Source organism: Streptomyces sp. NPDC031365, assembly GCF_055569765.1.
Genome location: NZ_JBVIIM010000033.1, coordinates 1 through 55081 on the forward strand (window position 1 = coordinate 1; position 55081 = coordinate 55081).

Annotated in this window: 55 protein-coding genes, 7 tRNA genes and 1 pseudogene (1 of these 63 cut by a window edge); 20 read left to right on the forward strand and 43 right to left on the reverse strand. The window is 71.5% G+C overall.

The annotated features are described in order from the left end of the window. Positions 1–128: 128 nt before the first annotated feature. The 11 genes from yajC to pgsA all read right to left on the reverse strand — a co-directional run bounded on the left by yajC (position 129) and on the right by pgsA (position 9340). A complete protein-coding gene (yajC, locus tag ACZ5C2_RS32750; protein ID WP_468799487.1) occupies positions 129–638 on the reverse strand; it encodes a preprotein translocase subunit YajC in 510 nt (169 codons plus the stop codon). 165 nt (positions 639–803) lie between these two features. Continuing rightward, positions 804–1874 (reverse strand): Holliday junction branch migration DNA helicase RuvB, encoded by a 1071-nt coding sequence (ruvB, locus tag ACZ5C2_RS32755; RefSeq protein ID WP_468799489.1) that lies wholly within the window; start codon positions 1872–1874, stop codon positions 804–806. Positions 1875–1916: 42 nt separating this feature from the next. After that, positions 1917–2522 carry a Holliday junction branch migration protein RuvA gene (gene ruvA, locus ACZ5C2_RS32760; protein ID WP_468799491.1) on the reverse strand — a complete coding sequence of 202 codons (606 nt, stop codon included), beginning with the start codon at positions 2520–2522 and terminating at the stop codon, positions 1917–1919. Further along, positions 2519–3085 carry a crossover junction endodeoxyribonuclease RuvC gene (gene ruvC / locus ACZ5C2_RS32765; RefSeq protein ID WP_468799493.1) on the reverse strand — a complete coding sequence of 189 codons (567 nt, stop codon included), beginning with the start codon at positions 3083–3085 and terminating at the stop codon, positions 2519–2521. Before ruvC ends, ruvA begins: the two co-directional genes overlap by 4 nt. A gap of 202 nt (positions 3086–3287) precedes the next feature. After that, positions 3288–4040, reverse strand: a complete 753-nt coding sequence (locus ACZ5C2_RS32770) for a YebC/PmpR family DNA-binding transcriptional regulator (protein ID WP_468799495.1) — start codon at positions 4038–4040, stop codon at positions 3288–3290. A 48-nt stretch (positions 4041–4088) separates the two neighbouring features. Continuing rightward, positions 4089–4694: a pyridoxal 5'-phosphate synthase glutaminase subunit PdxT gene (gene pdxT, locus ACZ5C2_RS32775; RefSeq protein WP_468799627.1), complete on the reverse strand. Its 606-nt coding sequence runs from the start codon at positions 4692–4694 to the stop codon at positions 4089–4091. Then, positions 4688–5599 (reverse strand): pyridoxal 5'-phosphate synthase lyase subunit PdxS, encoded by a 912-nt coding sequence (pdxS, locus tag ACZ5C2_RS32780; protein WP_468799497.1) that lies wholly within the window; start codon positions 5597–5599, stop codon positions 4688–4690. Before pdxS ends, pdxT begins: the two co-directional genes overlap by 7 nt. A 141-nt stretch (positions 5600–5740) precedes the next feature. Continuing rightward, complete coding sequence (locus ACZ5C2_RS32785; RefSeq protein WP_468799499.1) at positions 5741–6283, reverse strand: hypothetical protein; 543 nt, start codon at positions 6281–6283, stop codon at positions 5741–5743. 287 nt (positions 6284–6570) lie between these two features. Then, positions 6571–7734 (reverse strand): glycosyltransferase family 4 protein, encoded by a 1164-nt coding sequence (locus ACZ5C2_RS32790; RefSeq protein ID WP_468799501.1) that lies wholly within the window; start codon positions 7732–7734, stop codon positions 6571–6573. Then, positions 7731–8672: a phosphatidylinositol mannoside acyltransferase gene (locus tag ACZ5C2_RS32795; RefSeq protein ID WP_468799503.1), complete on the reverse strand. Its 942-nt coding sequence runs from the start codon at positions 8670–8672 to the stop codon at positions 7731–7733. The genes ACZ5C2_RS32790 and ACZ5C2_RS32795 overlap by 4 nt, the downstream gene beginning before the upstream one ends. After that, complete coding sequence (gene pgsA, locus ACZ5C2_RS32800; RefSeq protein ID WP_468799629.1) at positions 8669–9340, reverse strand: phosphatidylinositol phosphate synthase; 672 nt, start codon at positions 9338–9340, stop codon at positions 8669–8671. Before pgsA ends, ACZ5C2_RS32795 begins: the two co-directional genes overlap by 4 nt. 459 nt (positions 9341–9799) lie before the next feature. On the opposite strand from pgsA, the gene ACZ5C2_RS32805 reads away from it, so the two are divergent. Then, positions 9800–11998 (forward strand): elongation factor G-like protein EF-G2, encoded by a 2199-nt coding sequence (locus ACZ5C2_RS32805; RefSeq protein ID WP_468799505.1) that lies wholly within the window; start codon positions 9800–9802, stop codon positions 11996–11998. A 218-nt stretch (positions 11999–12216) separates the two neighbouring features. Then, positions 12217–13872, forward strand: coding sequence for a hypothetical protein (locus tag ACZ5C2_RS32810; RefSeq protein WP_468799507.1), 1656 nt, complete (start codon positions 12217–12219; stop codon positions 13870–13872). Positions 13873–14010: 138 nt separating this feature from the next. Here the strand turns inward: ACZ5C2_RS32810 and ACZ5C2_RS32815 are convergent, their stop codons facing one another. Both ACZ5C2_RS32815 and thrS read right to left on the reverse strand, forming a co-directional pair. Continuing rightward, positions 14011–14556 (reverse strand): HIT family protein, encoded by a 546-nt coding sequence (locus ACZ5C2_RS32815; protein WP_468799509.1) that lies wholly within the window; start codon positions 14554–14556, stop codon positions 14011–14013. Positions 14557–14647: 91 nt separating this feature from the next. After that, positions 14648–16624, reverse strand: coding sequence for a threonine--tRNA ligase (gene thrS / locus ACZ5C2_RS32820; protein ID WP_468799511.1), 1977 nt, complete (start codon positions 16622–16624; stop codon positions 14648–14650). Between the two features lie 760 nt (positions 16625–17384). Between thrS and ACZ5C2_RS32825 the strand changes: the two genes are divergently transcribed. After that, positions 17385–18110 carry an exonuclease domain-containing protein gene (locus tag ACZ5C2_RS32825; protein ID WP_468799631.1) on the forward strand — a complete coding sequence of 242 codons (726 nt, stop codon included), beginning with the start codon at positions 17385–17387 and terminating at the stop codon, positions 18108–18110. Between the two features lie 311 nt (positions 18111–18421). On the opposite strand, the gene ACZ5C2_RS32830 is transcribed toward ACZ5C2_RS32825, so the two are convergent. The 6 genes from ACZ5C2_RS32830 to ACZ5C2_RS32855 all read right to left on the reverse strand — a co-directional run bounded on the left by ACZ5C2_RS32830 (position 18422) and on the right by ACZ5C2_RS32855 (position 20926). Then, positions 18422–18496, reverse strand: a tRNA-Val gene (locus tag ACZ5C2_RS32830). Between the two features lie 39 nt (positions 18497–18535). After that, positions 18536–18985 carry an SRPBCC family protein gene (locus tag ACZ5C2_RS32835; protein ID WP_468799513.1) on the reverse strand — a complete coding sequence of 150 codons (450 nt, stop codon included), beginning with the start codon at positions 18983–18985 and terminating at the stop codon, positions 18536–18538. 54 nt (positions 18986–19039) lie between these two features. Next, positions 19040–19693, reverse strand: a complete 654-nt coding sequence (locus tag ACZ5C2_RS32840) for an ABC transporter substrate-binding protein (RefSeq protein ID WP_468799633.1) — start codon at positions 19691–19693, stop codon at positions 19040–19042. Beyond that, entirely contained in the window at positions 19585–19959 is a 375-nt protein-coding gene (locus ACZ5C2_RS32845; RefSeq protein WP_468799515.1) for a hypothetical protein, read from the reverse strand. The genes ACZ5C2_RS32840 and ACZ5C2_RS32845 overlap by 109 nt, the downstream gene beginning before the upstream one ends. Positions 19960–20317: 358 nt before the next feature. Further along, a tRNA-Val gene (locus tag ACZ5C2_RS32850) sits at positions 20318–20389 on the reverse strand. A gap of 78 nt (positions 20390–20467) precedes the next feature. Further along, entirely contained in the window at positions 20468–20926 is a 459-nt protein-coding gene (locus ACZ5C2_RS32855) for a TIGR02611 family protein (RefSeq protein ID WP_468799517.1), read from the reverse strand. A gap of 191 nt (positions 20927–21117) precedes the next feature. Between ACZ5C2_RS32855 and ACZ5C2_RS32860 the strand changes: the two genes are divergently transcribed. Then, complete coding sequence (locus ACZ5C2_RS32860) at positions 21118–21531, forward strand: SsgA family sporulation/cell division regulator (RefSeq protein WP_004002642.1); 414 nt, start codon at positions 21118–21120, stop codon at positions 21529–21531. Between the two features lie 328 nt (positions 21532–21859). Further along, entirely contained in the window at positions 21860–22420 is a 561-nt protein-coding gene (locus ACZ5C2_RS32865; protein ID WP_468799519.1) for a CGNR zinc finger domain-containing protein, read from the forward strand. A 167-nt stretch (positions 22421–22587) separates the two neighbouring features. Here ACZ5C2_RS32865 and ACZ5C2_RS32870 read toward each other — a convergent pair whose 3' ends face one another. Both ACZ5C2_RS32870 and ACZ5C2_RS32875 read right to left on the reverse strand, forming a co-directional pair. Continuing rightward, a complete protein-coding gene (locus ACZ5C2_RS32870; protein WP_468799521.1) occupies positions 22588–22740 on the reverse strand; it encodes a hypothetical protein in 153 nt (50 codons plus the stop codon). Positions 22741–22892: 152 nt separating this feature from the next. Then, positions 22893–23339 carry a hypothetical protein gene (locus ACZ5C2_RS32875; RefSeq protein WP_468799523.1) on the reverse strand — a complete coding sequence of 149 codons (447 nt, stop codon included), beginning with the start codon at positions 23337–23339 and terminating at the stop codon, positions 22893–22895. A gap of 185 nt (positions 23340–23524) precedes the next feature. Between ACZ5C2_RS32875 and ACZ5C2_RS32880 the strand changes: the two genes are divergently transcribed. Continuing rightward, positions 23525–24052, forward strand: coding sequence for a DsbA family protein (locus tag ACZ5C2_RS32880; RefSeq protein ID WP_468799525.1), 528 nt, complete (start codon positions 23525–23527; stop codon positions 24050–24052). A gap of 28 nt (positions 24053–24080) precedes the next feature. On the opposite strand, the gene ACZ5C2_RS32885 is transcribed toward ACZ5C2_RS32880, so the two are convergent. From ACZ5C2_RS32885 to ACZ5C2_RS32895, 3 genes are read right to left on the reverse strand one after another with little or no spacing between them, the layout of a single operon-like run. After that, on the reverse strand, positions 24081–24905 hold the full coding sequence (locus ACZ5C2_RS32885; RefSeq protein WP_468799527.1) for a GNAT family N-acetyltransferase: 825 nt from the start codon (positions 24903–24905) through the stop codon (positions 24081–24083). Positions 24906–24957: 52 nt separating this feature from the next. Next, entirely contained in the window at positions 24958–25779 is an 822-nt protein-coding gene (locus tag ACZ5C2_RS32890; protein WP_468799529.1) for an aminotransferase class IV, read from the reverse strand. Positions 25780–25781: 2 nt separating this feature from the next. Further along, a complete protein-coding gene (locus ACZ5C2_RS32895) occupies positions 25782–26828 on the reverse strand; it encodes a chorismate-binding protein (protein ID WP_468799531.1) in 1047 nt (348 codons plus the stop codon). A gap of 178 nt (positions 26829–27006) precedes the next feature. On the opposite strand from ACZ5C2_RS32895, the gene ACZ5C2_RS32900 reads away from it, so the two are divergent. The 5 genes from ACZ5C2_RS32900 (at position 27007) to ACZ5C2_RS32920 (ending at position 27468) form a co-directional block, all read left to right on the forward strand. After that, positions 27007–27079 (forward strand) — tRNA-Gly (locus tag ACZ5C2_RS32900). Between the two features lie 35 nt (positions 27080–27114). Beyond that, positions 27115–27188 (forward strand) — tRNA-Cys (locus ACZ5C2_RS32905). A 1-nt stretch (position 27189) separates the two neighbouring features. After that, positions 27190–27261 (forward strand) — tRNA-Val (locus ACZ5C2_RS32910). Positions 27262–27280: 19 nt separating this feature from the next. Further along, positions 27281–27352: transfer RNA gene (locus ACZ5C2_RS32915), tRNA-Val, on the forward strand. Positions 27353–27396: 44 nt separating this feature from the next. After that, positions 27397–27468, forward strand: a tRNA-Val gene (locus tag ACZ5C2_RS32920). A gap of 48 nt (positions 27469–27516) precedes the next feature. Here the strand turns inward: ACZ5C2_RS32920 and ACZ5C2_RS32925 are convergent. From ACZ5C2_RS32925 to ACZ5C2_RS32940, 4 genes are all read right to left on the reverse strand, one after another. Then, positions 27517–27813 carry a TFIIB-type zinc ribbon-containing protein gene (locus ACZ5C2_RS32925; RefSeq protein ID WP_468799533.1) on the reverse strand — a complete coding sequence of 99 codons (297 nt, stop codon included), beginning with the start codon at positions 27811–27813 and terminating at the stop codon, positions 27517–27519. 100 nt (positions 27814–27913) lie between these two features. Further along, positions 27914–28873 carry a phosphotransferase family protein gene (locus ACZ5C2_RS32930; RefSeq protein ID WP_468799535.1) on the reverse strand — a complete coding sequence of 320 codons (960 nt, stop codon included), beginning with the start codon at positions 28871–28873 and terminating at the stop codon, positions 27914–27916. Between the two features lie 170 nt (positions 28874–29043). Beyond that, positions 29044–29223, reverse strand: a complete 180-nt coding sequence (locus tag ACZ5C2_RS32935) for a hypothetical protein (protein ID WP_468799537.1) — start codon at positions 29221–29223, stop codon at positions 29044–29046. A gap of 197 nt (positions 29224–29420) precedes the next feature. After that, positions 29421–29696 (reverse strand): hypothetical protein, encoded by a 276-nt coding sequence (locus tag ACZ5C2_RS32940; protein WP_468799539.1) that lies wholly within the window; start codon positions 29694–29696, stop codon positions 29421–29423. A 195-nt stretch (positions 29697–29891) separates the two neighbouring features. On the opposite strand from ACZ5C2_RS32940, the gene ACZ5C2_RS32945 reads away from it, so the two are divergent. Continuing rightward, positions 29892–31169, forward strand: coding sequence for a serine/threonine-protein kinase (locus ACZ5C2_RS32945; RefSeq protein ID WP_468799541.1), 1278 nt, complete (start codon positions 29892–29894; stop codon positions 31167–31169). Between the two features lie 31 nt (positions 31170–31200). Here ACZ5C2_RS32945 and ACZ5C2_RS32950 read toward each other — a convergent pair whose 3' ends face one another. The 9 genes and pseudogenes from ACZ5C2_RS32950 to ACZ5C2_RS32990 all read right to left on the reverse strand — a co-directional run. Continuing rightward, positions 31201–32019, reverse strand: coding sequence for a TrmH family RNA methyltransferase (locus ACZ5C2_RS32950; RefSeq protein WP_468799543.1), 819 nt, complete (start codon positions 32017–32019; stop codon positions 31201–31203). Position 32020: 1 nt separating this feature from the next. Continuing rightward, on the reverse strand, positions 32021–33253 hold the full coding sequence (cobA, locus tag ACZ5C2_RS32955; RefSeq protein ID WP_468799545.1) for a uroporphyrinogen-III C-methyltransferase: 1233 nt from the start codon (positions 33251–33253) through the stop codon (positions 32021–32023). Between the two features lie 229 nt (positions 33254–33482). Then, positions 33483–37154 (reverse strand): nicotinate-nucleotide--dimethylbenzimidazole phosphoribosyltransferase, encoded by a 3672-nt coding sequence (gene cobT / locus ACZ5C2_RS32960; protein WP_468799547.1) that lies wholly within the window; start codon positions 37152–37154, stop codon positions 33483–33485. A gap of 368 nt (positions 37155–37522) precedes the next feature. Further along, positions 37523–38734 (reverse strand): precorrin-6y C5,15-methyltransferase (decarboxylating) subunit CbiE, encoded by a 1212-nt coding sequence (gene cbiE, locus ACZ5C2_RS32965; protein ID WP_468799549.1) that lies wholly within the window; start codon positions 38732–38734, stop codon positions 37523–37525. A gap of 129 nt (positions 38735–38863) precedes the next feature. Beyond that, entirely contained in the window at positions 38864–39502 is a 639-nt protein-coding gene (locus ACZ5C2_RS32970) for a GNAT family N-acetyltransferase (protein ID WP_468799551.1), read from the reverse strand. A 134-nt stretch (positions 39503–39636) separates the two neighbouring features. Next, positions 39637–40464: a MetQ/NlpA family ABC transporter substrate-binding protein gene (locus ACZ5C2_RS32975; RefSeq protein WP_468799553.1), complete on the reverse strand. Its 828-nt coding sequence runs from the start codon at positions 40462–40464 to the stop codon at positions 39637–39639. A gap of 63 nt (positions 40465–40527) precedes the next feature. Continuing rightward, a complete protein-coding gene (locus tag ACZ5C2_RS32980) occupies positions 40528–41265 on the reverse strand; it encodes a methionine ABC transporter permease (RefSeq protein ID WP_468799555.1) in 738 nt (245 codons plus the stop codon). After that, entirely contained in the window at positions 41262–42356 is a 1095-nt protein-coding gene (locus ACZ5C2_RS32985) for a methionine ABC transporter ATP-binding protein (protein WP_468799557.1), read from the reverse strand. Before ACZ5C2_RS32985 ends, ACZ5C2_RS32980 begins: the two co-directional genes overlap by 4 nt. Before the next feature lie 346 nt (positions 42357–42702). Beyond that, positions 42703–42865 (reverse strand): annotated as a pseudogene (locus ACZ5C2_RS32990) (HAD family hydrolase); the annotation flags it as partial. Positions 42866–42959: 94 nt separating this feature from the next. Between ACZ5C2_RS32990 and ACZ5C2_RS32995 the strand changes: the two are divergent. Continuing rightward, complete coding sequence (locus tag ACZ5C2_RS32995; RefSeq protein ID WP_468799559.1) at positions 42960–43319, forward strand: hypothetical protein; 360 nt, start codon at positions 42960–42962, stop codon at positions 43317–43319. A gap of 1 nt (position 43320) precedes the next feature. Then, complete coding sequence (locus ACZ5C2_RS33000) at positions 43321–43761, forward strand: hypothetical protein (protein ID WP_468799635.1); 441 nt, start codon at positions 43321–43323, stop codon at positions 43759–43761. On the opposite strand, the gene ACZ5C2_RS33005 is transcribed toward ACZ5C2_RS33000, so the two are convergent. The 3 genes from ACZ5C2_RS33005 to ACZ5C2_RS33015 all read right to left on the reverse strand — a co-directional run bounded on the left by ACZ5C2_RS33005 (position 43762) and on the right by ACZ5C2_RS33015 (position 46074). Further along, on the reverse strand, positions 43762–44259 hold the full coding sequence (locus ACZ5C2_RS33005) for a GNAT family N-acetyltransferase (protein ID WP_468799561.1): 498 nt from the start codon (positions 44257–44259) through the stop codon (positions 43762–43764). A gap of 57 nt (positions 44260–44316) precedes the next feature. Beyond that, positions 44317–44811: a sigma-70 family RNA polymerase sigma factor gene (locus tag ACZ5C2_RS33010; protein ID WP_468799637.1), complete on the reverse strand. Its 495-nt coding sequence runs from the start codon at positions 44809–44811 to the stop codon at positions 44317–44319. A 93-nt stretch (positions 44812–44904) separates the two neighbouring features. Next, positions 44905–46074, reverse strand: a complete 1170-nt coding sequence (locus tag ACZ5C2_RS33015; RefSeq protein ID WP_468799563.1) for a glycerophosphodiester phosphodiesterase — start codon at positions 46072–46074, stop codon at positions 44905–44907. A 414-nt stretch (positions 46075–46488) separates the two neighbouring features. On the opposite strand from ACZ5C2_RS33015, the gene ACZ5C2_RS33020 reads away from it, so the two are divergent. Then, positions 46489–47160: a lysophospholipid acyltransferase family protein gene (locus ACZ5C2_RS33020; protein WP_468799565.1), complete on the forward strand. Its 672-nt coding sequence runs from the start codon at positions 46489–46491 to the stop codon at positions 47158–47160. Between the two features lie 388 nt (positions 47161–47548). On the opposite strand, the gene ACZ5C2_RS33025 is transcribed toward ACZ5C2_RS33020, so the two are convergent. The 3 genes from ACZ5C2_RS33025 to ACZ5C2_RS33035 all read right to left on the reverse strand — a co-directional run bounded on the left by ACZ5C2_RS33025 (position 47549) and on the right by ACZ5C2_RS33035 (position 51415). Then, complete coding sequence (locus ACZ5C2_RS33025) at positions 47549–48520, reverse strand: aldo/keto reductase (RefSeq protein WP_468799567.1); 972 nt, start codon at positions 48518–48520, stop codon at positions 47549–47551. A gap of 165 nt (positions 48521–48685) precedes the next feature. After that, positions 48686–50116, reverse strand: a complete 1431-nt coding sequence (argH, locus tag ACZ5C2_RS33030; protein ID WP_468799569.1) for an argininosuccinate lyase — start codon at positions 50114–50116, stop codon at positions 48686–48688. 105 nt (positions 50117–50221) lie between these two features. Next, complete coding sequence (locus tag ACZ5C2_RS33035) at positions 50222–51415, reverse strand: argininosuccinate synthase (RefSeq protein WP_468799571.1); 1194 nt, start codon at positions 51413–51415, stop codon at positions 50222–50224. Between the two features lie 226 nt (positions 51416–51641). On the opposite strand from ACZ5C2_RS33035, the gene ACZ5C2_RS33040 reads away from it, so the two are divergent. The 5 genes from ACZ5C2_RS33040 to ACZ5C2_RS33060 all read left to right on the forward strand — a co-directional run. Beyond that, complete coding sequence (locus ACZ5C2_RS33040) at positions 51642–51773, forward strand: hypothetical protein (RefSeq protein WP_468799573.1); 132 nt, start codon at positions 51642–51644, stop codon at positions 51771–51773. Positions 51774–51898: 125 nt separating this feature from the next. Then, positions 51899–52486, forward strand: a complete 588-nt coding sequence (locus tag ACZ5C2_RS33045) for a pyridoxamine 5'-phosphate oxidase family protein (protein ID WP_468799575.1) — start codon at positions 51899–51901, stop codon at positions 52484–52486. Between the two features lie 3 nt (positions 52487–52489). Beyond that, positions 52490–53194, forward strand: a complete 705-nt coding sequence (locus tag ACZ5C2_RS33050; protein WP_468799577.1) for a L,D-transpeptidase family protein — start codon at positions 52490–52492, stop codon at positions 53192–53194. A 74-nt stretch (positions 53195–53268) separates the two neighbouring features. Continuing rightward, the gene (locus ACZ5C2_RS33055) at positions 53269–54651 is read left to right on the forward strand and encodes a ferredoxin reductase family protein (protein WP_468799579.1); all 1383 of its coding nucleotides are present in this window, start codon (positions 53269–53271) and stop codon (positions 54649–54651) included. Positions 54652–54703: 52 nt separating this feature from the next. After that, positions 54704–55081, forward strand: the start of a protein-coding gene (locus ACZ5C2_RS33060) for an FMN-binding protein (protein WP_468799581.1). The gene runs 429 nt beyond the window's last position; only the first 378 of its 807 coding nucleotides appear in the window; it begins with the start codon at positions 54704–54706; its stop codon lies off the right edge, out of view.

Below are 55081 nucleotides of genomic sequence, written 5' to 3' on the forward strand. Positions count from 1 at the left end.
CCTCGTCCCCCCTTTCTCGGGCAGTTGCCGGTCGCCCCCCCCCCCCCCCCGCCCTCCCCCCCCCCCCCCCCCCCCCCCCCCCCCCCCCCCCCCCCCCCCCCCCCCCCCCCCCCCCCCCCGGGACATGACTACTTCGCGTCGGAGTCGCCCTCGGACTTCTTCGACTGCGCGTCCGCCTTCGCCTCGCCGGCGGTGTCAGCGGTGTCGGCGTCGGCCGGCTCGTCGGCCGCGTCCTTCTTGCCGAGGTCGACAGGCGTGTCGTCGGAGACGGCGGCAGCGTCGGAGGAGTCGTCGGTCTCGGTGAGAGAGGAAGCGTCGTCGGGGACGACGTCGGCATCGGACTTCAGGTCGTGTTCGATGCCGTGCACGATGCGGTTGTACTCCTCGTCGGTCAGGACGGCACCGATCGAGTTCTTGGCGAACAGCAGCTCCACACCCGGGCCGGCGTCGAGGAGGACCGTGTCCTCGCTGACCTCCTTGACCGTGGCGTACATGCCCCCGATGGTGCGGACGCCGGAACCGGGCTGCATCTGGTTCCGCATGTCGATGGCCTGCTGCTGCTTCTTCTTGGCCGACCGGGTCATCAGGAACATGGCCCCGATGAGCACAATGAACGGGAGGAGGGTCAGGAGACTCACGGGTCGGAACTTCCTTCACACGACCGCGATGGTGAACGGCCTGATGGTTGGGGGTATGTGATGCCGCCGACAACGGTGGCATCGGCGGAGTCTAAGCGAGTCCGCACCAAGGGAACAACGCTCAGCATGGCACCCGGGTTCCTGCCTGGGCCAGTGCCCTCGCTCTCACGCCCCGAACAGGTTCCCTTGTCCGTTTCCGGCGGCCTGCGAGCGGGGCGGTGTGAGGCCGAGATGCGCCCACGCCGCCGGGGTGGCGACCCGTCCGCGGGGGGTGCGGGCGAGCAGTCCCTCCCGTACCAGGAAAGGCTCTGCCACCTCCTCCACGGTCTCACGCTCCTCCCCCACCGCGACAGCGAGCGTGGACAGGCCGACCGGTCCGCCCCCGAACAGCTTGAGCAGGGCCTCGAGCACCCCCCGGTCCAGCCTGTCCAGTCCCCGGGCGTCGACCTCGTAGACGGCGAGGGCCGCCGCGGCGATGTCCTTGGTGATCAGTCCGTCGGCCTTGACCTGCGCGTAGTCCCGGACGCGGCGCAGCAGACGGTTGGCGATGCGGGGCGTGCCACGGGAGCGGCCGGCGATCTCCGCGGCGCCGTCCGGCTCGATCTCCACGTCGAGCAGGCTCGCCGAGCGGTGGACGACCCGCTCCAGCTCGGCCGGCTCGTAGAACTCCATGTGCGCCGTGAAACCGAAGCGGTCACGCAGCGGGGGCGGCAGCAGACCGGCCCGGGTGGTGGCGCCGACCAGGGTGAAGGGGGGAAGTTCGAGGGGGATGGCGGTGGCTCCGGGGCCCTTGCCGACGATGACGTCGACGCGGAAGTCCTCCATCGCCATGTAGAGCATCTCCTCGGCGGGCCGCGACATGCGGTGGATCTCGTCGAGGAAGAGGACCTCGCCCTCCTGGAGGGAGGAGAGGATCGCCGCGAGGTCGCCGGCGTGCTGGATGGCGGGGCCCGAGGTGATCCGGATGGGGGCTTCCATCTCGGCCGCGATGATCATCGACAGGGTGGTCTTGCCGAGGCCGGGGGCGCCGGAGAGCAGCACGTGGTCGGCGGTGGCACCACGCGCGCGGGCGGCGCGCAGGACGAGGTCCAGCTGCTCACGGACCTTCTCCTGGCCGATGAACTCGCCCAGGTCCTTGGGGCGCAGGGCGGCCTCGACGGCCTGGTCCTCCCGGTCGGCGGACGGACCGACGAGCCGCTCCCCGTCGGAGGTGTCGGTCGTGTCGTCCCAGTTCATGTGCGTGTGCCTCAGCTCTCCGTACGGGCTATCGGGCGCGGGCTATCGGGCGCGGTTCAGCGTCTGCAGGGCGGCCTTCAGCAGCTGCCCCACCTGCGGGGTGCCCTTGGCGGCCTCCGCCTGGGGCGCGACCGCGGACACCGCCTCGTCGGCTTCGCGGGTCGCGTACCCGAGGCCGATCAGAGCGGCGTGCAACTGGTCGCGCCAGCCGGTGGTGACCGGTGCGCCGACGGCGGGGGCGCCGACCGGTTCGCCGAGGCGGTCCTTCAGCTCCAGGAGCAGCTTCTGGGCACCCTTCTTCCCGATGCCGGGGACGGCCGTCAACGCCTTCTCGTCCCCGGTGGCGACGGCTCGGCGCAGGGCGTCGGGGGCGTGCACGGCGAGCATCGCCTGGGCCAGCCGGGGGCCGACGCCGGTGGCGGTCTGGAGCAGCTCGAAGACCTGGCGCTCGTCGTCGTCGGCGAAGCCGTACAGGGTCAGGGAGTCCTCGCGGACGACGAGGGAGGTGGCGAGTCTCGCGGGCTTGCCGACACGGAGTGCGGACAGGGTGCCCGGCGTGCACCGGACGGCCATGCCGACACCGCCGACCTCGACGACCGCGGTGTCGGGGGCGAGGGCGGCGACCGTGCCGCTGACGAAGGCGATCATGCCGTACGGCCTTTCGATGCATGCGGGGCTTGCGGTACGCGGGAGGCTTTCGAGGCGTGCAGGGCGACGGCCTGCTGGAGCCGGTTCTGGGCGGGGGCCCGCCAGATGTGGCAGATGGCGAGCGCGAGCGCGTCGGCGGCGTCGGCGGGCTTCGGCGGTGCGTCGAGCCGCAGCAGCCGGGTGACCATGGCGCCGACCTGCGCCTTGTCGGCGCGGCCCGAGCCGGTGACGGCGGCCTTGACCTCGCTGGGCGTGTGCAGGGCGACGGGGATGCCGCGGCGGGAGGCGCACAGGATCGCCACCGCGCTCGCCTGGGCGGTGCCCATCACCGTACGGACGTTGTGCTGGCTGAAGACGCGCTCCACGGCGACGCAATCGGGCCGGTGCTCGTCCAGCCACTGTTCGAGGCCCTGCTCCACGGCGACGAGGCGCTGACCGAGGCCGGCGTCCGCCGGCGTGCGGACCACTCCCACACCGAGCATGGTGAGCGGCCGACCGGCCACGCCTTCCACGACGCCCACACCGCACCGGGTCAGCCCCGGGTCCACTCCCAGTACCCGCACCCGCCGGCTCCCCTCTGCGGCTGAACCGCCGCCGCTCTCGCGGACCTGGTCGATCGCCGTCGGGGTTCCTCAAGCGATGGCTGCGGCCCGGGGACGGTGATCTTTGACGTACGCCAGGCTAACGGCTGCCACTGACAGACGCGGTGGGCCCGTGGGGACACGCCCCCACGGGCCCACCGGAAGCGTCTGCGGGCAGCCGGCGCTACGCGTCGACCTTCTCCATGATCTCGTCACTCACGTCGAAGTTGGCGAAGACGTTCTGCACGTCGTCGCTGTCCTCCAGGGCGTCGATGAGCTTGAAGATCTTCTTGGCGCCCTCCTCGTCCAGCTCGACCTGCATGGTCGGGACGAAGTTGGCCTCGGCGGAGTCGTAGTCGATCCCGGCGCCCTGCAGGGCGGTGCGCACGGCGACCAGGTCGGTGGCCTCGCTGAGCACCTCGAAGGACTCGCCGAGGTCATTGACCTCCTCGGCACCCGCGTCCAGGACGGCGGTGAGGACGTCGTCCTCGCTCAGCTCGCCCTTGGGGACGATCACCACGCCCTTGCGGTTGAACAGGTACGACACCGAGCCCGGGTCGGCCATGGAGCCGCCGTTGCGGGTCATCGCGACGCGCACGTCCGAGGCCGCGCGGTTGCGGTTGTCGGTGAGGCACTCGATGAGCACCGCGACACCGTTCGGACCGTAGCCCTCGTACATGATCGTCTCGTATTCGGCACCACCGGCCTCGAGACCGCCACCGCGCTTGATGGCAGAGTCGATGTTCTTGTTCGGCACCGACTGCTTCTTGGCCTTCTGGACGGCGTCGTAGAGCGTGGGGTTGCCGTCCAGGTCGACGCCGCCCATACGCGCGGCGACCTCGATGTTCTTGATCAGCTTCGCGAAGAGCTTGCCGCGCTTGGCATCGATCACGGCCTTCTTGTGCTTCGTCGTGGCCCATTTAGAGTGGCCGGACATCTGCCTGTCTCCTTCGCGTAACCCATCTCTGCAACGAACGCAGGAATCCTACAAGGACTCGGCCGTCCGTTTCGCGTGTGCCATGTCGACGAACAGGGCGTGCACACGGTGGTCGCCGGTCAGTTCCGGATGGAACGACGTGGCCAGGGCGTTGCCCTGGCGGACCGCGACGATGTGACCGCCGTGCTCGGCGAGCACCTCGGCCCCGGCACCGACGGACTCCACCCAGGGTGCGCGGATGAAGACGCCCTCGACCGGCTCCCCCGGGACGCCCTTGACGTCGACCGCGGCCTCGAAGGACTCGTTCTGCCGTCCGAAGGCGTTGCGGCGCACGATCATGTCGATGCCGCCGACGGTCTCCTGGCCGGAACGGGGGTCGAGGATCTTGTCGGCCAGCATGATCATGCCGGCGCAGGTGCCGTACACGGGCATGCCGCCCCGCACGCGCGCGCGGAGGGGCTCCATCAGCCCGAACAGGACGGCCAGCTTGGAGATCGTGGTGGACTCGCCGCCGGGGATGACCAGACCGTCGACCTCGGCGAGTTCCTCGGGACGCCTGACCGGCCTGGCCACGGCGCCGGCCGCGGCCAGGGCGACGAGGTGCTCCCGTACGTCGCCCTGGAGGGCCAGGACACCGATGACCACGGTCACCAGCCGCGGTTGGCGTAGCGCTCGGTCTCGGGCAGGGTGTCGCAGTTGATGCCGACCATGGCCTCGCCGAGGTTGCGGGAGGCCTCCGCGATGATCTTCGGGTCGTCGTAGAAGGTGGTCGCCTTGACGATGGCGGCGGCACGCTTGGCGGGGTCGCCGGACTTGAAGATGCCGGAGCCGACGAAGACGCCCTCGGCGCCGAGCTGGCGCATCAGCGCGGCGTCGGCCGGGGTGGCCACACCACCGGCGGAGAACAGGACGACGGGGAGCTTGCCCAGCTCGGCGACCTCCTTGACCAGCTCGTACGGGGCGCGCAGCTCCTTGGCGGCGGCGTACAGCTCGTTGTTGTCGTAGCCGCGCAGCCTGGCGATCTCGTTCTTGATCTGGCGCAGGTGGCGGACGGCCTCGACGACGTTGCCGGTGCCGGCCTCGCCCTTGGAGCGGATCATGGCGGCGCCCTCGGCGATGCGGCGCAGGGCCTCGCCCAGGTTGGTGGCACCGCAGACGAAGGGGGTGGTGAAGGCCCACTTGTCGGAGTGGTTGACCTCGTCGGCCGGGGTGAGGACCTCGGACTCGTCGATGTAGTCGACGCCGAGCGACTGCAGGACCTGGGCCTCGACGAAGTGGCCGATGCGGGACTTGGCCATCACGGGGATGGACACCGCGCCGATGATGCCCTCGATCATGTCCGGGTCGGACATGCGGGCCACACCGCCGTCCTTGCGGATGTCGGCCGGGACCCGCTCCAGGGCCATGACGGCGACGGCTCCGGCGTCCTCGGCGATCTTCGCCTGCTCCGGAGTGACGACGTCCATGATCACGCCGCCCTTGAGCTGCTCGGCCATGCCGCGCTTCACGCGCGCGGTGCCGGTCTCGGGACCCTGGTTTTCGGAGAGCGTGCTGGACACGAATGACCTCGCTGAGGGGGAAAGGGGGGTTTCTGCAGCACTGAGGAAACGTGAAGGGACCAGGCCACAGCAAGGGCCAATGGGAAGCCGGTGGATCCTTTTCGGGCGACGGCGGTCTGCCGCGTGCCCGGATCCCGCCCTCTATGCCGCCCGTTCGACCAGGGCGGCCGGGGGCTCGTCGTCCATCTCGAAGGCCATCGGGAAGGGCGCGTGCCCGGCCAGCCGGAACCAGCGCACCTTGCGGTGGCGTCGCAGGGCCCGTGCGGCCCGGACGGTGTCGTTGTGGAAGCGGCGGGCCATCGGCACCCTGCGGACCGCCTCGGCGAGCTCCAGGGCCGCGTCCTCTCCCCCGGGCGCCTCCTTGACCGCGTCCACCTGCGGCGCGTCCGCGAAGACCGCGCGCAGCGCCTGGGTCAACTCGCTCTCGGCGACCTCGCGCTGTTCCTCGACGGCCTGCCGCGCGGCGTGCGCGGCCTCGTAGAGCACGATCGAGGCGGCGGGGTCGAGCACCCCCGCGGTGGCCAGTTCCTGGGCCACGGAGGCACGGCGCAGCAGCTGCGCGTCGAGCGCTGCGCGGGCGGCGTCGATACGGGCGTGCAGCCGGTCCAGCCGCCCCGCCGTCCAGCTCAGATAGAGGCCGATGGCGACGAGGGCGACGAGGATCCAGATGAGGGTTGCGGTCACGGGCGGCAAGGCTAGTACCGCCGGCGGTCGGTGCCGTCCGTGGGGCCACGTCCCAGGACCCCACTGGGCCCGGACGGCACCGCCCTCCGGCCCGGACGCCACCCTCCGGACTCCCACACGACCGGACGGCACCGCCACGCGGACCCCCGCGGTCCAACGACCCCCTCCGGACGCCCCACGCTCCGGACAGCACGGGCACTCCCCGTCGGCCCGGGACGGGCCCCTCAGGCACCCCGCTCCCGGCTTCAGCCGGGCGGGGAACCCCATGGCGGGCGGGTCGCCCTGCCTCAGTCCCTGGCCAGGCCCAGCCGGGCCCTGAGTCCCGTCGCCCGGTCGTCCGCCGCGACCGCCGCCGCGCCCGCCGTCACCGTCTCGTACACCGACAGGATGTCCGCGCCGACCGTCGACCAGTCGAAGCGGCGGACGTGGGCGCTGCCGCGCTCACGCAGTTCCGCGCGGCGCTCCGGATCACGAAGGAGCCGCAGCGCGGCCTCGGCGAGCGCGTCCGCGTCCTCGTTGGCGAACAGCTCGCCCGCCGCACCCCGGTCGAGGACCTGGGCGAACGCGTCGAGGTCGGAGGCGAGCACCGGCGCGCCCGCGGACATCGCCTCGACCAGGATGATGCCGAAACTCTCACCGCCGGTGTTGGGCGCCACGTACACGTCGACACTGCGCAGGAAGCGGGCCTTGTCCTCGTCGCTGACCATGCCGAGGAACTCCACACGCGGCCGCAGCTCCCTGGGCAGCGACTCGACCGCCTCCTTCTCGTCGCCCCGGCCGGCGACCAGCAGCCGCGTCTGCGGGCGGGCGGCGAGTATCTTCGGCAGCGCCCTCATCAGCACCGGCAGCCCTTTCCGGGGCTCGTCGATACGGCCGACGAAGCCGATGGTGTCGCCCTGCCATTCGGGCCGGGGCTCGGCCTTGGCGAAGAAGTCGACGTCGACCCCGTTGGGGATGACCACCGCATCACCGCCCAGATGCTCCACCAGGGTGCGCCGGGCGTACTCGCTCACCGCGATCCGCGCGCTGATCTTCTCCAGGGCGGCCTGGAGGATCGCGTACGCGGCGATCATCGCGCGGGAGCGCGGGTTGGAGGTGTGGAAGGTCGCGACGATCGGTCCTTCGGCCGCCCAGCACGTCAGCAGGCCGAGCGAGGGCGAGGTCGGCTCATGGATGTGGACGACGTCGAAGGCGCCCTCGTGCAGCCAGCGCCGTACCCGCGCGGCGGACAGGAAGCCGAAGTTGAGCCGGGCCACCGAGCCGTTGTACGGCACGGGCACCGCACGGCCGGCCGAGACGACGTAGGGCGGCAGCGGGGTGTCGTCGTCGGCCGGGGCGAGGACGGACACGTGATGACCGAGGCGGATGAAGTACTCGGCCAGGTCACGGATGTGGAACTGGACGCCGCCCGGTACGTCCCAGGAGTACGGGCAGACGATGCCGATCCTCACGGGGTCCCCTTCCGGTCCTTCTCGGGGGCCGTCGCGGTATCCCGCGCGGGGTCGAGGTCCTTCAGCCACAGACGCTGCAGCATGTGCCAGTCCTCCGGATGCTCGGCGATGCCCGTGGCGAAGGCGTCGGCCAGCGCCTGTGTCATGACAGACGTCTTCTCAAGCCGTGTACCTGCCCCCGGGACCTCGACCGGCGGATGGACCCGGCCCTTCATCACCGGCGAGTCGTCGTACCACAGGGTCACCGGCATCAGCCGGGCTCCGGTCTGCTGGGCCAGCAGGGCGGGGCCGGCCGGCATTCGGGCGGTCTCGCCGAAGAAGTCGACCTCGACGCCGGAGGAGGACAGGTCGCGGTCGGCGACCAGACAGACCAGCCCGCCGCCGCGCAGCCGCCGGGCCAGGGTGCCGAAGGCGGAGCCGCCGCTGTGCGGGAGCACCTCCATGCCGAGGCCCTCGCGGTAGGCGACGAACCGGTCGTACAGCGTCTCCGGCTTCAGGCGCTCGGCGACGGTGGTGAACGGTATGCCCAGCTTCGTGGTGGCCCAGGCGCCGGCGAGGTCCCAATTGGCGAGGTGCGGCAGCGCGAGGACGACGCCCTTGCCGGCCGTCATGCCGTCGGTCAGCCGGTGGAGGTCCTTGATGTCGACGCCGTCCGCGATGCGCTCGGCACTCCAGGCGGGCAGCCGGAAGGACTCCATCCAGTAGCGCAGATACGACCGCATGCCCGCACGGGAGAGTTCGGCGAGCCGTTCGGGCCCCGCGTCCGGCACGACGCGCGCGTAGTTGCCCTCCAGCCGGAGTACGCCCTTGCCGCGCCGCTTCCAGGCGAGGTCGGCGATGGTCCTGCCGAGGCGCACGGCGACCGGCTCGGGGAGTGACTTGACGGTGCCCCAGCCGGCGCCGTAGAGGGCGTCGGTGAGCCGTTCCTGGGCGCTCACGTCGCGGCCTCGCTCCCCCGGGCCTCCTGCGTCTCGGCGGCCTCGGCCTCGGCGGACTCCCGGCGCACGGTGACGACCCGCTGGATCAGCGTGACCAGGCTGCCCACGGCGACGATCCACAGGGCCACCGGCAGCAGGTGGTGGATGCCGGGCACACCGAAGGCGTGCAGGCCCGCGAGACCTGCCGCGACCAGAGAGACGACCAGCCGCTCGGCCCGCTCGACCAGGCCGTTGACGGCGACCGGCAGACCGATCGACTCCCCGCGCGCCTTGGTGTACGACACCACCTGGCCACTGGCCAGGCAGAAGATCGACACCGCGCAGAGGGTGTTGTTGTCGCCGCCGCCCGCGTACCACAGGGCGAAGCCGCCGAAGACCGCCCCGTCGGCGACCCGGTCCAGGGTGGAGTCCAGGAAGGCCCCCCAGCGGCTGGACCGGCCGAGTTGGCGGGCCATGTTGCCGTCGACCAGGTCGGAGAACACGAACAGTGTGATGACGACCGTGCCCCAGAAGAACTCCCCCCTGGGGTAGAAGACCAGCGCGCCCGCGACCACACCGGCGGTGCCGATGAGCGTGACCGTGTCCGGGCTGACCCCCCGCCGGATGAGAAACGCGGCGAACGGTGTGAGGACACGCGTGAAGAATGCACGCGCGTACTTGTTCAGCATGGCCTTCCCGACGGTCGGTGTGGCCGCGCGGCCCTGCTGGCCACCGGCGGGCCCAATCGTAGTCACGCGTACGCCCCGGCGACTGCCGTACCCCCACAGCCATGGCAGTGCACCGTGTGGCGAGGACGCGCACGCGGGCGAGGACCTCGGGGTGGTACGGGGGTCGGGGGGGGGGAGGGGGGGGGGGGGGGGGGGGGGGGGGGGGGGGGGGGGGGGGGGGGGGGTTCTCTCCCCCCCCCCCCCCCCCCCCCCCCGACGGGCGCACGCGCGGGGTACCGCTCCGACGTTCCGTCCACACGCCGTGAGCAGGGAGGAGTGCCGGGATCGCGTCGTTCGTATGGACGCACCGTGACGGGAGTGGAAAGCTCGAATGACCGCGGGCGTCGCCGGAGCCGCACCGCACGCGGATTCCGCGGGTCCGCGCCCACAGTGACCTCACCGTGCACGGGAGGCAGGATCATGGGCGACAAGGCGCACACACACCCCGGGGCCGCCGGCAGGGCGCAGGCGGCCGACCACCCCACGTCCGTACGGAATGTGGTGCTGGTCGGCCACTCCGGATCGGGCAAGACGACCCTGGTGGAGGCTCTCGCGCTGACCGCGGGGGCCGTGAACAGGGCGGGCCGCGTGGAGGACGGCGGCACCGTCTCCGACTACGACGACATCGAGCACCGGCAGCAACGCTCGGTACAGCTCTCCCTGGTGCCGCTCGCATGGGACGGCATCAAGATCAACGTACTGGACACCCCCGGATACGCCGACTTCGTCGGGGAACTCAGGGCCGGTCTGCGAGCGGCGGACGCGGCCCTCTTCGTCGTCTCGGCCTCGGACGGCGTGGACGGCTCGACCCGCGTGGTCTGGGACGAATGCGCGGCGGTCGGCATGCCGCGCGCCATCGTCGTCACGCACCTGGAGGCGGCCCGCGCGGACTTCGAGGAGATGACCCGCGTCTGTGCGGAGGCATTCGGCGGGGACGACCCCGACGCCGTGCTGCCGCTGTACCTGCCGCTGCACGGCCCCGAGGGGCCCGACGGGCACGCACCCGTGCACGGTCTGATCGGACTGCTCTCGCAGAAACTGTTCGACTACTCCGGCGGCGAGCGCAAGGAGTCCGAACCCGGGGAGGAGCAGCTGCCCCTCATCGAGGAGGCCCGCGGCCGGCTGATCGAGGGGATCATCGCCGAGAGCGAGGACGAGACCCTCATGGACCGCTATCTCGGCGGTGAGCAGGTGGACGTCGGGACGCTCATCGAGGATCTGGAGCGGGCGGTCGCGCGCGGGGTGTTCTTCCCCGTTCTGCCCGCCGCACCCGCCGCCGAGGGCGCCCGCCAGGGACTCGGCACGGTCGAACTGCTGGAGTTGATCACAGGCGGGTTCCCGACTCCGCTGGAGCACGGCACCCCGAACGTGACCACGGTCGACGGCAGGCCGCGCGAGCTCAGGCCGTGCGACCCCGACGCCCCCCTGGTGGCGGAGGTGGTCAAGACCTCCTCCGACCCCTACGTCGGCCGGATCTCCCTGATCCGGGTCTTCTCCGGCACCCTGCGCGCCGACCAGACCGTCCACGTCTCCGGGCACGGGCTGGCGGACCGGGGACACGAGGACCACGACGTCGACGAGCGGATCGGCGCCCTGTCGACGCCGTTCGGCAAGCAGCAGCGGCCGGTGTCGCACGTCATCGCGGGCGATCTCGCGTGTGTGGCGAAACTGAGCCGTGCGGAGACCGGCGACACCCTGTCCGCCAAGGACGACCCGCTGCTCATGGAACCCTGGGAGATGCCCGACCCACTGCTGCCGCTCGCCATCGAGGCACACAGCAAGCCGGACGAGGACAAGCTCTCGCAGGGCCTGGCGCGATTGGTGGCCGAGGACCCGACGATGCGTCTGGAGCAGAACCAGGACACCCACCAGGTGGTGCTGTGGTGCCTCGGCGAGGCACACGCGGATGTGGCCCTGGAGCGGCTGCGCAGCCGTTACGGCGTCCAGGTGGACGTCGTACCGCACCAGGTGTCGCTCAGGGAGACCTTCGGCGGCAAGGCGGCCGGGCGCGGCCGGCACGTCAAACAGTCCGGCGGGCACGGGCAGTTCGCCATCTGCGAGATCGAGGTGGAGCCGCTGCCGAACGGCTCGGGCATCGAGTTCGTGGACAAGGTGGTCGGCGGCGCGGTGCCGCGACAGTTCATCCCGTCCGTCGAGAAGGGCGTCAGGGCACAGGCCGTCAAGGGGGTCGCCGCCGGGCATCCGCTCATCGACGTGCGGGTGACCCTGCTGGACGGCAAGGCGCACTCGGTGGACTCCTCCGACGCCGCGTTCCAGACGGCGGGGGCACTGGCGCTGCGCGAGGCCGCCTCGGACGCGCGGATCCATCTGCTGGAGCCGGTCGCCGAAGTGAGCGTCCTCGTCGGGGACGACTACGTCGGCCCCGTGATGAGCGACCTGTCCGGCCGGCGCGGCAGGGTGCTCGGCACCGAGCAGTCGACCGGCGGGCGCACCCTCATCAAGGCGGAGATCCCGGAGATCGAGATCGGCCACTACGCCGTCGACCTGCGCTCCCTCTCGCACGGGACCGCCCGCTTCAGCCGCCGGTACGCACGGCACGAACCCATGCCGCCGCAGGTCGCGGAACGGGTCAAGGAGGAGGCGCGCAAAGCCTCGTAGCAGGCGCCGGGCGCTCGCGGGAAGGCCACGCGGGCGCCCGCGTACGTGTCGCGTCGCCGATTGCTTCGGAACGCCTCACTTCGTACCGGTGGACCGCTTGGGCGGTCCACCTCCGGATGCCCGCGGCTACGGATACGCTGAAGACCTGATCAACAGGTGTGCGCAGCACGGAAGTCGGGAAGGCCGCAAGACGACAGTCGCGGCGATCGGGGGCGGGAATGACCGTTGAGAGCGGTTACGCGGATTTCTTCGGTCCGCAGGTACCGCGCACGGGCGACGAGGGGCAGACGCCGACGTTCGCGCTGGCCTCGGCGGCCTACCGGGACAACGAGGCCGACGAGATACTCAAGGCCAACAACGAGTGGCACAAGTCGGCGGTCGGCAAGCCCCGGATCAAGCTGTTCCGGCCCAACCTGGGTGAGGCGTTCTCCAGGGCGGTCATCGACCGGATGCTGGGCTCCGGCCGAGCGCCGCTCATCCAGTCCTTCGGCACCCAGCCGCAGGTGGTGGTGGAGCACGCGCTGGCGGCACACCGCATCCGCCGCGAGCGGGACAACTGGCTGAGCGCCGTCATGGTCCTGTGCGGTCTGCTCTTCCTGCCCGGTCTGCTCGTATGGCTGTTGGTCTTCCAGATCCGTACGACGATGTCCCGGCGCGAGGACAAACGGGCCGGCGCGCTCGCCACCACCCTGCTGGTCGCGGTGGGCGCCCTCGCCGTGCTGTTCCTGCTCCGCATGCCGTTCGAGGGGTTCTGGGGCTGGTACGCGCGCGCGGCGGTGATCGCCCCGGTGGTGGGCTGGTTCTGGGCCAAGCGGATCTGCGAGCGCACGGCGACGGATCTGCGCGCGCGGTGGAGCAGCCTGCTCTCCGGCAGCAGCGTCGGCGCCAAGGTGCCCGAGGCGGTCCCCTCCAGCCCCGGCGAGACGGCTGCCGAGCAGCTGCGTCAGTCCCTGGCCCGGCTCAGCGCCGAGCAGCAGTCCAACTCCGTGTTCTACGCAGGGCCCAAGGGCATACTCGGCATGGGTACCCGCTGGGGCAGCTGGCAGCTCGCCGAGGAGCTGGTGCCGGCCGACAAGGACCGGGAGATCAACCCGTTCCGCAGCTGGGACGTCGTCAGGGCCATTCACGACCGGCTGCGGATGCTGGAGCGCGGGCCGCTGCACACCGGCGGCTTCCCCAAGCCGTCGGTACGGCACTGGATCGTCACACCGATCGGGGAGAACGCCACGTCGGTGTCCCGGCCGGAGGGCACGGACGTCGAGGCGTACCAGATCAAGTCGCACGCCATACAGGACATCTGCAACAAGCAGCAGTTCGGCGCCGGCGACCGGCACTACCTGGGCGTGCAGTGGACGCTGTGGGACGGCCAGCTGGTGATCACCATGCTGATCACCGTGACCGTGCTGCACGAGACGCTGCGCATCGAGGTGACGGGACACGCGCTGGGGCCGGTGCACTCGCTGTTCACCAGCGGGCCCGCGGCCAAGGAGAAGGAGGTCCAGAAGTCGATCAAGTTCTGGGAGACCCGGAAGGTGAAGCTCCCCCTGGTCGATTCGGACGAGGTGGTACGACTGACTGCCCGGGCACCGCTGACCTGGTACCCGCCGCTGCTGTACTGGCTGGGCGGCAAGCTGACCCTGCCGGAGCCGTTCGGCCTGCGGCACGCGTGGGCGGACAAACCGTGGCGGCACCGGTTCATGGCGGACGACGCGTTGCGTGCGGCGGCGCCGGTGCTGCGGGTGGTGCACTCGGCGGCGATCAAGGTACTGAAGGAGAACGGGGTGGATACGGAGAAGTTCGGGTCGCGCTCGTCGTTCCTCAGCACGGCGGTGCAGGACGCTTCGCCGAAGAAGGCCGACCTGTACGACGCGTAGGCCTCCGGCGGTGGGGCGGGGTGGGCGCGGTGGGGTACCTCACGGTCCCTGAGGGCTGCGCCCCAGACCTCCCTCGGCCTGCACGGCCTCGCCCTCGGACGCCGGACGGGCTGGTTGGCGCCGGCCGCGCCGGCACGCTCAGTCTGGCCACGCCTCCGCGAGCATTTTCCGCGTGTCCGCCAGCAGTTGGGGCAGCACCTTCGTGTGGCCGACCACCGGCATGAAGTTGGTGTCGCCGCCCCAGCGGGGTACGACGTGCTGGTGCAGGTGCGCGGCGATGCCCGCACCCGCGACCGTGCCCTGGTTCATGCCGATGTTGAAGCCGTGCGCGCCCGACGCTGTCCGCAGTGCCGTCATCGCCTGCTTGGTGAGTTCGGCGAGTTCCGTCGTCTCCTCCACGGTGAGGTCCGTGTAGTCGGCGATGTGCCGGTACGGCACGGTCATCAGATGGCCGCCCGTGTACGGGTAGAGGTTGAGCACCGCGTAGACCCGATCGCCACGCCGCAGGATCAGCCCGTCCTCGTCGGACTTGGCCGGAATGGAGCAGAAGGGGCAGCCGTCGTCGGCACCCGGGCCGCTCGGCTTGTTCTCGCCCTGGATGTAGGCCATCCGGTGCGGAGTCCACAAGCGCTGGAACGCGTCCGGCGTTCCCACTCCCAGCTGCTGTTCCTGCTCGCTCGTCATGCGTGCAGCATATGGCGTCACCCGGGGGCCGTGGAAAAGGCCCCCGGGACAGGTCCCGGGGGCCCGGGGGCCCGCGTCGGCGGGGACCACGTCACACCTGGGCGCGACGCTCCACCACATCGACGAGCTTCGCCAGCGCCTGGTCACGCGGAATGCCGTTCTCCTGCGAACCGTCGCGATAGCGGAACGACACCGTGCCCGCGTGCATGTCCTCGTCACCGACGATGATCATGAACGGGACCTTCTGCTTCTGCTGCGTGCGGATCTTCTTCTGCATCCGGTCCGAGGAGGCGTCCACCTCGACGCGCAGCCCCTTCCGCCGTGCCTCGCCCGCGAACTCCTCCAGGTACCGCACGTGAGCGTCACCGACCGGGATCCCCACCGCCTGTACCGGGGCGAGCCACGCCGGGAACGCGCCCGCGTAGTGCTCGAGCAGCACCGCGAAGAACCGCTCGATGGAGCCGAACAGCGCACGGTGGATCATGACCGGGCGGGTCTTGGAGCCGTCCGCCGCGGTGTACTCCAGGTCGAAGCGCTCCGGCAGGTTGAAGTCGAGCTGGATGGTCGACATCTGCCAGGTGCGGCCGATGGCGTCCTTGGTCTGGACGGAGATCTTCGGGCCGTAGAAGGCGGCGCCACCCGGGTCCGGGACCAGGGGCAGGCCCTGCTTCTCGGCGACCTGCCGCAGCGTCTCCGTGGCCTCTTCCCACGCCTCGTCGGAGCCGACGAACTTCTCCGGATCCTTGGTGGACAGTTCCAGGTAGAAGTCGGTCAGACCGTAGTCGCGCAGCAGGTTCAGGACGAACGTAAGGGTCTTGTCGAGCTCCTCGGACATCTGCTCGCGGGTGCAGTAGATGTGCGCGTCGTCCTGCGTGAAGCCGCGGGCGCGGGTCAGGCCGTGCACCACGCCCGACTTCTCGTAGCGGTATACCGTCCCGAACTCGAACAGGCGCAGCGGCAGTTCGCGGTAGGAGCGTCCGCGCGCGTCGAAGATCAGGTTGTGCATCGGGCAGTTCATGGGCTTGAGGTAGTAGTCCACGCCCTCGTCGAGCTGCATGGGCGGGTACATGCCGTCGGCATACCAGTCCAGGTGGCCCGAGGTCTCGAAGAGCTTCCCCTTCGTCGCGTGCGGGGTGTAGACGAACTCGTAGCCCTCCTCCTCGTGCCGCCGGCGCGAGTAGTCCTCCATGACCCGGCGGATGATGCCGCCCTTGGGGTGGAAGACGGCGAGGCCGGAGCCGATCTGCTCCGGAATGGAGAACAGGTCGAGCTCGCTGCCGAGCTTGCGGTGGTCGCGCTTCTCGGCCTCGGCAAGGAACTCCAGGTGCGCCTTCAGCTCGTCCTTGGAGGGCCAGGCGGTGCCGTAGATGCGCTGGAGCATCGGGTTCTTCTCGCTGCCGCGCCAGTAGGCGGCCGCGTTGCGCATCAGCTTGAACGCCGGGATGTTGCGGGTGGTGGGCAGGTGGGGGCCGCGGCAGAGGTCCTTCCAGCACAGCTCGCCGGTCTTGGCATCCAGGTTGTCGTAGATCGTCAGCTCGCCGGCGCCGACTTCGACGTCCGCGCCGTCATCGTGGGAGGCGGAGCCCTTGAGGCCGATCAGCTCCAGCTTGTACGGCTCGTCCGCCAGCTCCTCGCGGGCCTCGTCGTCGGTGACGACACGGCGGGAGAAGCGCTGGCCGCGCTTCTGGATCTCCTGCATCTTCTTCTCGACGGCCTTGAGATCCTCGGGCGTGAACGGCTTCTCCACGTCGAAGTCGTAGTAGAAGCCGTCCCGTACCGGCGGGCCGATGCCCAGCTTGGCCTCGGGGAACAGCTCCTGCACGGCCTGGGCCATGACGTGCGCGGTGGAGTGGCGCAGGATGTTCAGACCGTCCTCGGAGGAGATCTCCACACCCTCGACGGTCTCGCCGTCCTTGACCTCGTAGGAGAGGTCCCTGAGCTCGCCGGCCACGCGCGCGGCGATGACCGAGCGTTCGCCGGCGAAGAGCTCGGCGGCCGTAGTGCCCGTCGTCACCACGCGTTCTTCCCGCTCGGAATCGCGATGGATGATCACACGGACGTCTGACACCGGTCTCTCCTGACTGCAGGCTGTGGTCGCGGCGCCATACCGGAGCGCACGCATGGGTGCGATCGTACCGACCCGGGCAGGCACTCCGCGAAACCATTCCCCTTCGCCGGGCAGCGGGCGCCGTCCATCCCCGACGTCGGGCCGCGGGCCTCGCCGGAGAAGGCCGCGGTCCCGGCGTTCGCCTGGAGCGCCTTGAGCAGGCGGTCCCGCTCGGCCTCGTCGACCTGCACCGGGACCAGCCCGCGGGCCTCGGCGAGCCGGCGGAAGCCGCTCCGGCTCTCCAGCCTCCGGGTGTGATCCGGACGTGGCCGATCTCGGCCCGGCGCGTGCCCGCAGCCGGATCACGCCCTCGCCACGGGTCCGGTCCGGTGCATCCGTACGACGGCGCCGGTGACCCGCACCGTGACGGACGGCTCCGCGCGCCGGTGGCGCGGACCGGCCTCGCGCAGGGACGGGCGGACCGCCGGGTGAGAAGGGCGGACGCGGTGAGCCGGCGTCCACCCGGTGCCGACCCGACCAGGACGGTCTCCAGCACGACCGCGGCCGTGCGCCGGTGCCGGTCACCGTGGAATCCGGTGCGGGCGCGGGTGGCGAGGGTGCCGCGCGAGGCCGGCGCGCGGCCGGGCGGCAGCCTCCCCCGTTCGGGCTGCGCGATGGCCATGGCCGGCAGCTCTCCAGAACAGTGTTTCAGCCCGGGTATCACCCGATCGGGCAGTGGATGACGCGTCAACTGCCGGTGGTGAGCGAGGGGTTGTTGGGTATGGCGTGCTGGTACGAAGGGCCGTTGGCCGCTTTCGACGCGGAGACGACGGGCGCGGACGTCGAGACCGACCGGATCGTGTCGGCCGCTCTCGTCGTCCAGGACGGACCGGGGGGCCGGCCCCGGGTGACCCGCTGGCTGGTGAATCCGGGGGTGCCGGTGCCGGCCGGGGCGACGCTGCCGCACGGGCTGACGGAGGAGCATCTGCGGCTCGACGGCCGCTGGCCGGCGCCGGTGATGTACGAGGTGGCACAGGCGCTCGCGGAGCAGGCCCGGGTGGGCCGGCCCCTGGTGGTGATGAACGCGCCGTTCGATCTCACGCTGCTGGACCGGGAGTTGCGCCGGCACCGGGCGTCGTCGCTGGCCCGCTGGTTCGAGCGGACGCCGCTGCTGGTGCTGGACCCGTGGGTGCTGGACAGGCATCTGGACCGCTGCCGCAAGGGGAGCCGCACGCTGACCGACCTGTGCGCGCAGTACGAGGTGCCGTTGGAGGCGGCGCACGACGCGGCGGCGGACGCGGCGGCCGCACTGGAGGTCGCCCGGGCGGTCGGGCGGCGCTTCGCGTCCCGGCTGGAGCGGTTGTCCCCCGGTGAGCTGCACACCCTGCAGGCGGTGTGGCACGCGGCGCAGGCGCGCGGGCTCCAGGCGTGGTCCGCGCACGGCGGCACGGAAGAGGTGGTGGACCCGGCGTGGCCGCTGCGTCCGGATCTGCCGGCGGCTGCGTGAACGCGGAGCCGACGGCGCGTGCGGGACGGTACGCGGGTGACCGCGTCACTCAGGCAGCGGGCGAAGGTCTTGGCTTCTTGCTTCCGCTGGTCGGCCATGCACTGCTCAGCCCCGTCGCGGGAAGCGCGGGACGGCACGGCTCGCGCGGCACCGAACGGGGCGTGAACCGTCCGGGTCAACGCGTGTGGTGGAAGGGTGCGCCCCGGAATGCCGACGGCGCCCCGACCCCGAGGGGTGAGGGCGCCGGTTCGGCGGGTGGGAGGCAGTGGCAAGGGACATGCGGTACTTCCCTTGTCCCGGTGAGCCTTCCCTGGTGGGCGATACTGGGTTCGAACCAGTGACCTCTTCGGTGTGAACGAAGCGCTCTCCCACTGAGCTAATCGCCCGGGAACGCACTGAACAATACAGGTCCCGGGAGGCTTCCTTCAAACCGCTCGGAGGTGTGCGGCCAGTCCCCGCCGGCCGGCCCGCATCATCAGGGCGTGGTTGACGCGGAAGACGGGCCGGGCCGGCACGGCGAGCAGGCGCAGCAGTGGTCTGCGGACGTCGACCTCCTGCTCGTAGTGGGCGAGACAGCCGTGGACTCCCAGGCCGGTGACGGTCCAGCGGGCCCAGCCGTCGATGTCGCCGGACAGGCCCGCCTCCAGGACCCCGGTCTCCCGGTCGCGCCGCCCCTCCCGCACGGTCGAGGTCAGGGCGTACGGCAGGAGGGAGCGGATCGTGACGATTCCGCTGGTGTCGTCGAGGCGGGTGACCTCGCGCACCTGGGGCCACCACAGGGGGTAGTCCTCGATCCGTTCCAGTGCGTTGTACACCGTCGAGGCGGGCGCGGACAGGGTCCACAGACTGCGGAAGCGGTAATGGTTCCAGTCCATGTACGGAGTGTGCCCGCCCGCGCCCCGGATGTGCGGTTACGGCATCCGGTCCCCCTAGAGCGCCAGGTTCTCGATGGCGGCGAGGCCGTAGAGCGCGGTGTCGTTGGTGGAGATCCAGGTGGCCTCGACTCCCGCGACCAGGGCGGTCGGGCCACTCACCTTCTCGGTCTTCCAGGGTGCCGACTCCTTGTAGCCGTCGGAGTCGTAGAACTTCTCCCAGGCCCTCTTCGCCAGTTTCCCGTCGCCGGTCCGTACCGCGGCGTAGGCGTCGAGGCGGGAGTGGCCCTGGAAGAGGATCAGGTTGCCGAAGTGGGAGCCGTACCGCTCCGCCTGTTCCGCCTTGCTCGCGTTGAAGTAGCCGGTGTCACCGGCGATCTTCAGCTTGTCCTGGTTCGTCCGCAGCGCGTCGAAGTACTCGTCCCAGGTCCAGCCGAACGTCGCCTCCACGCCGGCCTTCTCGAAGGCCTTGAGGTCGATGACGAGCGCCATGGTGTTGGCGCCGACGGGGACGGCGATCTGCTTGCCGTCGACCTGACCGTTCGCCAGGACGCCGTTGCGGAAGTTGTCCAGGCTCAGATTCCCGGCGTCCGCCTGCTTCTTCAGATCCAGCAGAACACCGCGCTTGTCGTACTTACGCAGAAAACCGACCGCGTTCTGGAAAACGTCCGGCGGATTCCGGCCGGAGGCCTGGGCCTGGAACTCTCCCAGAACGCCTCGTAGTCGGTGAATTCCGGCTTGACCCTGATCTTCGGATGCTTCTTCTCGAAGAGCGCGATCGTCTTCTTGATGGCGATGGTGCGCGGCTCACCACCCCACCACGCGTAACGGATTGTCACCGTCCCATCGCCCGAGCCGCTGCCGCCACCGCAGGCGGTGACCGTCGCACCGAGTCCCCCGACGGCCGGCGAGGCCCCCGCCGCTTTGAGGATCGTCCGCCTCCCGGTCCGCCTCTCCGCATCCCTGCCCTGCTGCATGTGAGCCTCCCCGCGACGTTCGCGTCCGCCTCATGAATCGTTTCAAGTAAGCGCTTGCTGGCATAAGGTACGGAGGGCCTACGGGCACGTCAATGATGCGGACAGGAATTCATGGCCGCCACGGGTCCACGATGACGGTGGCGGCCTCGGCCGTGGACTCGCACAGGGAGCGAAACCCCGAGGTGGGCGCACCATGACCGACGGGCCGAACGCCGCAGAGCGGGCCGGAGCGGGCGCATGGGAAGGTCACGTCCGGATGAAGGCGACCGGAAGCGGAACGGCCGGGACGGCTCTCCCGGCCACTCATGACAAGGCGGCCCGGCTCACGCTTCGTGAGCCGGGCCGCCTGATGATCCGGTGGGCGATACTGGGTTCGAACCAGTGACCTCTTCGGTGTGAACGAAGCGCTCTCCCACTGAGCTAATCGCCCGGACGCATGAAGAACATTACCCCATGTCAGGGGGTGCCTGTGACCAGCGGGGGCCGGGCGGGCCGGCCCCGGCGCGGATCACTGGTCCTTGATCTTCCAGGGCAGCTCGAGGCCGAACTGCCACAGATAGACGCCGGCCAGCGCGGCCACGATCACCAGTCCGACCGAGGTCAGGATGATGTTCCGGCGCCGCACCTTGGGGTCCAGGGCCCGCTGAGCCGCCTCGGTGACCTTGCGCTTGGTCCAGCGCAGCACCAGCTGGGCCCAGACGAACTCGGTGGCCCAGATCGCCATACCGCCGAAGATCACGACCCAGCCCGGTCCCGGCAGTACCAGCATCGCGGCACCGGCCGCCACGACCGCGAGGCCGACGACGAAGACGCCGACCTGCCAGCTGAGGTGCAGCGCACGCCGCGCTTTGACGAACTCCGGTGCCCTCGACCCGAGCGCCCGCTCGTCCCGGCCCTCGCCCTCGTCCACCGTCACCCCGTGAGCCGCCACCGTGGCCTCGCCAGTCTTGCTACTCCCCGTGTTCATACGGCCAGACACTACCGGAGCCAAACACATCACCGGAATGGAAGCACGTGGCGAACGATCTCTCCGCCGGAAGGGTTACGTAAACCCACGCAAAACACTCAGAGGGGTTTACAACGGCACCGTAGGTGGCATGTCGATTTCGCCGACGTGCGAATCCCCGAGCGCACACTGAGCGAAAGGCCCTGGCGCTTATGAACACCACGGTCAGCTGCGAGCTGCACCTGCGCCTCGTTGTGTCGAGCGAGTCCTCCCTGCCTGTCCCCGCAGGCCTGCGGTACGACACGGCCGACCCCTACGCCGTGCACGCCACCTTCCACACCGGAGCCGAGGAGACCGTCGAGTGGGTGTTCGCCCGCGACCTCCTCGCCGAGGGACTTCACCGCCCCACGGGCACCGGCGACGTCCGCGTCTGGCCGTCGCGCAGTCACGGTCAGGGCGTCGTGTGCATCGCCCTGAGCTCACCGGAGGGGGAAGCCCTGCTCGAGGCCCCCGCACGGGCCCTGGAGTCCTTCCTGAAGCGCACAGACGCCGCCGTGCCGCCCGGCACGGAACACCGGCACTTCGACCTCGATCAGGAGCTCTCGCACATCCTGGCGGAAAGCTAGGCGAGGCTCACCACGCAGCCCGGCGCCGTCGACTCGGGGTGACGGCTCGGGCCCGGACAGCCGCATGCGGGCAGCCGCGTACGGCTCACACACAACGGCGCCGACGCCGCGGGTTTCCGCGGACGGCGCCGCTGTGCTGTACGCCGCGTGATGTGCACGTGCGGTGAGGCTGGGCGAGGGACGGGTGCGGGCCCGAACGACCGGGAGGGGTGTTCCGGCGTCGGTGTCGGAACCATGTGCGGAGCGGAGAGGTACGGTGCACGCCGGAGCCACTACCATCGGCCAGCATCGGCGGGCGCCCGCCCGACCCCAGGCCAGGGAGCGAAACGTGCTGATCACCCACGACACCCGGTGCGCACTCGACACCGTGGTGGATCTGGTGAACACCGCGCCGGAGGACCACACGACGCCGGACGGACTGCCGGGCGTCGCGGCCCTCGAGGTTTTCGTCCGGGAGCACCAGGTCAGTGAGGTCGGGATGCTCACCGAGGCCGACCTGGCCGCGGTGCGCAGGATCCGCGGCCGGTTCGCGGCGGTCTTTGCCGCGCCCGACGCCCGCGCTGCGGCCGGGCTGATCAACGACCTGATCGCCGCCGCGGGCACCACCCCCCGGCTCACCGACCACGACGGCTACGACTGGCACGTGCACTACTTCGCGCCCGGCGCCTCCGTGGCGGATCATCTCGCCGCCGACTGCGGAATGGCGCTGGCGTTCTTCGTGGTGGCCGGGGAGCAGGAGCGGCTGCGGCGCTGTGAGGCCCCGGACTGCCGGCACGCCTTCGTCGACCTCTCCCGCAACCGCTCACGCCGCTATTGCGACAGCCGCACCTGCGGCAACCGCCTGCACGTCGCCGCCTACCGGGCGCGACGCAAGGAGGCGGCGGGCTGATCCGCCGTCCCCGTCGGCGCCCCGCGCGCGGGGCGGGCTCGGGGACCCCGCGCGGGCGGAACCGGTCCGGCGCCGGACCAGGAACGGCCGAGGTGTCGTGCGGCGAGGACTGTCGATGCCGTGCCGACGCGGTCCCGACGGGTGACGTCGGGTACCGCGGGTACGGCTCACAGCCACAGCAGGTCGTGCAGGGCAGCCGTGAGCAGCAGACACCCGATCACCGCAAGGAAGATCATCAGCGGTGGCTGGGATAGGGCGAAGAGGCATCCACGCGGCTCGTCCTGCTGCTGCGTGGCATCGCTCTGTGTTGTGTCCAGCATCTCGCCGCGATGATGACGCATCGGAAGCACACAACGCGATCAACACTCACGGAAGGCGTGTGAGTTCGCCGAATCCGCGATCTACGGTTCGGGTTGTGATCACATCCGGGCGCTCCGGGACGTCCTGTGACGTTTCCGTACGGCTCCCGACGTCAGATGCCGTGCTTCTTGAGGATGGCCTCGATGTCGCTGAAGTCGTCGTCGCCCCGGGAGGCAGGCGCCTGCTTCGCCTGCTTGGCCGCGGGGCGGGTCCCCTGGCCCAGGGCGGGTGCCGAAGCACCCGGCGCCACCGCGCCGGAGCCTTCCGCCGCCCGGGCGGCCTTGCGCTCCTTGCGGGTGCCGCGACGGCGGCGCTCCACGGTGCGTGTGGTCGCGAACAGCACCCAGGACAGGCCCAGCAGCCCGAAGCCCGCCCAGGCCGTCGGGCTGAACGCCGTGTCGGCCAGCCAGTCGACGACGCCGGTCATCACCAGGGCGACGGGCACCAGTGCATAGGCCACGATGCGGGCCGCGGCGAGAAAGCGTTTGCGGTAGGCCGTGACCACCGCGATGCCCAGGCCCGCCGCGGAGACGGCGGAGCAGACGGTCTCGGCAATCATCCGTTCCTCCAGGCAGCGTGCGGTCGCAGCGGTCTTTCCTTCTCCTCCCATCCTGCACCTGCCGGGCCCCGCGGGGCCATGTTCCGGCCGGACATCAGGGACATCTCCGGGTCGGGTCCTCCCCAGGTCCACGTGCGGGCGGGCTGGCTCGGGTGGTCCGGAGCCGGACTGGAAGACTGTGTCCCATGAGCGACTCCTCCCCCGTCCGTCCCGCCGCCATCCCCGTCCTCGACGTCTGGTGCGAGTTGCAGTGCCCCGACTGCCGAAGCGCCCTCGACGATCTCCGTGCCCTGCGGGCCCGCTACGGCGACCGCCTGGAGCTGCGGCTGCGGCACTTCCCGCTGGAGAAGCACAAGCACGCCTTCGCCGCCGCCCAGGCCGTCGAGGAGGCGCTGGAGCAGGGACGGGGCTGGGCGTACGTCGAGGCCGTGCTGGGGAGGGTCGAGGAGCTGGACCGCCGGGGAGATGCTTTCCTCGTCGAGATCGCCCGGGAACTCGGTCTGGACGCCGAGGAGTTCGACACCGCGCTCATCGACGGACGGCACATCCTGATCGTGGACGCGGACCAGGCCGAGGGCAAGGCGATCGGGGTGACCGGCACCCCGACGTATGTGATCGGCGGTGAGCGCCTCGACGGCGGAAAGAGCCAGGAGGGCCTGCTCGAGCGCATCGAGGAGATCGCGGACGGGCTGCTGGCCGGGCAGCGGGGCTGACACCGGAGCAGCCCCGCCGAAGCCGGGGCTACACGAGCGCCTTGTACATGAAGTACCGCGTCGTGCCGTAGCCGAGTGTGTCGTAAAGCCGCTCGGCCGGTGTGTTGCCGGCGAAGACGTTGAGGCCGACGGCCCGCTTGCCCGCGGCGACCGCCTGGGCCTCTGCGAGCAGCATGAGGGCGCGTCCGTGCCCCCGGCCGCGGTGGGTGGCGTCGGCCTCGACGTCGAAGACGAAGGCCTGTTCCCCGGTCACCGCCAACCACAGGGTGCCCACCGGGGTGCCCCGGTGTTCGAGGACGCTGAAGAGCATGCCCTCGGTGGCCCGGCCGTCGGGCAGGAGCGAGGCGTTGTCGTTGACCGCCTTGGCCCGTGCCTCGGCCTCCGGCACCCCGCGCTCGATCCAGCTCCGCGCGTACTCCGCCTGGCTCCTGGCCGTCCAGGGCCCGAACTCCGCCTCGGTCATGGGCCGGGCCACGCTGCCCTCCGGCAGGTCCGGCGGGGTGTCGCCGAGCGGCTTCTCCATGTTCCGGTTGCGTACGGCGTAGCCGAGCGCCGTGGCGAGCCCGAACGCGGAGCCGGGCCCGGCGGGGACCGCTGCCTCGATACGGCGGCAGCCCCAGCCGCGCACCACCTCCTCCGCCGCGAGGGCGGCCACCGTGCCCCGGCCGCGCCGGCGGTCCGCTTCCTCGATGCTCAGGCTCATGATCCGGGCCACGGCATCACCGAAGACGGGGTGCGTGCCGAGGTGGACGGCCCCGACCGGACGGCTGTTCACGCACACCTGGTAGCGGCGCGAACGCGTACCGTCCGGATGCTGCTGAAGCGGCTCGACCGGCCGCAGGGTGGTGGTCATCACAGGGGTTCTACCCGCTGCAGCGCCGAGGATCAGCCGAATTTCCGGACCGTCACGGATCGAGGTCGGCCGCGGAGCGCTCGTCGAAGATCCGCATGGCCTTGGCGGTCACCGGACCGGGCGCGCCGGGCAGTTCACGGTCGTCGGCACGGTGCACGGCCTGCACGTCGCGCAGGGTGGAGGTGAGGAAGATCTCCTCGGCCCGCCGCAGCGCGTCCAGCGGCAGGTCGGTCTCCCTGGCGCCGGTCCACTCGACGGCGAGGGCACGGGTGATGCCCGCGAGGCAGCCGGAGGCGAGCGGCGGGGTGTGGAGCTCGCCGTCGAGCACGACGAAGACGTTCGAGCCGGTGCCCTCGCAGAGCCGGCCGACGGTGTTGCCGAACACCGCCTCGGAGGCACCGTGTTCCCGGGCGCGGGCGAGGGCGACGACGTTCTCGGCGTACGAGGTGGTCTTCAGCCCGGTGAGCGCGCCGCGCTCGTTGCGGGTCCAGGGGACGGTGATGACGGCGGTGGAGTCGGGGCGGCGGATGGTCTCGCCGAGGGCGACGACGAGGGTCGTGCCGTGCTCGCCGCGGTCGGAGCCGAGCGGGCCGCGTCCGCCGGTGTAGGTGAGGCGCAGCCGGCCGAGCGGCATGGGGTTGGCCTCGAGCACGGCGGCGCAGGCGCGGCGGACCTCGTCGAGGTCGGGGTCGGGCAGCCCGAGGCCCCGGGCCGAGCGGGTCAGCCGGTCGAGATGCCGGGTGAGCGCGAACGGACGGCCGTCCACGGCCTTCACGGTCTCGAAGATGCCGTCGCCCACGGTCAGCCCGTGGTCCAAGACGGAGACGCGGGCGGACTCGATGTCCTGCAGCCCGCCGTCGAGCCAGATCTTCACCTCTAGGTCCCTTCACTCACCTCGTACGTTCCCGACGCTACCGCGAGCAGCCGGGAGGCCTTCAGTTCGGTCTCCCGCCACTCCCCCTCGGGGTCGGAGCCCCAGGTGATCCCGGCGCCGGTGCCGAAGCGCAGCACGGCGCCGCCGTCCGCGCCTCGGTCGATCCAGAAGGTGCGGATGCCCACCGCCAGCACACCGGTGCCTCGGTCGGCGTCGACCCAGCCGATGCCGCCGCAGTACGGGCCGCGGGGCGCCGTCTCCAGGGCGTCGATGATCCGCAGGGCGCTCGACTTGGGCGCCCCGGTGACGGAGCCGGGCGGGAAGGCGGCCGCGAGGAGGTCCGCCCAGCCGGCACCGGTCCGCAGCTCCCCGCGCACCGTCGACACGAGGTGGACCAGACCGGGGTGCTTCTCGACGGCACACAGGTCGGGCACCGTCACCGAGCCGGTGGCGCATACCCGTCCCATGTCGTTGCGGACCAGGTCGACGATCATGACGTTCTCGGCATGGTCCTTCTCGAGCAGGTCGGCCTCGGTCCGCCCGGTCCCCTTGATCGGCCCGGACTCGACGACCCGGCCCTCCCGGCGCAGGAACAGCTCGGGCGACGCGGTGGCGATCTCCACCCCGTGCCCCGGCAGCCGAATCGTTCCGGCATAGGGCGCGGGGTTGCCCCTGGCCAGCAGGGCGGTGAGGGCGTCCACGTCGGCGTCGGCCGGCACGGGCGCGGACAGGACGCGGCAGAGGTTCGCCTGGTAGACCTCGCCGGCGGCTATGTGCTCGCGAATGCGCCGGACGGCAGCCGTGTACGTACGGTGGTCGAGTGAGGACGACCAGTCACCGGTCGAGGGTCCCCGCCAGCGTCCGGGCACCGGCGCCGGAACCGCCCGCTCCCTGACGTCCCGGAAGCGGGCGCAGGTCACACGGCCCCCGAAGTCGGCGGCGACGGCCCAGAAACCGGTGGAGTCCAGCGCGGCCGGGTCGTCGGTGACGTCGAGGAGCCCGGTGGCGAGACGGTCGCCGAAGCGGGCGAGAGGTGGGAGGTCGAGCACGTGTCGAGTCTATGGCGGACGCGCTCCCGGGCGACCTGGGCGCACCTGTCGCGGCCCGCCGGGCCCCTCCGTGAGCGGGTGCAGCGCAGCACGCTGCGCAAACGGGTTTTTGTACTGGCCCCGGAATCCGCTAGAGTTCAGTTCGTCGCCGGGAAGCGTGAGCGGACCGAACCGACAGGCGGACGTAGCTCAGTTGGTAGAGCGCAACCTTGCCAAGGTTGAGGTCGCGAGTTCGAACCTCGTCGTCCGCTCGAAGGAAGAGGGGCATCCCGGCCCCCGCACTCCTGGTGGAGTGGCCGAGAGGCGAGGCAACGGCCTGCAAAGCCGTCTACACGGGTTCAAATCCCGTCTCCACCTCCAAGGACGATTAGCTCAGCGGGAGAGCGCTTCCCTGACACGGAAGAGGTCACTGGTTCAATCCCAGTATCGTCCACTGGATCCCTGGATCCCCAGCGCGATTAGCTCAGCGGGAGAGCGCTTCCCTGACACGGAAGAGGTCACTGGTTCAATCCCAGTATCGCGCACGCAGTGCCCGTGATCCGCTCCTCGGAGCGGTCCCGGTTCCCGAGGACGATTAGCTCAGCGGGAGAGCGCTTCCCTGACACGGAAGAGGTCACTGGTTCAATCCCAGTATCGTCCACACCTCGCGAAGCCCCCGGCCCTGCGGCCGGGGGCTTCGGCGTGTGCGTCAGCTGGAGAAGAGCATGTGCCCGAAGCTCTTGTGGCGGCGGTTACCGTAGTGACCGCCGTGCGGGGCGCCCCACGCGGGAGCCTGGGGGGCCGCCGGGTACGCCTGCGGAGCGGCGGGCGGGGCGACGGGCGGTGCCGCGGGCGGTGCGGGCTGAGACCACTGGGACTCGAGCCGGGTCAGCGACTCCAGCTCGCCGTAGTCGAGGAATATGCCTCGGCACCCGCTGCACTGCTCGATCTGAACACCGTTGCGGTTGTAGGTGTGCATGGGGGCACGGCACTTCGGACACTGCATGATCGGTCAACTCCTCGCCGGTCGTTCCCGCTTCGCGTATCGCCAGGACAGACTGCGTCCGGCCGCGGGTCGGTTGCACCCTACTTCGCGGAATCCCGGCTCACCCCCGTGGGGAGGCGGGGCGTACGGCGCCCATACGCGCGCAGGCGTCGACCAGTGACTGCTCCGCCTCGTCCAGCGGCCGGTCCGCCGCGACCGCCTTGGTGACGGCCCGGGCGGCGCTCTGGACCGTGAGGGCACGGGCCGGGACGTCCAGCGCGGGCCAGGGGTCGCCGTCGGACGGCACGGCCGGGCCGCCCGCCGCACGGTAGGCGGTCAGGAAGCGGTGCCACTCGTCGGGCCCGAGCAGTCCGCAGGCGTACCAGGCCGCAGGGCGGGCCAGGTCCCATGCCGGCACGCCGGTGCCGAGGTCGTCGACGTCGATCAGCAGCCAGGGGGCTGCGCTCGCCGGGTGGCGTATGAGCTGGCCGAGGTGGAAGTCGCCGTGACAGAGGGTCGCCGTGTCCGGCATGGATGCCTCTCCGCGGGCCCAGTCGGGGAGTGCGGACCAGGCGTCCAGTACGGGCGCGGTGGCGGGGTGGTGGAGGGCGGTGGCAGTGACCGGGGTGGTGGCCCGGAGACGGGCGATGGCGCGGGCGGCCTTCGAGGGGCCGCGCATGGGGGGTACGGGGACGGGGGGCGGGGTGCGGTGGAGGCGGGCGAGGAGGGTGGCCGCGGCCTCCCAGGGGGCGGCGTCGGGGTCGTCCGGGTCCACGGGGATCCCGTACGGCCAGTGGGTGACGAGCCGTCCGCACAGTGCGACGGGGGCCGGGGAGAGCGGGGGGAGGAGGACGCCGGGGAGTGCGGCGGCGGTGGTGACACGGAGGGCGAGGTGGGCGAGGTCGGTGCCGGGGGCGTGGGCCTTGGCGACGGTGGTGTCGTGGCGGACGACGGTGGTGTCGTGTTCGCCGGTGACGAGGGGTTCTGCGGGGCAGGCGCAGGGGCCGGTACCGGTACCGGGGCGGGCGTGGGCTGTCGCCGTGACATGGGCTGTCAGGGCGGGGAGGAGATCCGTGGTCACGGGGCTGAGGGTACGGGGCGCGGGCCCCGTCGACAGGTGTGCGCGCAGGGCAATGCCGGCGCAGCTCCCCAGCTGCGCCGGCATTCTGCCGTCCGCCGCACCCCCGTCCCCACGGGGTTTCATGGGTGGATGTCCCCGCCCGGACCGCTCTTCCGGGCCTGGGGCGCCGCTCAGCGCCCCAGCATCTCTCCCACGGACGACGCCTGTATGGCCACTGTCTCCCACCCGTCGAAGACGAGGAGGAGCAGGACCGCCAGAGGAAGGGCCATCAGCGTTGCCACCAGCGGGTGCCGGCGGCCCTCGCCGCGATCCCGCGTGCGAACCACTGTCCGCGGTGCCGTGTACGCCATGGTCCCTCTCCTGGCCGTTTCTGTTGTCTTTTGCAGCGGCGGGCGTCTGACCTCGGGGGACGAGTGCTCCACCCGCCGCTTGACCTCAAATCTAGGGGTCCGGCGCCCGAGGGACGTCATGCCCTCGTACCGATTGCCGGGCCTCCCGGAGGATGAGCCATGCCCTGCGCTGTACTCCCCTGGGTGGAGACGGGGCCCTACGTCTCAGGGACAACCCCGAAGGGACGCCCGCTCTGCCCCGTCTTCTCCGACCCGTCCTCACGCGGTACCGGCTGCTCCACCAACGCGAGCACCCGGTTCGCCATGAACCGGGCCGTCCGCACGACGGCACCGGTGCGGGTGACTTCGCTCACTTCGACCACCCCCCGGCGCACCGCGGTCTCCACCCTGCGCCCCGCCCTGCTCGCCACCACCTCGTACGTACGCGTCATGTCCCCCGCATCCACGACGATCTCCACACGGTCACCCTTCACGCGATCAATCCCCCTTCGGTGTCGGGTGGTTGGGATCTTCGCTCGCGCGAACCCGGCCTGTCCGCACGCTCCCTGACCACCTTTCAAGTCTCCCACCCACCACTGACAATCCGTCGGTTCGAGAGGGCGCGGCCTCTGCGCACGGGCCGCTGGGGAAACGTAAGCTGTGGCACGTCACAGGACCGGGCAGCGGGGATGAACATGGCGATGATGCGCCTGAGGCGCGAGGACCCGCGCGTCGTCGGCTCTTTCAGGCTCCACCGGCGGCTCGGCGCGGGCGGGATGGGCGTGGTCTACCTGGGCTCCGACAAGAAGGGGCAGCGGGTCGCGCTGAAGGTGATCCGCCCCGATCTGGCGGAGGACCAGGAGTTCCGCTCACGGTTCGCACGCGAGGTCTCGGCGGCACGGCGCATCCGTGGCGGCTGCACGGCCCGGCTGGTGGCCGCCGACCTCGACGCGGAGCGGCCGTGGTTCGCCACGCAGTACGTGCCCGGCCCGTCACTGCACGACAAGGTCGCCGGCGAGGGGCCGCTCGTCGCGGCCGAGGTCGCAGCCGTCGGTGCGGCACTGTCCGAAGGGCTGGTCGCCGTGCACGAGGCCGGTGTGGTGCACCGGGACCTCAAGCCGTCCAACATCCTGCTGTCCCCGAAAGGGCCGCGGATCATCGACTTCGGCATCGCCTGGGCCACGGGCGCCTCGACGCTCACGCACGTCGGCACGGCGGTCGGCTCGCCCGGCTTCCTCGCCCCGGAGCAGGTGCGCGGGGCGGCCGTCACTCCGGCCACGGACGTCTTCTCCCTGGGCGCCACGCTCGCGTACGCGTCGATGGGCGACTCCCCCTTCGGGCACGGCAGTTCCGAGGTGATGCTGTACCGCGTGGTGCACGAGGAGGCCCAACTGCAGGGTGTACCGGACGCGCTGGCCCCGCTGGTGCGCGCGTGCCTGGCGAAGGACCCCGAGGAGCGGCCCAGCACGCTCCAACTGTCACTGCGGCTCAAGGAGATCGCCGCACGGGAGGCCCAGGGCCTCGCCGACGTCCGTCCGCCGGCGCCGCGTGCCCCCGAGCCCGACCGGCCCACCGGACACCTCGCGGACACCTACCCCGACCGCGCGCAGCGCCGGCAGGGCGGTCAGGGAACCCCGCCACCGCGCGGGCGCGGCGCCGCGCCCCGGGGCGGCGGGCCGTCCTCCGGTCGCAACAGGCGGAGCGTGCCCGCCTCACGGGGCGATTCCGCACGCGACAGTTCCTCGCGCGCGGGCACACCATCCCGGTCCGGTTCGCGGCCCGGACCGTCGTCCCGCACCACCCGGTCCGGCACCGGTGCCCGCCGCCCGGGTCCCCGGACGACCGGGACGGGTCTGCGTCCGGCCAATCCGCGGCTGCTCAGGCAGCGGCTGTTCGTGTTCGTCGTGGTGACGCTGGTGGTCGCGCTGGGCATCGCGCTGGTGCAGGGCTGCCAGGGACCGGGGTGAGGGCGCGACAGCGACGGGAGCGTCCGCGCCGCTACTCCCGCGGACGGCCCGTGGCCACCGCGTAGAAGGCGACCGCGGCCGCCGCTCCCACGTTGAGGGAGTCGACGCCGTGGGACATCGGGATACGGACCCACTCATCGGCGGCGGCCAGGGCGCGGGCGGACAGACCACTGCCTTCCGCCCCGAGCATCAGGGCCACCCGTTCCATCCGGTGCGGGGCCGCCTCGTCCAGCGGCACGGCCTTCTCACCGGGGGTGAGGGCGAGCAGCCGGAACCCGGCGTCGCGCACCGTCTCCAGTCCTTTGGGCCAGGTGTCCACCCGCGCGTACGGCACGGAGAAGACCGCGCCCATCGACACCTTCACGCTGCGCCGGTACAAGGGGTCGGCGCAGTCCGGGGAGAGCAGCACGGCGTCCATGCCCAGGGCGGCGGCCGAGCGGAAGATGGCGCCGATGTTGGTGTGGTCGTTGACCGACTCCATGACGACGACCCGGCGGGCGGTGCGGAGCACGTCGGCCGCCGTGGGCAGGGGCCGGCGCTGCATGGAGGCGAGCGCGCCGCGGTGCACGTGGTAGCCGGTGACCTCTTCGGCGAGCGCGGGGTCCACGAGGTACACCGGTGCGTCGGAGCGGTCGATGACGTCCCGCATGACGTCGGCCCACTTCGCGGAGAGCAGCATCGACCGCATCGCGTAACCGGCCTCCCCGGCGCGCCTGATGACCTTCTCGCCCTCGGCGATGAACAGGCCCTCGGCAGGTTCGCGCCGACGGCGCAGTTCGACGTCGGTCAGGCCGGTGTAGTCGTGCAGCCGCGGGTCGCCGGGGTCGTCGACGGTGATGAGTTCGGCCATGTCAGACCGCCCCGCGCGGGCCGACGCCGACGACCTCGCCGATGACGATGACGGCCGGCGGCTTGACCTGCTGCGCGACGACGGTCCCGGCGACGGTGGCGAGTGTGGCGTCGACACGGCGCTGGGCGGCCGTGGTGCCCTCCTGGACCAGGGCGACGGGCGTGTCCGGGGACCTGCCGTTCGCCACGAGGGTCTCGGCGATGCGGCCGATCTTGTCGACACCCATGAGGACGACGAGGGTGCCGGTCAGTTTGGCCAGGGACGGCCAGTCGACGAGGGAGCGTTCGTCGTCGGGGGCGACATGGCCGCTGACCACGGTGAACTCGTGCGCCACACCACGGTGGGTGACGGGGATGCCGGCCGCACCCGGGACGGAGATGGAACTGGAGATACCGGGGACGACGGTGCACGGGATGCCCGCCTCGGCGAGCGCCTGGAGCTCCTCCATTCCGCGGCCGAAGACGTAGGGGTCGCCGCCCTTGAGCCGGACCACCGACTTGCCCTGGCGGGCGTGCTCGATGAGCGCGTTGTTGATGGCCTCCTGGGCCATGAAGCGGCCGTAGGGGATCTTCGCCGCGTCGATCACCTCGACGTGCGGCGGAAGTTCGGCGAGCAGGTCGCGCGGGCCGAGCCGGTCGGCGATGACGACGTCCGCCTCGGCGAGCAGGCGGCGGCCGCGCACGGTGATCAGGTCCGGGTCGCCCGGGCCGCCGCCGACGAGGGCGACGCCCGGGGTGCGGGTGCGATGGTGCGGGGCCACCAGGGTGCCGTCGCGCAGGCCTTCGACCACGGCGTCGCGGATGGCGGCGGTGTGGCGGGGGTCGCGTCCGCGCGCCTTCGTCGTGAGCACGGCGACGGTGACGCCTTCGCTGGAGCCGGTGGCCGGGGTCCACGCCGTCGCCGCGTCGGCGTCGTCGGAGCGGACGCACCAGACGCGGTGGCGCTCCGCTTCGGCGGACGCCGCGGTGTTGGCGCCGGGGTCGCTGGTGGCGATGAGGGCGTACCAGGCGTCGGCGAGATCGCCGTCGGTGTAGGGGCGCCGGTGCCAGGTGATCTCGCCGGTGTCCGCCATGGCCTCCACCGAAGGGGTGGCTTCGGGGGAGACGAGGTGGATGTCGGCGCCCGCCGCGATGAGGGCGGGGAGGCGGCGCTGGGCGACCTGGCCGGCGCCGAGGACGACCACGCGGCGACCGGTGAGGCGGAGGCCTACGGGGTAGGCGGGGTGTTCGGCCATCAGGTGGGCTCCTCGGGCAAGCGGTGGGTCAGCGGGCGCGCTGCGGCTTCGGAGCGGCCTGGCGTGGGGATTTTAAGCGCGCGTCCGGTGAGGGCCGGGGTGGGCGGGGTGTTCTCCCCCGGCCCGCCCCTTCCCGAGACCGGGCGCTGCCCCCGGCCCCGGCACGTGCGGGTGGACGGCTGTGCCCACCCGTTCCGCCCTGCGGAACGACTGCCCACAGCCGTCCAGGTTACTTTTCGGTCACCCCGGCCGAATCGAACGTCGCCACCTCGTGCATCGCCCGTGCGGTGCTCTGGACCAGGGGCAGGGCGAGCAGTGCGCCCGTGCCTTCGCCCAGGCGCAGGTCGAGGTCGACCAGGGGACGCAGGCCCAGTTTGTTCAGGGCGGCCACATGGCCGGGCTCGGCACTGCGGTGGCCCGCGATGCAGGCGGCCAGGACCTCGGGGGCGATGGCCCGGGCCACCAGGGCGGCGGCACCGGCGCTGACGCCGTCCAGGATCACCGGCGTACGCAGTGACGCCCCGCCGAGGAGCAGGCCGACGATGGCCGCGTGCTCGAAACCTCCGACGGCGGCCAGGACCCCGAGGGGGTCGGCCGGGTCCGGCTGGTGGAGGTCGAGGGTGCGGCGCACGACGTCGGTCTTGCGGGCGAGGGTCTCGTCGTTGATCCCCGTGCCCCGGCCGGTGACCTCGGCCGGGTCGGCGCCGGTGAAGACCGCAATGAGGGCGGCGGACGCGGTGGTGTTCGCGATGCCCATCTCACCGGTGAGCAAGGCCTTGTTGCCGGCCGCCACCAGGTCGCGAGCGGTCTCGATGCCGACCTCGATGGCCTGCTTGGCCTCCTCGCGGGTCATCGCGGGCCCCGTGGTCATGTCGGACGTACCGGCGCGGATCTTGCGTGGCAGCAGACCGGGGGTGGCCGGGAGGTCGGAGGAGACACCCACGTCGACGACGCAGACCTCGGCGCCCACCTGGGTGGCGAAGGCGTTGCACACCGCTCCCCCGCCGAGGAAGTTGGCCACCATCTGGGCGGTGACCTCCTGCGGCCAGGGGGTGACGCCCTGGGCGTGCACCCCGTGGTCGCCGGCGAAGATCGCGACGGCCGCGGGCTCCGGGATGGGCGGCGGACACTGGCGGGACAGGCCGGACAGCTGGGCGGAGATGATCTCCAGCATGCCGAGTGCGCCCGCGGGCTTGGTCATGCGCTTCTGGCGTTCCCACGCCTCACCGAGCGCCTTGGCGTCCAGCGGGCGGATCTGCGCGACGGTCTCGGCGAGCAGGTCGTGGGGGTCCTCTCCGGGCAGGGCGCGACGGCCGTACGTCTCCTCGTGCACGACCCAGGACAGGGGCCGGCGCTTGGACCAGCCGGCCTGCATCAGCTCGGGCTCGTCCGGGAACTCGTCGACGTACCCGACGCACAGGTAGGCGACGACCTCGAGATGGTCGGGCAGTCCCAGAGCGCGGACCATCTCGCGCTCGTCGAAGAAGCTGACCCAGCCGACGCCGAGACCCTCGGCGCGGGCGGCGAGCCAGAGGTTCTCCACGGCGAGCGCGGAGGAGTACGGCGCCATCTGCGGCTGGGTGTGCCGGCCCAGGGTGTGCCGGCCACCGCGCGTGGGGTCGGCGGTGACGACGATGTTCACCGGGGTGTCGAGGATGGCCTCGATCTTCAGTTCCTTGAACTGCTTCGCCCGGCCCTTGGGAAGGGACTTGGCGTAGGCGTCGCGCTGGCGCATGGCCAGTTCGTGCATGCCGCGCCGGGTCTCGGCGGAGCGGATGACGACGAAGTCCCAGGGCTGCGAGTGGCCGACGGAGGGCGCGGTGTGGGCGGCCTCCAGGACGCGCAGCAGCACCTCGTGCGGGATGGGGTCGCCTCGGAAACCGTTGCGGATGTCCCGGCGCTCGCGCATCACCTTCAGCACGGCCTCGCGCTCGGCGTCGTCGTAGCCGGGGGCGGCCGAACCGGCGGGCGGCGCCGTTTCCGGCTCCACGCCGGCGCCCTGGGTGTCCAGGTCCTCCGGGTCCTGTGCGAGGTCGGGGCCGTGCGTGGACGGTACGGCGTCGGCGCCCGCCTCGTGAGGCTCCCGCGCGGGGACGGTCACGCCCTGCGGCGGGGTCGGTCCGAGCTGCGGGGCGGTGGGCACGGTGCCGTCCACGGGGACGAACCGGCCGAGGGTCCCCTCCGGCTCGGGGAGGGGGGTGGCAGGGGTCTGCTGGGGGCCCTGGACCGGAGGGGCCGGGGTCGGTGTGGTGTCGGCGTCGACCGTTCCGTCAGGAGCGTGCGGCGTCTGCGGACCGTCGGCGGTCGGGGTCCGAAGCGGCAGGGGTGCCTCGTCGGGGATCCGCACGAGGGCTTCGGCGCCCGCCGCGCCGGGGGTGGTTCCGGCAGGCTCCGGGGTGGCCTGAGCCGCGGTCGGCCCGACCGTCGGCTCCGGACCGGTCTGCGCATCCGGCACGACGGCACCCGGCGGTTCGGTGTCCGGCACGACGGCACCCCGCGGTTCGGTGTCCGGCACGACGGCACCCGACGGTTCGGTGTCCGGCACGACGCCGTGCTCCTCGGGGAGCACTGCGGCTTCGGCGCCGGGCACCTGGGCGGTCTGCGGCGCGGTGGCGTCCGCAGCCGGTACGTCCTCGAAGACCGGTACTGGCGGAATCTCGGCGTGCTCCGGCGTGACGGTCCCGGCGCCCGGTGCCTGAGCAGCCCCGGGAGCCTCAAGGCCCTGAGCACGCTCCGGCTCGGCGACCCCCACACCCGGCACGTGCACGGCGTGCGACTCCCCGAGCACCTGAGCCCCGGGCACCTCACCCCCCCGGGCACCCTCCGGCACGACACCCTCAACACCCGGCACCGCAGCAGCCTGCGACTCCTCAGCCACCTGAGCTGTCCCCGGGACGGCCTCGGTGCCCGGCGCCGCGTCCGGTGTCCGGGGCTCCGGGGCATCTGTCGCCACGGCCGCCACGGGTTCCGTCACGTGACCGGCCTCCTCGCCCGGTGCCGCGGCCTCCTCACCCGGTGCCTCGTCCCCCTCCTGCGCGTACTCCGGCGCGGTGGCCTCCGGGGACGGTGCGCTCATGGCCGCCCCGGCCACCGGTACGCCGGAATCCTGCGCGAGTTCGGGAGCGGCGGCCTCCGCAGGCGGCACACTCATGGGACCGGGCGCCTGGGCGGGCTGGGCCCCCGCCCCCGGTGCTCCGGACGCCACCAGTGCCTCGGCCGTCGGTGCGTGCTCCGGCGCGGACCCGCCGCCGACGGCGACGCCCGCCCCCTCCGTGTCCTGTGCCGCGGCCGCGACGGCCTCCGTGGCGACGCGGGTGACGGCCTCTTGGGCCACGCCCCTCGGCTCCGCCGGCGGGCCAACCGTTTCGGCTGCCGACACCCCCGCGCTCACCATGGCCTGCGTGCCCCAGGGCGCCGCGGCCTGCGGCGCGCCCGCTTCCCGCGCGCGCGGGATGTCGAGGTACTCGGGGCCGAGGGTCGGCGGGCCCGCCTGACGGGCCGGCAGGTCGGCGGGTCCGCGGTCGGCGAGGGACCGGACCGGGCTCGCGGAGACGTCGGGAATGGGCGGGCCGAGGTGCAGTGGACGGCGCGGCGCGGCCGGCGCCGTCTGCGACTGGGCCGGGTCGGGGAGCCGCACGCCGCCGAGGTCGACCGAGCCGCTGTCGCGGCCGGCCATCTCGTGCGGGCCCGGCGCGTGCACGGTCTCGACGACCGGCTCGGGGGCGGGCGGAGCGATCTCGTTGCCCCAGGCGCCCTGGGCGCCGGGCAGCAGCAGGTCTTCGTCCTCGGCGGGACCGTCGGAGAGGTAGGTGTACGCGTCGGGCGCGGGGACGCCCTGCTGCTCCACCATGCCTGCGTTCTCCGGCAGTCCCTCGCCCGGGACCTGGCCGGTGTCGGTCATGCGTACCCCTCGCCCATCGGTTAGTGCTCCTACGACCAGCTCACCCGGAACGGCGCACCGACCGCCCCACACTGAAGAACGAGCGTGCGTCCCCAGCGGCACGAACGGCCCGCCCGAAAAAGGCGACAAAGCCATTCACTGGCATTGTCGCGGCCGCACCGCCGTCGCGTCAGCTTGATCGGCGACGGTTCCGCTGTGGACTGCGCCACGTTGCGCGCCCTCCGGTTCCCGCCATACCACGACCCACCTCAAAACGGGCGCGCTTTCCGGACATTGACCGACGAAGCGTCGGGCGTCCGGCGCGGTACAACGATCGGCCAGCCTACCCCGTGCGGTACGACAACCCGATCACGGGGACGACAATGGGATCAATTGCCACGCGCGGGCAGCACGCCACTGAGCAGGAACACGACGCTCCGTTCCTTCTCCGTCCAGGCCCTGGTGTCGAGTTCGACGGACTGCAGCAGCGCGCACTCGACCTGATACTCGTGTTCCGTCAGGTTCCGGCCGATGAGTTCGGCCGCGTCCCGGGTAGCGGCGTGCGCGACGATGCGCTGCGGGCGGCGGTCGGCGACCGCGGAGACCACGGCCGCTCCCCCGCCGCCGACCCGGACGACGTCCGGCTCGGGGAGGTTCTCCAGTACATGGGGAGCCGTGCCGTGGACGATCTGGAGCTGGACCCCGTGGCGGCGGGCGGCGGAGTCGGTGCGGGCACAGGCGGCCGGGTCGCTGTCGACGGCGATGACGGCGGCGCCGGCCCGGGCGGCGTCGGTGGCGAAGGCGCCGCTGCCGCAGCCGATGTCCCAGAGGAGGTCGCCTGGACGCGGTCCCAGCCGGGCGAGTTGGGAGGTGCGCAGGGGTTCGCCCTCCCCCTCGCCGAGTCCGCCGCCGTACTCCTCGGCGGGCAGCGACCATCCACGCGGGCCGCTCGAGGGGTCGCGTCCGGCGATCCAGCCGCCGGACTCACCGGCGCCGGCCCGCCCGCCGATGACGATGACAACGTTGGGGTCGCGCCAGGTGTGGTCGGCGGCGTTGTCGGAGGTGACCACGCTGACCTGTTCACGCGGGGTGCCCAGTTCCTCGCAGATGACGAAGGTGCGGTGGATCCCGTCCATGAGCAGTCCGAGTTCGGCGGGGCCGGCGCCGGGAGAGGTGAGGACCGCCACTTTAGTGTGGGCTCGGCATACATTCACCGCGCGGCGCAGGGTGCGCGGGTGTGCGACCACCACGTAGGCGTCGTCCCAGGGCATGCCGGCACGGGCGAAGGCGGTGGCGACCGCGGAGACACCGGGGACGACCTCGACCTCCAGGCCGAACTCCGGTGCGCGCAGGATCCGTACGACGCCGAAGAAGCCGGGGTCGCCGTCGGCGAGGACGACTGCCGTGCCGCGGTGGGCGGCGATGCGGCGGGCGGCGAGGGCGACGGATCCGAGCCGGATGCGTTCGGCCCCGGCGGGCACCTCGGGGAGCGCCAGATGGTGGGCGGTGCCGGCCACCAGCGTGGCGGCGCCCAGCGCCGCGCGTGCCGCGGCGGTCAGCGGCGAGCCGTCCCAGCCGATCACCGTGACCCGGTCGGCCATCGTCGTCAGTCTCCTGGGGTTTGCGCAGGTCGTCGTCGGCTGTTCCGCACGGGGGCGGGTCCCCAGAGGTTACCTGGTGCGGCCATGAACCGCTTGGGCGGTGGTGTCCACCAGCAGGTTCCTCTCAGGTCAGTTCCAGTCCGTGTAGGTGGTGAACCCGCTGCTGTCGGCCAGTTGTCCGTCCGCACCCTCGATGTCCTCGGGCAGCAGGCTCCATACGATGAAGTCGGTGCGTACGTCGCTCCAGCCGCCGTCCGTGGTACGGACGTGGGCTATGCAGGCGCCTCGCAGTACGCCCTCGCTGATGCAACCGATCTTCTGGGCGACCTGCTGCGAGGCCGTGTTGTCGGCGGCGGTGCGCAGCTCGATCCGTTCGAACTTCTGGTCGCGGAAGAGCCACTGGGCGGTGGCGAGGGCGGCCTCGGAGGCGTAGCCCTCGCCTCGCGCCCAGGGGGCGACGATGTACGACAGCTCGGTGGACCGTACGTGCCAGTTGGTCTCGGTGAGCCGGATGAGGCCGACCAGGCGCTGGGTGAGGAACTCGGTCACGGCGAGGTCGAGTCCGTTGCCAGCCGCACGCTCGGCCGGAGCGTACCCGGTGATCCAGGTGCGGGCGGCCTGCTCGGTGAAGGGCCGGGGGACATCGGTCCAGGCGGCGACCTGCTCGTCGTTCATCATCGCGGCGAGGGCGGGAACGTCGTCCGTGTCGAGGGGACGCAGCACCAACCGCTCCGTGCTGATGGAGATGTCGGGGAAGGTGCTCGTCATGCGCCGCTCCGTAATCTGAGAGACCGTCGGGTACTGCTGAGCTGCCCAGCATGCAGCATGCAAGCCCCGAACCGCACCACGGGGGCCTCCCCACCTCGTGGTGGAGGGCCCCCGTGAGTGGCGGGTGCGCGGGATCAGAAGGAGGGGAGCACGGAGCCGGCGTACGTGTCCTCGATGAACTTCTTCACCTCGGGGGAGGTGAGGAGCTCGGCGAGCTTCTTCACGCGCGGGTCGTCCTCCTGGCCCTCCTTGACGGCGAGGAGGTTGCTGTTCGGGTTGCCCTTGGCGGACTCCAGGACGAGGGCGTCCTCGGCGGGCTTGAGGTCGGCCTCGATGGCGTAGTTGCCGTTGACGACCGCCGCGTCGACGTCCTCGAGGGAGCGGGGCGTCTGGGCCGCCTCCAGCTCCTTGAACGTGAGGTCCTTGGGGTTCTTGGTGATGTCCGCGGGGGTCGCCGCGGTGCCGACGCCGTCCTTGAGTGTGATCAGCCCGTTGGCGGCGAGCAACTGCAGGGCGCGGCCCTCGTTGACGGTGTCGTTGGGGACCGCGATGGTCGCGCCGCTCTTCAGCTCGTCGGCCTCGGCGGCCTTGTCCGAGTAGAGGCCGAGCGGCTCCAGGTGCACGTCGACGACGGACACGATGTGCGTGCCGTTCTTCTTGTTGAAGTCGTCGAGGTACGGCTGGGTCTGGAAGAAGTTGGCACCGACGGAACCGTCTTCCGTCGCGGTGTTCGGGGTGACGTAGTCGGTGAACTCCTTCACCTCGAGATCGAGGCCGGCCTTGTCGGCGAGGTTGTCCTTCACGAAGTTCAGGATCTCGGCGTGCGGCACGGGGCTCGCGGCGACGATCAGCGGTCCGGAGGTGTCGGCTGCGGCGTCCTTGTCGGAGCCGCAGGCGGTGAGACCGAGGGTGAGGGCTCCGGCGGCGAGGACAGCGGTGGTGATCTTGGCGGTGTTACGCACGAAAAGTGCCTTTCCTTGGGTGGTGCGACCCCGAGACGGGGAGTTCGGGGGTCCGGAGGGGTTTCAGGCGACCTTGCCGACGTCGGCCGGGGCAGGCTTCGTGGCCTTCAGGAGCCGCAGCCTCGGTCCGGGGCCGGAGCGGGCGCCGCGGCGGTGCAGGGAGCGGGCGGCGTAGTCGCCGGCGAACTGGATGAGGGAGATGACCACGGCGAGGACCGCGACGGTGACCCACATCAGGCCGGTCTCGAAGCGCTGGTAGCCGTAGCGGAGCGCGAGGTCGCCCAGTCCGCCGCCGCCGACGGTGCCGGCCATGGCCGAGTAGCCGATGAGGGCGATGACCGTGGTGGTGGTGCTGGCGATCAGGGAGGGCAGCGACTCGGGGACGAGGACCTTGCGGACGATCGTCCAGGTGTGGGCGCCCATCGCCTGCGCGGCCTCGACGAGCCCCTGGTCGACCTCGCGCACGGCCGTCTCGACGAGGCGGGCGAAGAACGGGATGCCGCCGATGGCGAGCGGCACGATCGCGGCCTCGCTGCCGATGGTGGTCCCGGTCACCCAGCGGGTGAAGCTCATCAGGGCGACCATGAGGATGATGAACGGCATCGAGCGGCCGATGTTCACGACCTGGCCGGCGACCTTGTTCACCACGGTGTTCTGCAGCAGTCCGCCCTTGTCGGTGAGGACGAGCAGGACGCCGAGGGGGAGGCCGCCGACGACGGTGATCAGGCTTGACCAGCCGACCATGACCAGCGTCTCGGTACACGCCAGTTCCAGCAGCGGCTGCATCTCGGACCAGGTCACTTGGCCCCCTCCTTCACCAGCGCGGGCAGCTCATCGCCCACGACCTCGATCTGCAGGCCCTGTTCACGCAGGAAGCCGATCGGTACGACGTTGTCCTCGTAGCGCCCGGGCAGTTCGATGCGCATCCGGCCGACCTGCAGGCCGCCGACGGTGTCGATGGCGGCACCGAGGATCGATATGTCGATGTTGTAGGTGCGCGACAGCTGGGAGACGACGGGCTGGGTCGCGCTGTCGCCGTGGAAGGTGACGTCGAGGACGGTGCGGTCGTCGCCGGAGGCTTCGCCGCCGACCGGGAACAGCGCGGAGGCCAGTTCGGAGCCGGGGGTGGCCAGGAGGTCGCTGACCGTGCCGGACTCGACGATGCGGCCCCGGTCCATGAGGGCGGCCGAGTCGCAGATCTGCTTCACGACGTCCATCTCGTGGGTGATGAGCAGGACGGTGAGCCCGAGCTGTCGGTTCAGGTCGCGCAGGAGCTGCAGGATCGAGCGGGTGGTCTCCGGGTCGAGGGCGCTGGTGGCCTCGTCGGAGAGCAGCACCCGGGGGTCGCCGGCGAGGGCGCGGGCGATGCCGACGCGCTGCTTCTGACCGCCGGAGAGCTGGGCGGGATAGGCCTTGGCCTGGTCGGCGAGGCCGACCAGGTCGAGCAGTTCCAGCGCCTTGCGGGAACGTTCCTTCCCCGACGTTCCGAGAATCTCCAGGGGCAGTTCGACGTTGTCCCGCACCGTGCGCGAGGACAGCAGGTTGAAGTGCTGGAAGACCATGCCGATACGGCTGCGCGCCTGCCGCAGCTCCCGGCCGGCGCGGGGGCCGCGTCCGGCGAGGGCGGTGAGGTCCTGGCCGGCCACGGTCACACTGCCGGAGGTGGGGCGTTCCAGGAGGTTGACGCAGCGGATGAGGGAGGACTTGCCGGCGCCGGACTGGCCGATGACGCCGTAGACCTCGCCTTCGCGGACGTGCAGGTCGACGCCGTCCAGGGCGGTGACCTCACGGCCGCGTGAGCGGTAGACCTTGGTCAGGCCGGAGGTGGTGATCACGTGGGTTTCCGTCACTGTCGAGTGCGCGGCGCGTCGAGGACGCCGGACACGAGGCATGCAGGGTCGAAAGCAGCCGGGCGGCACGTCTCACGGGCGTGGCGAAGGGGTCCGTGGAGAAACGTGCGCGCGGGGGCAGAGCTCAGTGCTCAGTCGCGCGTGCGGGACACGGGCGCGGGCACAAGGGGGCTCTCGCTTCGGGGCGCGAGGCTCAGGTGGTGCAGGGGCCCTCTAGAAGGCGCACATTCGGCACTGACACATACAACGAGCACCGGGCGTCATGGTCGCCTCGGTCGCAAGGATGCGGTCGCTCGTCGTGGTCATGCGATCAGTAAAGCAGAGGTTGACTCCCGACCGGACACGGCTGTCCGCATACTGGACGGCCGTGGACAGCGGTGCGCGCACGTCAGGGGCGTACGGCGATCTCCACTCCGCGGTCAGTGACCAGTGCGGACAAGGCCGGGAGGTCCTCGACGACGAGGCCGGCGGTCAGCTCGCGGACCTGGTGGGTTGTGGCCAAGGCCACGGTCCTTCACACCGGCGGCGCGGCCGGCCCGGCGGGCAGCTGGGCGACAGCCGCCGGGCTGGTCGCGGAGGACGCCGGGCCCGGCGCCCCCGGGGGCGAGGACACCGGGGGGTTTCCGGCGTAATAGGGTCACTGCCATGCTTGACGTCCTGACGGTGGTGACCGCTGTCGCCGCGCTGCTGCTCGCCGCTTGGTGCGGGTGGGCCGCCTACCGTGATCAGCCGACGAAGGACTGGCACTTCATCGGGATGGCCGTGGTCACGCTGCTGGCACTGGTGCAGCTGGTCGTCGGGATCGTGCAGCTGGCCCGGGGCGAGAAGCCGGAGCAGGGCACGACGATCTTCGTGGCGTATCTGCTCGGCTCGCTCGCGTGCGTCCCGGCGGCCGGTTTCCTCTCGCTGGGCGAGCGTTCCCGCTGGGGATCGCTCACGGTCGCCGCGAGCGGTGTCGTGCTGGCCGTGCTCGAGGTACGCCTCCATGACATCTGGGCAGGCTGAGATGGCCGCGACGCAGGAGAAGACGCGCAGGAGGCCGGGCCGGACGCGACTGATCGGCGGGCCCGGGCTGCTGCTGGTGTGGCTGTACGGGGTGATGGTCGTCGGCGCGCTGTCGCGCTCCGCCTACCAGATCGCCACCGAGTTCGGCCGCGCGCCGCTCGCGTACACGCTGTCCGCGCTGGCCGGGCTGGTCTACGGCTTCATCACGTACACCCTGGTGCGCGGCGGGGAGACGGCCCGCAGGGCGGCGCTGGTGTGCTGCGCCGCCGAGCTCGTGGGCGTACTGACCATCGGCACCTGGACGCTGGTGGAGCCGTCCGCCTTCCCCGACGCGACCGTGTGGTCCGACTACGGGATGGGGTACCTCTTCATTCCCGTGCTGCTGCCCCTGACCGCCATGTACTGGCTGCGCACCGCGCGGCCGCCGGGCAGCGGGGTCTGATCAGGCCGTCGTCGCGTACGTTTCCGCCGTCTTCTCCAGGACGATCATCGGTACGCCGTCCGCGCCCTCGGAGGTGCCCACCCGCTGGTAGCCGACCTTGCTGTACAGCCGCAGGTTGCTCTCGCTGCGGTGCCCTGCGTGCAGCCGGAACGTCCTGGCGCCGCGCTCGCCGGCGAGGGCCGATTCCGCCGCCCTGAGCAGACGCGCGCCGATGCCGTGTCCCTGGAGACGGGGGTGGACGCAGAGCTTGCCGATCGCCGCCGCGCCGTCCTCGGTGATCCTGCCGTGCACCGAGCCAACGATCTCGTCGCCGAGCCGGGCGACGAAGACACAGTCGGCGCCGACCTCCTCGCGCACCGAGTCGAGGGTCTGGACCAGGGGGTCGATGCGGTAGTTGGCGTAGAGTGCCGCTTCGCTCTGGAAGCACAGGTACTGCAGCCTGAAGATCTGCTCCGCGTCCTGCCCGGCCGCCGCAGAGATGGTCACGCTCATGCCCATGTGTGCATGCCTCCCGCTCACCTGATCACCTGTCGTCCCTCACTCCTATCCCCGCCATCAGCGCGCCGCAACCTCCGGTGTGAGCAATCGCCGCAGACATCCCAGGCATCTGGAACGTTCCGGGCCGATACCGCCCTGTGAGATACCCAACTCCCCCGCGATTTCCCGGTATGTCGGATCGCGCGGCGACAGCAGAGCCTCCATCAGCCGGGGGCAGTGGCCCGGCAGCCGGCGGACGGTGTCCCGCAGGGCGCGGCGGCGAGCGGCCACGAGCACGAGGCGCTCGGGGTCGTGGCGGCCGGCGTCGGCGGGTTCGCCGGTCAGCGGCGTTTCCCGGCGGGCGGTACGGCGCGTGCGGCGTGCCTCCGCGCGGACGGCACTGCGGAGCCAGCCCGGCGGGTCGGTTGGAGGGCCGTCGGCGTCCAGTCGCTCCATCAGGCGCAGCCAGACCGCCTGTTCGAGGTCGTCCGGTTCGGCCCCGCAGCCGGGCGCCTCGGCGGAGGCCTCCGCACTGAGCAGTGGACGGAGGGAGACGACCAGTTCGTACGCCATGCCCGGCTCGCGTGTCATACGCGCAACGACTCTGCCGCTCCGGACAAGGTTGCCCGGAGCGGCACGGACTCACCCGTACTGGGGCATGTCGGGTCAACCGTTGACGAAGTCCTCACGGGCCAGCAGCCCGGTGTCCGGGTTGTCGGTGAAGACGCCGTCGATACCGGTGGCGAAGTACGTCCGGTAGGCGCCGAAGACGTCACCGTAGGCGTCGGGGTCGGTGCCCCGGCGGAAGTCGGCGGGCAGGAAGGGGTTTTCGTTGCGCATGGTGTAGGGGTGGAGGATCAGGCCGGCCCGGTGGGCGTCGCGGACCAGGGCGGTCGGCCGCGTGAGCCGGCCGTTCGCGTCGCGCGGGATGACCAGGTCGAGGGTGGGGCCGATGCCCTGCGCGTAGGAGGCGATCTCCTTGAGACCCCTGGGGGTGACGAGGTCGGCCACGGTGCGCGGGTCGCCCGACTCGACGAAGTCCCAGGGGCGGCTGTTCGCACTGGACAGGAGCACAACGAGCGGGTTGTCCACGAGTCTGCTGAGCCGCTGGACGCCGGTCGGCTCGAACGACTGGAGGATGACGGGCGAGTTCCGGCGGTGCTTGCCGTGCCTGCGCAGCACCTTCGCGACCCGCTCCTCCAGGCCGAGGCCGAGGCCCCGGAAGTACGTGGGGTGCTTGGTCTCGGGGTAGATCCAGACCTGCTTGCCGCGTTTGCGGGTCTGCTCGTCCTGCCAGCGCAGTACCTCGTCGAAGGTGGGGATCTCCCAGCGGCCGTCGTAGAGGGTGTTGTGCGGCCGGTTGGCGGGGATGCGCTCGACGGCGCGCAGCCGCTTCAGCTCGGCGAGGGTGAAGTCCTCGGTGAACCAGCCGGTGACGGAGGCGCCGTCCAGCGTCTTGGTGGTGCGGCGGGAAGCGAACTCGGGGTGGTCGGCGACGTCCGTGGTGCCGCCGATCTCCGGCTCGTGCCGGCAGACGAGGTGACCGTCCCTGGTGGGCACGAGGTCGCCGGCCTCGACGATGTCCGCGCCCATGTCGAGGGCGAGCTGGTAGGCGCCGAGGGTGTGCTCGGGCCGGTAGCCACTGGCCCCACGGTGCCCGATGACCGTCGGCACGGGCAGGCTCCTCAGCCCCCGGCCGCCGCCGTGCCGGGCATCGGCGGCTCTCGCCGTGCCGCCCAGCGTCAGGACCGATCCGGAGGCGCCGAGCACGGCCGCGCCGAGGAGGGCCCGCCGTCCGGTTCCGCCCGCCTGTTCGTTCGACTCCCGCGTGGCCATGAGTGTCCTCCTGGTGTCGGCTCGTCCGGTGCGGGCCGATCGTAGGTGGGCGTGGATGACGGGCGGGAGACCCCGGGCCGAACAGACGGGTGAGGTTGGATGTCGCGCATCGTCATACGGATGACGTACACCTGTCGTATTCCGGCGGGTTGTGACGGCTCGTCCGATTGGACCCGACGGACGGGGGCACCCCTGCCGTGTGCGGGTCCGGGGCGACTTCCGTCACAACGTGACGTCCGTGTTTCGCGCCGCCCAGGGGCGGGCCGCCGCAGATGAACCCGGGTCAAGAGTGAGTAAGACCTCGGTGAACACACGGGAGCCCGATGTGCGCAACCCCCTGGGCCGCGAGTAATGTCCTCACCTGCACAGACTCATACGGCATTCATCCACGTCCGCTTCCCACCGGAGGGTCCGTTGTCCCGCTTCGCGCTCATCAAGGCAGTGCTCGGTCCGATCATGCGCCTGATGTTCCGCCCACAGGTGGAGGGCGCGGAGAACATCCCGGGCGACGGTCCCGTGATCCTGGCCGGCAACCACCTGACGTTCATCGACTCGATGATCCTGCCGCTCGTCTGCGACCGTCAGGTCGTCTTCATCGGCAAGGACGAGTACGTCACCGGCAAGGGCCTCAAGGGGCGGCTGATGGCGTGGTTCTTCACCGGCGTCGGCATGGTCCCGGTCGACCGCGACGGCGGCCGGGGCGGGGTGGCGGCGCTGATGACCGGGCGCCGGGTGCTGGAAGAGGGCAGGATGTTCGGCATCTACCCCGAGGGCACCCGCTCCCCCGACGGCCGGCTGTACCGGGGCCGCACCGGCATCGCCCGGCTGACCCTGATGACCGGCGCCCCCGTGGTGCCGTTCGCCATGATCGGCACGGACAAGCTCCAGCCCGGTGGCGCGGGCCTGCCCCGGCCGGGGAAGGTCACGGTCCGCTTCGGTGAGGCGATGGAGTTCTCCCGCTACGAGGGCATGGACCGCGACCGCTATGTCCTGCGTGCAGTCACCGACTCGGTGATGGCCGAGGTCATGCGGCTGTCCGGGCAGGAGTACGTGGACATGTACGCGAGCAAGGCGAAAGCCGCCTAGCGCTGCGCAGTGCTGTGCACGGGGGTGGGGGCAGCTCGGGTTCGGCTTTCGGGTGCGGGTGCGTTGTGGCTGGTCGCGCGGTTCCCCGCGCCCCTGGGTCGGCCACCCGCACCCGGCGCCCCGGGGGTTGGCTGTCCGGCCCCCCACCCGTACCGGGGGCTCAGGGGTCGGCTGTTTCGTGCAGCTGGGGAGCGTCGTCCAGGTGTTGGTTTCGGAGCACGAACCATGAGGCCGCCGCCGCGGGCAGGATCCTCGCTCCTGTGCCCGCTGCGGGGGTGAGGCCGTCGACGAAGGACCGGCGGGCCGCGCGCGGATACGGCGCACACCTGTCTCTCGGGCACACTGGATACGCGTCTCATCGCGGCCGACGAGTCGGTGACGTCGTCGTTCAGTGCCAGGGCAGTTGCCCGCGCCGCTCCCAGTAGGCCCCAGGCTCCTCGACCAGGGCGGCGAGGCGGGACAGCTGGTCGTCGGTGAGGTCGACAGCGGCGGCATGCAGGTTGGAGGCGAGCTGGGTGCTGGTCGCCGCGCCGGACAGCACGACGCCGGCCCAGGGCTCCCGCAGCACGACCGCGAGGGCGACGGCGTCGCATCCCAGGCCGGTCTCGTCGGCGACGGCGCGCAGCGCCTCGGGGGCGTTCGGCGCGGCAAGCCGGCCGTTGGCCATGCCCTCCTTGACGATCACCGTGAGGCCCGCGTCATGGGCCTCGGCGAGCGCGGGCCCGACGGAGGTCTCCAGGGCGTTGTAGGTCGACTGCACGGTACGGAAGAGGGGTGCGCCGTCGACGGTGACGGCGAGGGCGGTGCGGATGGTGTCCGCCTGGTCCGGGCCGCTGGTGGAGAAGCCGACGGTGAGTCCCTGGGCCGCCGCCTCCGCGAGCCGGGCGTGCAGTTCCTTGTCGGTGAGGGCTGGGCTGTCCGGGGTCACCGAGTGGATCTGGTAGAGGTCGAGCCGGTCGCCGAGCAGCGTGTCGGTCTCGGCGCGCTGACGCTCGTACGCGGCGAGGGAGTGGTCCTTGACCTCGTGCCGTTCGGCTTCCGTGGACCAGTCCGCGGTGTAGGTGTAGCCCCATTTGCTGCCGATGACGATGTCGGTGGCCTCGGGGTGGTGGTTCAGCCAGTCGGCGAGAAACTCCTCGGAGCGGCCGTAGGACCGGGCGGCGTCGAAGTAGCGCACGCCCTGGGCGTAGGCGGCGTCGAGGAGTTCGTGGGTGCGGGTGCGCAGCGTCTCGACGCCGCGGTCCTCACCGAGGTCGTCGTCCCGGCCGAGGTTGATGTAGCCGGGGCGGCCGATCGCGGCGAGGCCGAGGCCGATGTGGCAGGTGGGGGTGGTCGCTGTCGCCAGTCGGGCGAAGGGCATCGCGGGCTCCGTCGGTCGGCTCCGGTTCGGCGTCCGACCAACGTAACCCGCGGCGTCGCTCCGCCGGGGGAGGCGGGCGCCTCCGGACTCGGGTCATGCTGCGCGTCGCGCCGTTCGGGTGCGCCGGCGCCCGCGCGGTTCCCCGCGCCCCTGAGGGGTGTTTCCCTACCGCTTCTTCGCAGTGGCCCAGGCGCGCTGGACCGCCAGGTCCGTCTTCACCTCGGCCAGCTGGACCGCGACCGCGACCGGTGCCGTGCCGCCCCTGCCGTTGCGGGAGGCCAGGGCTCCGTGGACGTTGAGGACCGAGCGGACCTCCGGGGTGAGGTGGGCGGAGATCTTCGCGAACTGTTCGTCGGTCAGTTCGTCCAGCTCCTTGCCCTCGGACTCGGCGGCCTTGACGCACTCACCGGCCACCTCGTGCGCCACGCGGAACGGCACGCCCTGCTTGACCAGCCACTCGGCGATGTCGGTGGCCAGGGAGAACCCGGCCGGGGCCAGCTCCTCCATGCGCTCGCGGTGCACCGTGAGGGTGGCCATCATCCCGGTGAAGGCCGGAAGCAGGATCTCCAGCTGGTCGATGGAGTCGAAGACCGGCTCCTTGTCCTCCTGAAGGTCGCGGTTGTACGCGAGCGGGAGCGCCTTGAGGGTGGCCATCAGGCCGGTCAGGTTGCCGATGAGGCGTCCCGACTTGCCGCGCGCCAGCTCGGCGATGTCCGGGTTCTTCTTCTGCGGCATGATCGACGACCCGGTGGAGAAGGCGTCGTGCAGGGTCACGAAGGAGAACTCCTTCGTGTTCCAGATGATGACCTCCTCGGCGATCCGGGAGAGGTTCACGCCGATCATCGCGGTGATGAAGGCGAACTCGGCGACGAAGTCCCGGGAGGCCGTGCCGTCGATGGAGTTGGCCGCGCTGCCGTGCTCGAAACCGAGGTCCTTGGCGACGGCCTCCGGGTCCAGGCCGAGCGAGGAGCCGGCCAGCGCACCCGAGCCGTACGGGGACACCGCCGTGCGCTCGTCCCACTGGCGCAGCCGCTCGGCGTCCCGGGACAGCGCCTGGACGTGGGCGAGGACGTGGTGGGCGAAGAGCACCGGCTGGGCGTGCTGGAGGTGGGTGCGGCCGGGCATGGCCACGTCCGGGTGGGCCTCGGCGAGGCCGGTCAGCGCGTCCTGGAGGTCGGCGAGCAGACCGCCGACGGTGCGGGCGTGGTCCCGCAGGTACATCCGGAAGAGGGTGGCCACCTGGTCGTTGCGGGACCGGCCGGCGCGCAGCTTGCCGCCGAGGTCGGGGCCGAGGCGCTCCAGCAGGCCCCGCTCCAGGGCGGTGTGGACGTCCTCGTCGGCGATCGTGCCGGTGAAGGAGCCGTCGGCGACGTCCGCCTCCAGCTGGTCGAGGCCGGCGATCATCCGGGCCAGCTCGTCCTCGGTGAGGAGCCCCGCCTGGTGCAGCACGCGCGCGTGGGCACGCGAGCCGGCGATGTCGTAGGGCGCGAGCCGCCAGTCGAAGTGGACCGACGCGGACAGCTTCGCCAGGGCCTCGGCGGGGCCGTCGGCGAAACGGCCGCCCCAGAGCCGTACGTCACCGCTGTTGCTGCTCACTTGCGTACTCCTCGAGGGTTCCGGATGTGCCGCCGCCTCCCCACGGTCGTGTGAGGAGGCGGCTGCCAGGCTAGTGCGTGTGAGGGGTCCTCAGGCGCTGCGGACCTACGCGAGGTCCCGCTTCGCCGCGATCTTCGACGACAGGCTGTAGATGTCGATGAAGCCCTTGGCCGCCGCCTGGTCAAAGGTGTCGCCCGTGTCGTAGGTGGCCAGGTTGAAGTCGTACAGCGAGGACTGCGAGCGCCGGCCGGTGACGACGGCGCGGCCGCCGTGCAGGGTCATCCGGATATCGCCGTTGACGTGCTGGCTGGCCTCGGTGATGAAGCCGTCCAGGGCGCGCTTGAGCGGGGAGAACCACTGGCCGTCGTAGACCAGTTCGCCCCAGCGCTGCTCGACCTGCCGCTTGTAGCGGGCGAGTTCGCGCTCGACCGTGACGTTCTCCAGCTCCTGGTGGGCCGTGATCAGGGCGATGGCGCCGGGCGCCTCGTACACCTCGCGGGACTTGATGCCGACGAGGCGGTCCTCGACCATGTCGATCCGGCCGATGCCCTGGGCGCCCGCGCGCTCGTTGAGCTGCTGGATCGCCTGGAGCACGGTGACGGGCTTGCCGTCGATGGCGACCGGCACACCTTCCTTGAAGGTGATGACGACCTCGTCGGGCTCACGCGTCACGGCCGGGTTCTGCGTGTACTCGTACACGTCCTCGATCGGCGCGTTCCAGATGTCCTCGAGGAAGCCGGTCTCGACGGCGCGCCCGAAGACGTTCTGGTCGATCGAGTACGGGGACTTCTTGGTGGTCGCGATCGGCAGTCCCTTGGCCTCGCAGAAGGCGATGGCCTTGTCACGGGTCATGGCGTAGTCGCGGACCGGGGCGATGCACTTGAGGTCGGGGGCGAGGGCAACGATACCGGCCTCGAAACGGACCTGGTCGTTGCCCTTGCCGGTGCAGCCGTGGGCGACGGTGGTGGCTCCGTGCTTCTGCGCGGCGGCGACCAGATGCTTGACGATCGTCGGCCGGGACAGCGCGGAGACCAGCGGGTAGCGGTCCATGTAGAGGGCATTGGCCTTGATCGCCGGAAGGCAGTACTCGTCGGCGAACTCGTCCTTGGCGTCCGCGACCTCGGCCTCGACGGCCCCACAGGCGAGGGCGCGCTTGCGGATGACGTCCAGGTCCTCGCCGCCCTGGCCGACGTCGACCGCAACGGCGATGACCTCGGCGCCCGTCTCCTCGGCGATCCAGCCGATGGCGACGGAGGTGTCCAGACCGCCTGAGTAGGCGAGTACGACGCGCTCGGTCACGGGTTTCTCCTCACAGTGCATTCGCTGATATGCATGAGTATGCAGGACTCTGCATGATTCGTCAATCTGCCTCCTCGGGGTAGGGGATTCAGGCCAGAGGGCGGCCGGATCCGGACGGTGCGTGAACGCGCGAAACCGCTCTTCCGTATCCCCACCGAACGCAGGCGCCGCGTCACTCCGCACCCGAGACACCCGAGACACCCGAGACTCCGAGTGAGGCATCCGCATGTCCAGGGCTCTTCCGCGGCACCACAAGCGCCGTGCCGCCTTCATCGGTGCCGCCGCGGTGGCGCCGACCGGCGCGGTGATCGCCGGCACCGCCCTCCCTGGCCGCCTGCACGCTCACGAAGTGAGGTGACAGGCGCTGTGGCCGCCCCGTGTGTGCGCCGGCCGGGGCGGCCACGGTTCCCTCGCCGGCCGCGGCCGGAACCCACGGGGAAATTCCTTAGACAAACGAAAGACTTGCTCCCATAATCGTTGAACATGGGAAAGACCTATGAACGCATAGACGGCCGCCTCCGCACGTTCATCGAGGAACAGCCGGTCTTCTTCACCGCCACCGCCCCCCTGTCCGCCGACGGCACGGTCAATCTCTCCCCCAAGGGGCTCACGGGCTCCTTCGTGGTCCTCGACGAGCTCACCGTGGCCTACCTCGACTTCGCCGGGTCCAACGCCGAGACCATCGCCCACCTGCGGGAGAACGGCCGTATCACGCTGATGTGGTGCGCCTTCCAGGGGCCGCCGAACATCGTGCGCGTACACGGCCGCGGCGAGCCCGTCTTCCGGGACGACCCGCGCTTCGCCGAGCTGCTCGCCCGCTTCCCCGACATCGACCACACCGCGCACGGCCTGCGTGCCGTCGTCGTCGTGACGGCCGAACTGATCCGCGACACCTGCGGATACGCGGTGCCCTTCATGGCGTACGAGAGTGACCGCGACCTGCACGGGAAGCGGTTCGCGCGGGAGGACGACGCCTCGCTCGACGCCTACTTCACCAAGAAGGAGCATGTCGCGACCAGCCTGGACGGACTACCCGGGCTGCCGTTGCCGCTGCCCCCCTCTAACGTCTGAGCCATGCCCCCGGGTGCCGCCTCCACCGTCGTCCTCGTGTCCCTGTCCCTCCTCGCGCTCGGCGCCGGCGACCGGCCGTCGTCGCCGCTGCCGGACCGGATGGCGGACACCGGTGGCGGCACCCAGCTCATCACCGCCGTGGCGCCGGAGACCGGCTCGACGTCCGGCACGGTCACCTGGTGGGACCGCGAGGGCGGACGCTGGGTGGCGGCCGGTTCCGCACCGGCCCGCTTCGGGGCCGGGGGACTGACCGAGGGCACCACCCGACGGCAGGGCACGAACACCACCCCGACCGGGCTGTACGGCCTGCCGTACGCCTTCGGCATCGAGGCGGCTCCGCGCGGGACGACGTACACGTACCGCCCCGTACGCCAGAACTCCTGGTGGTGCCAGGACAACGACTCGCGCTCCTACAACCGCTGCACCGAACCCCGGGCCGCCGACTGCCGCGCCGCCGAGGCCGAGCACCTGATCACCTACCGCGCACCGTACGCACATGCCCTCGTCGTGGACTTCAACTACCGCCGTCCGGTGCGCGGCCGGGGCGCGGGAATCTTCCTGCACGCCAACGGGCGCGGCGCGACGGCGGGATGCGTGTCCGTGCCGGGGGACGCGATGCGCAGGATCCTGCGCTGGGCCGATCCCGGGCGCGCACCGCACCTCGCGATCGGCACGACCAGTGGGCGCACGGCGATCACCCGCTACTGAACCGGGATTCCTCTGAACGCGCCGACGCGACGGCACGTATGTGTGGGCCAAGGGCCAAGTCCCACGGAGGAACCGTGACCACCACGCTCGCCGGCGGCCGTGCCGCCCGCCGCCAGACGATGCGCCGCATCCGTCCGCGCCGCTCCCCCGCCGTGCCCCTGCTGCTCGCCGTGGGTGCGGGCGCGGTGGCCGTGCTGTGGTTGTGGTGGACCAGCACACCGTCCATCGCGGACACCACCGGGAAGATCATCGCCGCCGGCCGGATCACCGGTCTGCTCGGCGGCTATCTGATGGCGCTGGTGGTGCTCCAGATGGCGCGGGTGCCCGCGCTGGAACGCCGGGTGGGTTCGGACCGGGTCGCCCGCTGGCACGCGATGAGCGGCCGCTACACCGTCAGCCTGGTCATCGCCCATGTCTTCCTCATCATGTGGGGTTACGCCCGCCAGGCCGGCAGGAGCCTCGGTGACATCGCGCAGCAGACGATCACCTCCATCAACACGCTGCCGGACATGGGCAAGGCCGCCATCGGCACCGGTCTGCTGTTCGTGATCGCGTTCCTCTCCATCGGCCCCGTCCGGCGCCGGCTGCCCTACGACGGCTGGTACCACGTGCACCTGCTGACGTACGCGGCGGTGTTCCTGACGTTCTGGCACCAGATCACCACCGGCAACGAGTTCGCCGTGGAGCCGACCGCCAAGACCTTCTGGTACGGGCTCTACGGCACCGTGACCGCGCTGGTCCTCTGGTACCGGGTGATCACCCCGGTCCGGCTGAACATGCGGCACCGGATGCGCGTCGAGGCGGTCATCGAGGAGACGCCGGGCATCGTGTCCGTGCTGATCGGCGGGCGCAAGCTGCACCGGATGGGCGCGGAGGCCGGGCAGTTCTTCCGCTGGCGGTTCCTGGCGCCCGGGATGCGGTTCAGCTCCCACCCGTACTCGCTGTCGGCGGCGCCCCGCCCCGACATGCTGCGGATCACGGTGAAGGCCATTGGCGACCACACCTCCCGGCTGCGCGAGCTGGAGCCCGGCACGCGGGTGTGGGCGGAGGGCCCGTACGGGGCGCTCACCGCGCAGCGCCGCAGTCGCGGCAAGGTGCTGCTGGTCGCGGGCGGAGTGGGGATCACCCCGATGCGGGCGCTGTTCGAGACGCTGCCCGGCGCCGCCGGTGACATCACCCTGCTCTACCGGGCCAACAGCACCCAGGACCTGGCGCTGTGGGGCGAGCTGGCCAAGATCGCGGACGAGCGGGGCGCGCGGCTGATGTACGCGGTGAACAGCCCCGACGGGGAGCGCCCGGACATCTCGGCGGAGAGCCTGCAGCGGAAGATCCCGGACGTCGACCGTCATGACGTGTTCATGTGCGGGCCGCCCGGGTTCGCACAGTCGGTGTACGACGCACTGCGCGGCGCCGGGGTCCCCGCCCGCCGTATCCATCACGAGTCGTTCGAGATGTGAGCGACGGGCCATTCACCCGGGTCATCCACACCCATCAGGAGCTTGAGAAGCGATGAGGAAGAGTCACCCCGTCCGGCGCGCCGTGCTCGCGACCGCCGCCACCGTGTCCGGGATCGTACTGCTGCTGTCGCTCAAGCCGGCGTCCGATCCGGGCGCGGCCGAGGCCGCGGGCGGCGCGGCCCCGCCCGCGGCGGCCCAGTCGCCGCAGGGCGGCTCCCAGCCCATCGGGGACGGCACGGTCACCGGGGACGCGTCGAGCACCCAGTACGGGGCGGTGCAGGTCCGGCTGACGGTGAGCGGCGGGAAGATCACCAAGGCCGAGGCGGTCCAGGCACCCAAGGGCGGCCAGAGCGACCAGGTCACCTCCAACTCCGTACCGAAGCTCAACCAGGCGGCCGTGGCCGCGCAGGGCGCGGAGATCGACGCGGTG

Coding starts and splice junctions, on each gene's coding strand:
- ACZ5C2_RS32885 (WP_468799527.1), bottom strand. CDS start 24,905: ATGACCACCACCCTGCGGCCGGTCGAGCCGCTTCAGCAGCATCCGGAC.
- ACZ5C2_RS32810 (WP_468799507.1), top strand. CDS start 12,217: ATGACCGTTGAGAGCGGTTACGCGGATTTCTTCGGTCCGCAGGTACCG.
- ACZ5C2_RS33000 (WP_468799635.1), top strand. CDS start 43,321: ATGGCCGCGACGCAGGAGAAGACGCGCAGGAGGCCGGGCCGGACGCGA.
- ACZ5C2_RS32860 (WP_004002642.1), top strand. CDS start 21,118: ATGAACACCACGGTCAGCTGCGAGCTGCACCTGCGCCTCGTTGTGTCG.
- ACZ5C2_RS32970 (WP_468799551.1), bottom strand. CDS start 39,502: ATGACGAGCACCTTCCCCGACATCTCCATCAGCACGGAGCGGTTGGTG.
- ACZ5C2_RS32925 (WP_468799533.1), bottom strand. CDS start 27,813: ATGCAGTGTCCGAAGTGCCGTGCCCCCATGCACACCTACAACCGCAAC.
- ACZ5C2_RS32945 (WP_468799541.1), top strand. CDS start 29,892: ATGAACATGGCGATGATGCGCCTGAGGCGCGAGGACCCGCGCGTCGTC.
- cbiE (WP_468799549.1), bottom strand. CDS start 38,734: ATGGCCGACCGGGTCACGGTGATCGGCTGGGACGGCTCGCCGCTGACC.
- ACZ5C2_RS32855 (WP_468799517.1), bottom strand. CDS start 20,926: ATGAACACGGGGAGTAGCAAGACTGGCGAGGCCACGGTGGCGGCTCAC.
- ACZ5C2_RS33005 (WP_468799561.1), bottom strand. CDS start 44,259: ATGGGCATGAGCGTGACCATCTCTGCGGCGGCCGGGCAGGACGCGGAG.
- ACZ5C2_RS32845 (WP_468799515.1), bottom strand. CDS start 19,959: ATGCAGCAGGGCAGGGATGCGGAGAGGCGGACCGGGAGGCGGACGATC.
- ACZ5C2_RS33045 (WP_468799575.1), top strand. CDS start 51,899: ATGGGAAAGACCTATGAACGCATAGACGGCCGCCTCCGCACGTTCATC.
- ruvB (WP_468799489.1), bottom strand. CDS start 1,874: ATGAACTGGGACGACACGACCGACACCTCCGACGGGGAGCGGCTCGTC.
- ACZ5C2_RS32770 (WP_468799495.1), bottom strand. CDS start 4,040: ATGTCCGGCCACTCTAAATGGGCCACGACGAAGCACAAGAAGGCCGTG.
- ACZ5C2_RS33040 (WP_468799573.1), top strand. CDS start 51,642: ATGTCCAGGGCTCTTCCGCGGCACCACAAGCGCCGTGCCGCCTTCATC.
- ACZ5C2_RS32985 (WP_468799557.1), bottom strand. CDS start 42,356: ATGCCTCGTGTCCGGCGTCCTCGACGCGCCGCGCACTCGACAGTGACG.
- ACZ5C2_RS32835 (WP_468799513.1), bottom strand. CDS start 18,985: ATGGACTGGAACCATTACCGCTTCCGCAGTCTGTGGACCCTGTCCGCG.
- ACZ5C2_RS32825 (WP_468799631.1), top strand. CDS start 17,385: ATGGCGTGCTGGTACGAAGGGCCGTTGGCCGCTTTCGACGCGGAGACG.
- ACZ5C2_RS32815 (WP_468799509.1), bottom strand. CDS start 14,556: ATGACGAGCGAGCAGGAACAGCAGCTGGGAGTGGGAACGCCGGACGCG.
- pgsA (WP_468799629.1), bottom strand. CDS start 9,340: ATGCTGAACAAGTACGCGCGTGCATTCTTCACGCGTGTCCTCACACCG.
- ACZ5C2_RS32995 (WP_468799559.1), top strand. CDS start 42,960: ATGCTTGACGTCCTGACGGTGGTGACCGCTGTCGCCGCGCTGCTGCTC.
- cobT (WP_468799547.1), bottom strand. CDS start 37,154: ATGACCGACACCGGCCAGGTCCCGGGCGAGGGACTGCCGGAGAACGCA.
- ACZ5C2_RS32870 (WP_468799521.1), bottom strand. CDS start 22,740: ATGCTGGACACAACACAGAGCGATGCCACGCAGCAGCAGGACGAGCCG.
- ACZ5C2_RS32935 (WP_468799537.1), bottom strand. CDS start 29,223: ATGGCGTACACGGCACCGCGGACAGTGGTTCGCACGCGGGATCGCGGC.
- ACZ5C2_RS33015 (WP_468799563.1), bottom strand. CDS start 46,074: ATGGCCACGCGGGAGTCGAACGAACAGGCGGGCGGAACCGGACGGCGG.
- ACZ5C2_RS32875 (WP_468799523.1), bottom strand. CDS start 23,339: ATGATTGCCGAGACCGTCTGCTCCGCCGTCTCCGCGGCGGGCCTGGGC.
- ruvA (WP_468799491.1), bottom strand. CDS start 2,522: ATGATCGCCTTCGTCAGCGGCACGGTCGCCGCCCTCGCCCCCGACACC.
- ACZ5C2_RS33050 (WP_468799577.1), top strand. CDS start 52,490: ATGCCCCCGGGTGCCGCCTCCACCGTCGTCCTCGTGTCCCTGTCCCTC.
- ACZ5C2_RS32880 (WP_468799525.1), top strand. CDS start 23,525: ATGAGCGACTCCTCCCCCGTCCGTCCCGCCGCCATCCCCGTCCTCGAC.
- ACZ5C2_RS32950 (WP_468799543.1), bottom strand. CDS start 32,019: ATGGCCGAACTCATCACCGTCGACGACCCCGGCGACCCGCGGCTGCAC.
- cobA (WP_468799545.1), bottom strand. CDS start 33,253: ATGGCCGAACACCCCGCCTACCCCGTAGGCCTCCGCCTCACCGGTCGC.
- ACZ5C2_RS33010 (WP_468799637.1), bottom strand. CDS start 44,811: ATGGCGTACGAACTGGTCGTCTCCCTCCGTCCACTGCTCAGTGCGGAG.
- ACZ5C2_RS33025 (WP_468799567.1), bottom strand. CDS start 48,520: ATGCCCTTCGCCCGACTGGCGACAGCGACCACCCCCACCTGCCACATC.
- ACZ5C2_RS32805 (WP_468799505.1), top strand. CDS start 9,800: ATGGGCGACAAGGCGCACACACACCCCGGGGCCGCCGGCAGGGCGCAG.